Annotated in this window: 56 protein-coding genes, 1 tRNA gene and 1 pseudogene (2 of these 58 only partly in view); 11 read left to right on the top strand and 47 right to left on the bottom strand. The window is 35.6% G+C overall.

The features are described 5' to 3' along the window. Both DYE54_RS03020 and DYE54_RS03025 read left to right on the top strand, forming a co-directional pair. Window positions 1–475, top strand: the 3' portion of a protein-coding gene (locus DYE54_RS03020) for a restriction endonuclease subunit S (RefSeq protein ID WP_115309851.1). 386 nt of this gene lie to the left of the window's left edge; 475 of the gene's 861 nt are visible here — the last part of the coding sequence; its start codon lies beyond the left edge, outside the window; it ends in the stop codon at window positions 473–475. Window positions 476–539: 64 nt separating this feature from the next. Next, window positions 540–1,469 (top strand): site-specific integrase, encoded by a 930-nt coding sequence (locus DYE54_RS03025; RefSeq protein ID WP_115309852.1) that lies wholly within the window; start codon window positions 540–542, stop codon window positions 1,467–1,469. Between the two features lie 448 nt (window positions 1,470–1,917). On the opposite strand, the gene DYE54_RS03030 is transcribed toward DYE54_RS03025, so the two are convergent. Beyond that, window positions 1,918–3,090 carry a restriction endonuclease subunit S gene (locus tag DYE54_RS03030; protein ID WP_115309853.1) on the bottom strand — a complete coding sequence of 391 codons (1,173 nt, stop codon included), beginning with the start codon at window positions 3,088–3,090 and terminating at the stop codon, window positions 1,918–1,920. Next, the gene (locus tag DYE54_RS03035; protein ID WP_115309854.1) at window positions 3,087–4,676 is read right to left on the bottom strand and encodes a type I restriction-modification system subunit M; all 1,590 of its coding nucleotides are present in this window, start codon (window positions 4,674–4,676) and stop codon (window positions 3,087–3,089) included. Before DYE54_RS03035 ends, DYE54_RS03030 begins: the two co-directional genes overlap by 4 nt. Before the next feature lie 348 nt (window positions 4,677–5,024). On the opposite strand from DYE54_RS03035, the gene DYE54_RS10435 reads away from it, so the two are divergent. The 3 genes from DYE54_RS10435 to DYE54_RS03050 are packed head-to-tail and all read left to right on the top strand — an operon-like array spanning window position 5,025 to window position 7,223. After that, entirely contained in the window at window positions 5,025–6,557 is a 1,533-nt protein-coding gene (locus DYE54_RS10435; RefSeq protein ID WP_115309855.1) for a Y-family DNA polymerase, read from the top strand. Then, entirely contained in the window at window positions 6,554–6,937 is a 384-nt protein-coding gene (locus tag DYE54_RS03045; RefSeq protein ID WP_115309856.1) for a CBS domain-containing protein, read from the top strand. The genes DYE54_RS10435 and DYE54_RS03045 overlap by 4 nt, the downstream gene beginning before the upstream one ends. Beyond that, window positions 6,927–7,223 carry a DUF5960 family protein gene (locus DYE54_RS03050; protein WP_115309857.1) on the top strand — a complete coding sequence of 99 codons (297 nt, stop codon included), beginning with the start codon at window positions 6,927–6,929 and terminating at the stop codon, window positions 7,221–7,223. The genes DYE54_RS03045 and DYE54_RS03050 overlap by 11 nt, the downstream gene beginning before the upstream one ends. Before the next feature lie 56 nt (window positions 7,224–7,279). Here the strand turns inward: DYE54_RS03050 and DYE54_RS03055 are convergent, their stop codons facing one another. The 13 genes from DYE54_RS03055 to DYE54_RS03115 all read right to left on the bottom strand — a co-directional run bounded on the left by DYE54_RS03055 (window position 7,280) and on the right by DYE54_RS03115 (window position 19,333). After that, on the bottom strand, window positions 7,280–8,746 hold the full coding sequence (locus DYE54_RS03055; protein ID WP_115309858.1) for an ArnT family glycosyltransferase: 1,467 nt from the start codon (window positions 8,744–8,746) through the stop codon (window positions 7,280–7,282). A gap of 11 nt (window positions 8,747–8,757) precedes the next feature. Beyond that, window positions 8,758–9,459: a phosphatase PAP2 family protein gene (locus DYE54_RS03060; RefSeq protein WP_115309859.1), complete on the bottom strand. Its 702-nt coding sequence runs from the start codon at window positions 9,457–9,459 to the stop codon at window positions 8,758–8,760. Window positions 9,460–9,705: 246 nt separating this feature from the next. Beyond that, window positions 9,706–10,401: a response regulator transcription factor gene (locus DYE54_RS03065; protein WP_115309860.1), complete on the bottom strand. Its 696-nt coding sequence runs from the start codon at window positions 10,399–10,401 to the stop codon at window positions 9,706–9,708. A gap of 53 nt (window positions 10,402–10,454) precedes the next feature. Further along, entirely contained in the window at window positions 10,455–11,918 is a 1,464-nt protein-coding gene (locus tag DYE54_RS03070) for a HAMP domain-containing sensor histidine kinase (protein ID WP_115309861.1), read from the bottom strand. A 3-nt stretch (window positions 11,919–11,921) separates the two neighbouring features. Further along, window positions 11,922–13,283 (bottom strand): cation:proton antiporter domain-containing protein, encoded by a 1,362-nt coding sequence (locus DYE54_RS03075; protein WP_115309862.1) that lies wholly within the window; start codon window positions 13,281–13,283, stop codon window positions 11,922–11,924. Window positions 13,284–13,294: 11 nt separating this feature from the next. Continuing rightward, window positions 13,295–14,491: a hypothetical protein gene (locus DYE54_RS03080; RefSeq protein WP_115309863.1), complete on the bottom strand. Its 1,197-nt coding sequence runs from the start codon at window positions 14,489–14,491 to the stop codon at window positions 13,295–13,297. A 116-nt stretch (window positions 14,492–14,607) separates the two neighbouring features. After that, on the bottom strand, window positions 14,608–15,222 hold the full coding sequence (locus DYE54_RS03085; RefSeq protein WP_115309864.1) for a thiamine diphosphokinase: 615 nt from the start codon (window positions 15,220–15,222) through the stop codon (window positions 14,608–14,610). A gap of 204 nt (window positions 15,223–15,426) precedes the next feature. Further along, window positions 15,427–15,846, bottom strand: a complete 420-nt coding sequence (locus DYE54_RS03090; RefSeq protein WP_115309865.1) for a DoxX family protein — start codon at window positions 15,844–15,846, stop codon at window positions 15,427–15,429. Between the two features lie 131 nt (window positions 15,847–15,977). Further along, on the bottom strand, window positions 15,978–16,433 hold the full coding sequence (locus tag DYE54_RS03095; protein ID WP_115309866.1) for an Rrf2 family transcriptional regulator: 456 nt from the start codon (window positions 16,431–16,433) through the stop codon (window positions 15,978–15,980). Between the two features lie 274 nt (window positions 16,434–16,707). Beyond that, window positions 16,708–17,337, bottom strand: a complete 630-nt coding sequence (locus tag DYE54_RS03100) for an NAD(P)-dependent oxidoreductase (RefSeq protein WP_115309867.1) — start codon at window positions 17,335–17,337, stop codon at window positions 16,708–16,710. Window positions 17,338–17,551: 214 nt separating this feature from the next. Then, window positions 17,552–18,229 (bottom strand): TerC family protein, encoded by a 678-nt coding sequence (locus DYE54_RS03105; RefSeq protein ID WP_115309868.1) that lies wholly within the window; start codon window positions 18,227–18,229, stop codon window positions 17,552–17,554. A 131-nt stretch (window positions 18,230–18,360) separates the two neighbouring features. Further along, the gene (locus DYE54_RS03110) at window positions 18,361–18,891 is read right to left on the bottom strand and encodes a nitroreductase (RefSeq protein WP_115309869.1); all 531 of its coding nucleotides are present in this window, start codon (window positions 18,889–18,891) and stop codon (window positions 18,361–18,363) included. A 73-nt stretch (window positions 18,892–18,964) separates the two neighbouring features. Next, complete coding sequence (locus tag DYE54_RS03115; RefSeq protein ID WP_115309870.1) at window positions 18,965–19,333, bottom strand: ACT domain-containing protein; 369 nt, start codon at window positions 19,331–19,333, stop codon at window positions 18,965–18,967. Window positions 19,334–19,481: 148 nt separating this feature from the next. Between DYE54_RS03115 and DYE54_RS03120 the strand changes: the two genes are divergently transcribed. Both DYE54_RS03120 and DYE54_RS03125 read left to right on the top strand, forming a co-directional pair. Further along, window positions 19,482–19,997, top strand: a complete 516-nt coding sequence (locus DYE54_RS03120; protein ID WP_115309871.1) for a transcription repressor NadR — start codon at window positions 19,482–19,484, stop codon at window positions 19,995–19,997. Window positions 19,998–20,129: 132 nt separating this feature from the next. Continuing rightward, the gene (locus tag DYE54_RS03125; RefSeq protein WP_115309872.1) at window positions 20,130–21,452 is read left to right on the top strand and encodes an MFS transporter; all 1,323 of its coding nucleotides are present in this window, start codon (window positions 20,130–20,132) and stop codon (window positions 21,450–21,452) included. Between the two features lie 132 nt (window positions 21,453–21,584). On the opposite strand, the gene DYE54_RS03130 is transcribed toward DYE54_RS03125, so the two are convergent. From DYE54_RS03130 to DYE54_RS03170, 9 genes are all read right to left on the bottom strand, one after another. Next, window positions 21,585–21,863, bottom strand: coding sequence for a GNAT family N-acetyltransferase (locus DYE54_RS03130; RefSeq protein WP_115309873.1), 279 nt, complete (start codon window positions 21,861–21,863; stop codon window positions 21,585–21,587). Window positions 21,864–21,964: 101 nt separating this feature from the next. Next, window positions 21,965–22,174, bottom strand: a complete 210-nt coding sequence (locus DYE54_RS03135) for a (4Fe-4S)-binding protein (protein ID WP_115309874.1) — start codon at window positions 22,172–22,174, stop codon at window positions 21,965–21,967. Window positions 22,175–22,245: 71 nt separating this feature from the next. Beyond that, a complete protein-coding gene (locus DYE54_RS03140) occupies window positions 22,246–23,085 on the bottom strand; it encodes a pirin family protein (RefSeq protein WP_115309875.1) in 840 nt (279 codons plus the stop codon). A gap of 284 nt (window positions 23,086–23,369) precedes the next feature. Next, window positions 23,370–24,038, bottom strand: coding sequence for a DsbA family oxidoreductase (locus tag DYE54_RS03145; RefSeq protein WP_218564751.1), 669 nt, complete (start codon window positions 24,036–24,038; stop codon window positions 23,370–23,372). A 109-nt stretch (window positions 24,039–24,147) separates the two neighbouring features. After that, entirely contained in the window at window positions 24,148–25,191 is a 1,044-nt protein-coding gene (locus tag DYE54_RS03150; protein WP_115309876.1) for an LLM class flavin-dependent oxidoreductase, read from the bottom strand. Between the two features lie 381 nt (window positions 25,192–25,572). After that, a complete protein-coding gene (locus DYE54_RS03155) occupies window positions 25,573–26,910 on the bottom strand; it encodes an FAD-dependent oxidoreductase (protein WP_172460545.1) in 1,338 nt (445 codons plus the stop codon). After that, entirely contained in the window at window positions 26,910–27,611 is a 702-nt protein-coding gene (locus DYE54_RS03160; RefSeq protein ID WP_115309877.1) for an alpha/beta hydrolase, read from the bottom strand. The genes DYE54_RS03155 and DYE54_RS03160 overlap by 1 nt, the downstream gene beginning before the upstream one ends. Window positions 27,612–27,894: 283 nt before the next feature. After that, window positions 27,895–30,363 carry a YadA C-terminal domain-containing protein gene (locus tag DYE54_RS03165; protein WP_115309878.1) on the bottom strand — a complete coding sequence of 823 codons (2,469 nt, stop codon included), beginning with the start codon at window positions 30,361–30,363 and terminating at the stop codon, window positions 27,895–27,897. 357 nt (window positions 30,364–30,720) lie between these two features. Next, window positions 30,721–31,857 carry an ESPR domain-containing protein gene (locus tag DYE54_RS03170; RefSeq protein ID WP_115309879.1) on the bottom strand — a complete coding sequence of 379 codons (1,137 nt, stop codon included), beginning with the start codon at window positions 31,855–31,857 and terminating at the stop codon, window positions 30,721–30,723. A 641-nt stretch (window positions 31,858–32,498) separates the two neighbouring features. Between DYE54_RS03170 and DYE54_RS03175 the strand changes: the two genes are divergently transcribed. After that, window positions 32,499–33,290 carry an HpcH/HpaI aldolase family protein gene (locus DYE54_RS03175; RefSeq protein ID WP_115309880.1) on the top strand — a complete coding sequence of 264 codons (792 nt, stop codon included), beginning with the start codon at window positions 32,499–32,501 and terminating at the stop codon, window positions 33,288–33,290. 128 nt (window positions 33,291–33,418) lie between these two features. Here DYE54_RS03175 and DYE54_RS03180 read toward each other — a convergent pair whose 3' ends face one another. The 13 genes and pseudogenes from DYE54_RS03180 to DYE54_RS03250 all read right to left on the bottom strand — a co-directional run bounded on the left by DYE54_RS03180 (window position 33,419) and on the right by DYE54_RS03250 (window position 46,473). After that, window positions 33,419–33,601 (bottom strand): hypothetical protein, encoded by a 183-nt coding sequence (locus DYE54_RS03180; RefSeq protein ID WP_115309881.1) that lies wholly within the window; start codon window positions 33,599–33,601, stop codon window positions 33,419–33,421. A 182-nt stretch (window positions 33,602–33,783) separates the two neighbouring features. Next, complete coding sequence (locus tag DYE54_RS03190; protein WP_115311074.1) at window positions 33,784–34,773, bottom strand: SIR2 family NAD-dependent protein deacylase; 990 nt, start codon at window positions 34,771–34,773, stop codon at window positions 33,784–33,786. Next, a complete protein-coding gene (locus tag DYE54_RS03195; RefSeq protein ID WP_115309882.1) occupies window positions 34,757–35,560 on the bottom strand; it encodes a protein-ADP-ribose hydrolase in 804 nt (267 codons plus the stop codon). The genes DYE54_RS03190 and DYE54_RS03195 overlap by 17 nt, the downstream gene beginning before the upstream one ends. A gap of 4 nt (window positions 35,561–35,564) precedes the next feature. Beyond that, on the bottom strand, window positions 35,565–36,185 hold the full coding sequence (locus tag DYE54_RS03200) for a 4Fe-4S binding protein (RefSeq protein WP_115309883.1): 621 nt from the start codon (window positions 36,183–36,185) through the stop codon (window positions 35,565–35,567). A 634-nt stretch (window positions 36,186–36,819) separates the two neighbouring features. Next, on the bottom strand, window positions 36,820–37,890 hold the full coding sequence (mcrC, locus tag DYE54_RS03210; RefSeq protein WP_115311075.1) for a 5-methylcytosine-specific restriction endonuclease system specificity protein McrC: 1,071 nt from the start codon (window positions 37,888–37,890) through the stop codon (window positions 36,820–36,822). Beyond that, window positions 37,887–39,860, bottom strand: coding sequence for an AAA family ATPase (locus DYE54_RS03215; RefSeq protein WP_115309884.1), 1,974 nt, complete (start codon window positions 39,858–39,860; stop codon window positions 37,887–37,889). Before DYE54_RS03215 ends, mcrC begins: the two co-directional genes overlap by 4 nt. Window positions 39,861–39,962: 102 nt before the next feature. Beyond that, window positions 39,963–41,336, bottom strand: coding sequence for a 23S rRNA (uracil(1939)-C(5))-methyltransferase RlmD (gene rlmD, locus DYE54_RS03220; RefSeq protein ID WP_115309885.1), 1,374 nt, complete (start codon window positions 41,334–41,336; stop codon window positions 39,963–39,965). 278 nt (window positions 41,337–41,614) lie between these two features. Continuing rightward, window positions 41,615–43,243 (bottom strand): multicopper oxidase family protein, encoded by a 1,629-nt coding sequence (locus tag DYE54_RS03225; protein ID WP_115309886.1) that lies wholly within the window; start codon window positions 43,241–43,243, stop codon window positions 41,615–41,617. Window positions 43,244–43,339: 96 nt separating this feature from the next. Then, on the bottom strand, window positions 43,340–44,104 hold the full coding sequence (locus DYE54_RS03230; protein ID WP_115309887.1) for a putative quinol monooxygenase: 765 nt from the start codon (window positions 44,102–44,104) through the stop codon (window positions 43,340–43,342). A gap of 14 nt (window positions 44,105–44,118) precedes the next feature. Continuing rightward, complete coding sequence (locus DYE54_RS03235; RefSeq protein ID WP_115309888.1) at window positions 44,119–44,631, bottom strand: NAD(P)H-dependent oxidoreductase; 513 nt, start codon at window positions 44,629–44,631, stop codon at window positions 44,119–44,121. 111 nt (window positions 44,632–44,742) lie between these two features. Next, a pseudogene (locus DYE54_RS03240) lies at window positions 44,743–44,985 on the bottom strand (YciI family protein); the annotation flags it as partial. A 59-nt stretch (window positions 44,986–45,044) separates the two neighbouring features. After that, window positions 45,045–45,677, bottom strand: coding sequence for a TetR/AcrR family transcriptional regulator (locus DYE54_RS03245; RefSeq protein WP_115309890.1), 633 nt, complete (start codon window positions 45,675–45,677; stop codon window positions 45,045–45,047). Between the two features lie 214 nt (window positions 45,678–45,891). Next, window positions 45,892–46,473 carry a sugar O-acetyltransferase gene (locus DYE54_RS03250; RefSeq protein WP_115309891.1) on the bottom strand — a complete coding sequence of 194 codons (582 nt, stop codon included), beginning with the start codon at window positions 46,471–46,473 and terminating at the stop codon, window positions 45,892–45,894. A gap of 346 nt (window positions 46,474–46,819) precedes the next feature. Between DYE54_RS03250 and DYE54_RS03255 the strand changes: the two genes are divergently transcribed. Together DYE54_RS03255 and DYE54_RS03260 are read left to right on the top strand one after the other, a co-directional pair. Next, window positions 46,820–47,242 (top strand): MarR family winged helix-turn-helix transcriptional regulator, encoded by a 423-nt coding sequence (locus DYE54_RS03255; RefSeq protein ID WP_172460546.1) that lies wholly within the window; start codon window positions 46,820–46,822, stop codon window positions 47,240–47,242. Window positions 47,243–47,332: 90 nt separating this feature from the next. Next, a complete protein-coding gene (locus DYE54_RS03260) occupies window positions 47,333–47,665 on the top strand; it encodes a hypothetical protein (protein ID WP_115309893.1) in 333 nt (110 codons plus the stop codon). Window positions 47,666–47,908: 243 nt separating this feature from the next. Here the strand turns inward: DYE54_RS03260 and DYE54_RS03265 are convergent, their stop codons facing one another. Both DYE54_RS03265 and DYE54_RS03270 read right to left on the bottom strand, forming a co-directional pair. After that, entirely contained in the window at window positions 47,909–48,481 is a 573-nt protein-coding gene (locus tag DYE54_RS03265; protein WP_115309894.1) for a nitroreductase family protein, read from the bottom strand. Window positions 48,482–48,684: 203 nt separating this feature from the next. After that, the gene (locus DYE54_RS03270; protein ID WP_172460547.1) at window positions 48,685–49,362 is read right to left on the bottom strand and encodes a TerC family protein; all 678 of its coding nucleotides are present in this window, start codon (window positions 49,360–49,362) and stop codon (window positions 48,685–48,687) included. 284 nt (window positions 49,363–49,646) lie between these two features. On the opposite strand from DYE54_RS03270, the gene DYE54_RS03275 reads away from it, so the two are divergent. Next, window positions 49,647–51,002 (top strand): MATE family efflux transporter, encoded by a 1,356-nt coding sequence (locus DYE54_RS03275; RefSeq protein ID WP_115309896.1) that lies wholly within the window; start codon window positions 49,647–49,649, stop codon window positions 51,000–51,002. A gap of 186 nt (window positions 51,003–51,188) precedes the next feature. Here the strand turns inward: DYE54_RS03275 and DYE54_RS03280 are convergent. The 8 genes from DYE54_RS03280 to guaB all read right to left on the bottom strand — a co-directional run. Beyond that, a tRNA-Leu gene (locus DYE54_RS03280) sits at window positions 51,189–51,272 on the bottom strand. 152 nt (window positions 51,273–51,424) lie between these two features. Beyond that, complete coding sequence (locus DYE54_RS03285; RefSeq protein ID WP_115309897.1) at window positions 51,425–52,078, bottom strand: MmcQ/YjbR family DNA-binding protein; 654 nt, start codon at window positions 52,076–52,078, stop codon at window positions 51,425–51,427. A 23-nt stretch (window positions 52,079–52,101) separates the two neighbouring features. Then, window positions 52,102–52,872: a 5'/3'-nucleotidase SurE gene (gene surE / locus DYE54_RS03290; RefSeq protein ID WP_115309898.1), complete on the bottom strand. Its 771-nt coding sequence runs from the start codon at window positions 52,870–52,872 to the stop codon at window positions 52,102–52,104. A 218-nt stretch (window positions 52,873–53,090) separates the two neighbouring features. Then, complete coding sequence (locus tag DYE54_RS03295) at window positions 53,091–54,356, bottom strand: glycosyltransferase family 2 protein (RefSeq protein ID WP_115309899.1); 1,266 nt, start codon at window positions 54,354–54,356, stop codon at window positions 53,091–53,093. A 16-nt stretch (window positions 54,357–54,372) separates the two neighbouring features. Continuing rightward, the gene (gene pssA / locus DYE54_RS03300; RefSeq protein ID WP_115309900.1) at window positions 54,373–55,044 is read right to left on the bottom strand and encodes a CDP-diacylglycerol--serine O-phosphatidyltransferase; all 672 of its coding nucleotides are present in this window, start codon (window positions 55,042–55,044) and stop codon (window positions 54,373–54,375) included. Beyond that, entirely contained in the window at window positions 55,037–55,681 is a 645-nt protein-coding gene (locus DYE54_RS03305) for a phosphatidylserine decarboxylase family protein (protein ID WP_115309901.1), read from the bottom strand. The genes pssA and DYE54_RS03305 overlap by 8 nt, the downstream gene beginning before the upstream one ends. Before the next feature lie 14 nt (window positions 55,682–55,695). Then, window positions 55,696–56,421: a WecB/TagA/CpsF family glycosyltransferase gene (locus DYE54_RS03310; protein ID WP_115309902.1), complete on the bottom strand. Its 726-nt coding sequence runs from the start codon at window positions 56,419–56,421 to the stop codon at window positions 55,696–55,698. 19 nt (window positions 56,422–56,440) lie between these two features. Beyond that, window positions 56,441–57,671: the 3' portion of an IMP dehydrogenase gene (gene guaB / locus DYE54_RS03315; RefSeq protein ID WP_115309903.1), read on the bottom strand. Its footprint extends 224 nt past the window's final position; only the last 1,231 of its 1,455 coding nucleotides appear in the window; its start codon lies off the right edge, out of view; it ends in the stop codon at window positions 56,441–56,443.

A 57,671-nucleotide genomic window follows, 5' to 3' on the forward strand; every position in this document is an offset into this window, starting at 1 on the left:
AATAACGGTTGGATTAAACTTAACTGGAATTCGGGTCGGTAGCGCCCGTGAAACATTAGACATAGGTGCTACAACTTATTATGTTAGAAGAAAAGGCCAGTTAATTTATGGCAAACAAAACTTTTTTAATGGATCAATGGCAATAATAGACGATAAATATGATGGATATGCAACATCTATTGATGTCCCTGCACTGAATATTAATAACAATAAAGTAGATTCTAAGTTTTTATATTATTATATTTCTCGACCATGTTATTATAAAAGAACAGAGGCTCAGGCTATAGGTACTGGCTCTAAACGCATTCATGAAAAAACTTTATTATCATTTGAAATATATTTACCTCCACTTGCAACGCAAAAAAAGATTGCTAAATTAATTAATAATATTGAAAAATATATTGCTAAACAAAATGTGCTACTAAATAATTATATAAATATAAAAAATAAATATTTGCAATTACTTTTTATTTGATTATAGCCTCCTTAAAATAAAATAGGTAATTTTCCCCTTTTTTATTATTAAGGAGGTTTTTCTTATGACAAGAAGACGAAAATCAAATTTATTATTTAGTACGTACTACAGAGAATGGATTCAGCTTTATAAAGTGGGAGCTGTACGAGAGGTTACACTTGATAAATATTGGAATACTCATCAACGAATTATAGAGTTAGCTCCTAATCTTCGAGTCCATGAAATTGACAGAGTTTTATATCAAAAACTGTTAAATGATTATGCTGAGACACACGAAAAACAGACCACTTTAGACTTTCATCATTTGCTAAAAGGCGCTATTAGAGATGCAATTGAAGATGGGTATTTACTCTCTGATCCTACTAGAAAAGTAGTAATAAAAGGTAAATCACCTAGAGAAAAGAAAATAAAATATTTAAATCAATTTGAACTACAAGCACTTATAAAGCAATTAAATTTAACCCCTAATTTAAATTGGGATTGGTTTATTTTATTAATCGCCAAAACAGGAATTCGTTTTTCAGAAGCTTTAGCTATTACTCCAGAAAGCTTTGATTTTTTTACCCAAAAATTAACAATTTCACAAACTTGGAGTTATAAAAAAGGTGATGGAGGGTTTCAACCTACAAAAAATCATTCTTCAATACGCAAAATACAATTAGATTGGCAAATAGCAATGCAATTTTCCCAACTTACGCAAGGATTACCACATGATAAACCTATATTTGTTACAAAGCGAGTATTTAACTCAACAATCAATAATCGCTTACAAAAGCTGTGTTTAAAAGCTAAAATACCAATTATTACTATACACGGATTACGACATACTCATGCATCTTTACTGTTGTTTGCGGGTGTTTCAATCGCTAGTGTCGCTGCCAGATTAGGTCATTCAAGTATGTCTACAACACAGGAGACCTACTTACATATCATTCAAGAATTAGAAAACCAAGATAATGATAAAATTATGAGACATTTAGCATCGCTTATTTAAAAAATAGGGACTGTAACATAAATGGCAAATAAAAATCACATTTCGTTACAGTCCCTACTTTTTTATAAATAATAAATTAATATAGACTTTCTTCAAAATTTTTAAGAATTTCATTCTATATTGGTAAAACTTACTTGTTCCATTGAAGAAAGTTAAAAATACATTTAATTTATTTTGGAATATATTATATCTAGAAACCCCTTGTGGTAATAAAGCCAATTTCTTTAGTATATTTTAGATCTCAAAGAGTAAGCCGTATAGTGATTATCTAAAATGACTGTTGGGTTAAAACCAAAACAAAAATTATTTAAATAAGTAATTTATTGAACAGAAATATGTTTAAAATCATCTTTTATTTTTTTGATTCCCCTGAGTAAATTTTACCAAATTTCCTTAATTTAGGCTGTTTCCATATATTAAAGCCCCTAAATCTTATTATTGGGTTTATTTATCCTTTTTCAGGGAATAAATATCGTAAATATATACTTTTTATCTTTTTTAAAGCTTCTAACTTACTTTGGTGAAGTTCAATTTTTTTATCTAATAAAAAAATAAACTTTGAAATCTTTATCATTTCACTTTTAGAAGGGAGTTTAATGTTAACAACTTTTATATTTTCTTTAGATAAGCTAGGAACGCCTGTAGATTCATCTAATTTATTCCACTTAATTTGTTGAAATAATATAAATAAAAAATAGAGTGAAATATATTTATTGGGAATTACATAAAATAAAGTATCAACAGTCCAAAAAGGAGCGTTTAAAATAAAAGGCTTATTAATAGTGCCTTTTCTGCCAATTCCAACAGCATCCTTATCATATGACAAAGCAGAATTAACCTTTGTCAATACTCCGCCAGTTCCATAAACAGGAATTGTACCTTTATTTAAATGTTTATAGTCTTTTCCATTATTAATAATACATACGTCCCCTAACTTACGCTGTTCCCAATTTGTATTAAAACCACTAAATCTTATTATCGGATTTGTTTGTTTCTTTTCAGGAAATAAACATTGTAAATATCTACTTTTTATTTTTTCTAAAGATTCAAGCTTACGCTGGTGAAGGGTGATAAGGTGGTCGAATTTTCTAAAGAAAACACTTATTTTTGTCTGTTCTTTTCGATAAGGATAGTTTAAATCTATTTTTTCTAAATCAGAATTGTGGAGATGGACTATAGATTTACCTTGCGCCATTTTTGCCATATCCTTATGCGCCTTTCCATTGGATATACTAATAGCTAAAAATACAGAATCAATTTCAGATAATGGTGTAATTATATTTAAGTCACCGCCCAGCAAAATACCCGACTTTTCAACGACTGAGGCTATGGAAATATCTTCAGCAGTCTCACCAGAAGCCGGAACTATAACTTCTCCACCATTACTATAAACAGAACCTATTTTACTAAATGTATATGTATCTACGTCAGTTATTACCATCTCATAGTTGGTATAAAGTCTACCATATAAAATAATTGGCACTCCTTCTTTTTTCAAATCTGCTTTCGAATACCCTATTCCTTTAGAAAAATTAACAATCTCCCCTAACTTACGCTGTTCCCAATCGTCTGTAAACCCTTTAAAACGTAATACTGGTGCTCTTCTTTGCTCTTTTTTCATCGTTTGAACACCGCCTTTGTTGCTTCAATAATATCTCGTGTCTCATCCGTTACCTGTAATTCATCAAGCATAGCTAAAAATTCTTTTTCAGTTTCTTCAATTTCTTTATTGATAGAGATTATCTCTTTACTCAATTCAATAATATCAATAGGTTCTTCTTCTTCAAAAGTATCTACATATCGTGGAATATTAAGATTAAAATCATTCTCTTTAATTTCTTCAAAAGATGCTACATGAGCATATTTATCTACATCTTCTCTATTTTTATATGTATCTAAAATTTTCTGAATATGCCCTTCTTCTAATAAATTTTGATTTTTACCTTTAGTAAACTCATTAGAAGCATCAATAAATAAAACGTCCCGATTGGTTCTATTTTTCTTCAAAATAATAACTGTAGTAGGAATTGAAGTATTAAAGAAAATATTGGCAGGTAAACCAATTACTGTATCAATTGCACCATTCTCTAACAAAACTTTTCTTATTTTGCCTTCTGCATTGCCTCGGAATAATACACCATGTGGTAGCACTATCGCCATTACTCCTGTATCTTTTAAATGATAATAACCATGTAACAAAAATGCAAAATCAGCCTTAGATTTTGGTGCTAATACACCATATGTAAAGAAACGCGGGTCATCTAAAAATCCTTTTTCAGCTCCCCATTTGGCTGAATATGGTGGATTCATTAAGACTGCATCAAAGTTTGTAGGTTCCTCTGTTGGCCAATCTTGATCTAAAGTATCTGCATTATGTAGATGTTGGTTTTCAATAGGAACACCATGAAGAATCATATTCATACGTGCCAAATTATATGTAGACGTATTTAACTCTTGCCCAAAATATTGAATCATACCTGGCATATTTGAATATTTTTTTGCATTTAAAAGCAATGACCCAGAACCCATAGTTGGGTCATATACTGAAAATCCAGGCATATCTTCACGATCATTCAACACTATCCGGGTCATAAGAGTAGATACTGCTTGAGGAGTATAGAATTCCCCAGCCTTTTTTCCAGAATCAGAAGCAAATTGTCCAATTAAATATTCATATGCATCACCCAACACATCCCCACTATGTGCCAAATCTAGATTCGCTAATTCTTTCATAACTCCAGAGATAGTCTGGTTTTGCTTTTGAGGCGTATTTCCTAATTTTTTAGAAAACAAATCTATATCTTCAAATAAATTAGCAAATACAGGAGAAGATAATTGAATATCAGATAAACCTTGTGCTAAATATTCTAAATGAAACTCTCCAGTATTCATTAATTCTACCAAATAGGTAAATGTTAATTCAGGTTTAATAATGTACGATATATTTTCATACACATCTTTAATAAATTCTTCGTCATCAATATTCGTTGTATATTCACGTTCAAAAATACGTTGTGCTTCTATTAAATCCTCTGTTGGCTCATCTAATAGTTCAGCAAAAGTTAATAATAATTTATCACTTAAATATTTATAGAATACAAGACCTAATAAATATGACTTATACTCATTCGCGTCCATCTTAGACCTTAATATATCTGCACAATTCCATAGTGCTTGATACAAAGTTTTTGAATTAGATTCTGCCATGATTGCCTCCCTACTAATACTACATATATCATTGCTGTTATATACACTTACACTGATAATCAGTGTAAGCTCTTAATATATTATTGTAGACAAATTTTATACAATAGAACAGTACATTTTGGTCATACTCTTATTACAATTCTAAATAAAAAGACAGATAATATCACTTTTTTCTAGATATTATCTGTCTTTTTATAATATGCATTTCAAGTATATTTATTTCAACCAATTATAATATTTCCGCCTAATATATCAATATAGAAATGCTTCTATTTTAATGGAATTACGCAATTGACTCAAACATTTATTCGATGTATTATTTTAGTAAAGGTACAGGAGGTGACATATATGGGTTACATTAATTACGATTTAGAGCCACGTGCTGATATTGCATTTATTGACATGAAGTCTTTTTATGCCAGTGTAGAGTGCATCGAACGAGGGCTTAATCCTCTCACCACTTCGCTATGCGTTATGAGCCGAGCAGACAATTCCAAAGGGCTCATCCTTGCCTCATCACCTACTTTCAAACATGTATTCGGTAAGCAAAATGTCAGTCGTTCCTATGATTTACCCTTTGATATTGAAACTCGACGTTTCAATTTAAAAAGAGTCCTCCAAGAGGGCTTTCCTATCAATAATACTTATATAAATTACATTGAAAGCTGGGCTAAGCGAACCCTGATTGTGCCACCTCGCATGGGCTTATATATTGTAAAAAATATTGAAATTCAACAAATTTTTCGTGAATATGCAGCAACTGAAGATATTTGCCCCTATTCAATTGATGAAGGGTTTATTGATTTAACCCGTTCACTTAATTATTTTGTGCCTCAGCCAGAACTTTCACGCCGTGAAAAACTCGATATTCTCTCTGCTAAAATCCAACATGATATCTGGCGTCGCACGGGCATATTTAGTACGGTTGGCATGTCCAATGCGAATCCCCTACTGGCTAAACTAGCCCTAGATAATGAAGCTAAAACTACCCCTATGATGCGTGCCAATTGGTCCTATGAAGACGTACCAAGTAAAGTATGGCAACTACCTAAACTAACGGACTTTTGGGGCATTGGTCAGCGCACAGCACGCCGTTTAGAAAAACTAGGTATTCATACAATCAAAGAATTAGCCCATGCAAATCCAGATAGTTTGAAAAAAGAATTCGGTGTCATCGGTGTACAACTCTGGTTTCATGCCAATGGAGTTGATGAAAGTAATGTACGCGAACCCTACAAAATACAATCCAAAGGCATTGGCAACTCACAAATTTTACCGCGCAACTACACCAAACAAGAAGACATAGAGTTACTTCTTTCTGAAATGGCCGAACAAGTTGCTATCCGCTTACGCCGTAGTCACCAACAAACACAATGTGTCGCTATCTATATAGGCTTTGCCAAAGAATCTTGGAGCGCTAATACTAATCTAGCTACCACTAACACTAATACTAATCTCGCTAATACTAACACTACTAATGCTAATCTCACTGACATAACTAATACTACTCCTCTTACTACTCGTAGCACTATACAAGCTCAAATGAAAATTGAACCGACGCAACTAACAAAAGACCTTACACAACATATTCTCACTCTATTTCGTAAACATTATAAAGGTGAACCGGTTCGGCAAATTGGAGTCCGTTACAGTCAATTACTACCAGAAACACTCCAATCTATTTCACTCTTTGATAATCCTGAAACAATTCAAAAAGCCCATAATTTAGAACACACCATTGATGATATCCGTCGCCATCATGGTTTTCTAGCTCTCCAAAAGGCTTCAGCCTTACTAGAGGGATCCCGCGCTATTGCTCGCAGTAAACTAATTGGTGGCCATGCAGCCGGCGGTGCTGGAGGATTGGATGGTCTCTTATGATTAATCGTTCCTACTTACCATTTCAATCGGCCCGCACCTATAAAGACCGAAAAATGGCCAAATGGATGGGCTTCTTCTTATCCGATCATCAGACAGCACTTTTGCAGTCACACGTTTCAGTAAATTTTGGCCAAACTATGGAGCAAGAAGAACGTTTAATCTGGCTAGGACGTCTTTATGCGCAACAATGTAAAGCTACATTTTACATAGAAAAACAATTAAAACAAGGGCTAAACGTGCAGCAATTGCAAGGCTATGTACAAGATGTAAACTTACAGGAAGTCATTATAAAAACAGCTAAAACTTCAGAATTTGTAACTGTTTCACCAGATCAAATTATTCGTATTACCACTGAGGAGATGGACGAAAATGGAAACTAGAGAGTTTCAACGTAATCAACTACAATTTGCTTATTTTACGCCCAATTACTTACAATTCGAAAATGATTTTTACGAGTATTCAGCGTTAGATACACCACTCACCTTTTTAACCGATGATATTTTACAAAGCATGGCCCATTCACAACAGAATTATTTTAAATTAAATAAAGAAAACGCCAAAGACAATCAAGACCATTATTTTTATTTCAAAATTCATACCGTTGAACACAAACGCTTAATTCGCCAATATGTATATGACGGACATGCCTTACATAAACGAGATTAATACCTATCCAAGTACACTCTATCCCCAATCTAATTAATACATCTAAAATCAATATATTATTTTTTCTGGAGCACAGTATAATTTGATAAACTATCTATCATACTCCATGTACCACCTACATCCTGAAGAAAATCTGCCATACGACGATTCTCTACTATAGCTAATACTTGCGGGGTAATCACTACTTTCTCTGCAGCTAATAAAGGCATGACATTTTTAGTATTCCAATCCATATTGGACGGTTTCATATGTGGAATATCTTCAGATTTTTCAATTCGATACACTAATCGCCCACTGTAATAATCTATTGACGTTTTATAATTACCATAGCTAACAACCATGTCCTGAGCGGTTACATGATCTGCTACTATATAGCCAATATTCTTAGCTGAATATTGAGCACATAATGGAATCACTACAGCAAATGTAAGAATAGTATATAAAATAATATTGTTCAACACTACACGTTTCACAAAGCTATAACGCTCATGTAATTGACGGGCAACTAATAGAGCAATTGGTAACAAATAAGGAAATGTATATGTTGTATACTTTGTAGCCATCAACTGGTAAAATACCACAATTATAAGTGCCCAAATTAATAAAAAAGTCGTTGTCTGATCAAAAGTGCACCATCGTTGCCAAAAACTCTTGGTGTTTAATTGAGAACGACGGTCTTGCCAATATCGTTTTAACATGGCAGGCACAGTAAATATCCACGGGAAAAATCCAATAACAAACATGCCTAAATAGTAATACCATACATTATCTCGCGGATGCTCTGACACAGTAGCCCGCAATACATTATGTACGCCAAAGAACACATTGATAAACTCCATGCCATGTGTCTTATACATAAAATAATACCAAGGTCCGGCCACTAGCAAGAAAATAACTGTACCACCTAGCCATTTCATACGAAGTAATTCTTTATAATTTTGTTGACTTATTAAAAATAAAATAACGATAAGTCCTGGTAGAAGCAAGCCAATAGGCCCCTTTGTCAACACAGCCAGCCCCGCAAAGAAATAGGCACCATAATAATAATTCCGTTGCAAACGACTGTACCCTAAGTAAAAGCAAATTAAGGCTGCATTGAAAAAGACAAACAATGTCATATCTGTAATCACAGCTTTAGCAATAAGCCAGTATTCAAAAGAAGTACCTAAAATTAAAGCCGACATAAAACCAATAGCTCGGTTATAAACTTTATATCCAAACCAATACGTCATAAATAATCCTAAAACACCAAATAGCGCAGGGAAAAAACGGGCGCCCCATTCATTAATGCCAAAGAGTTTAAAGCCTGCTATCACTTCCCAATAGAAAAAAATGGGCTTATCATACCAATAATGACCATAAATTTGTGGTGACAAATAATTCTGAGCTAATAGCATTTCTTTAGCTGTTAGTGCATAGTTCGATTCTACAGGATCAGTAATAGCAATGGCCCAATTACCAACTAAAAATAGGTATAAGGCTATCCCTAATAAGGTAGCACACTGTTTTTTTACACTAGTCATGATAAATACTCCTATTTTTCAGTATAATAATTATCTAAAGAAGCACTAACTATTTCAGATTTTGCCATATTTTCTATCTCTTCTTCATCATTATTAAATTTCTGATGTAATATAGCAGGCGCCATTCCTCCATTAACATAATCGTTTATACAATTAGGTAGTTTATCTCCATATACAGTTAATAAATAATTCAGTACATTTAAACTTATGCAGCCAATAAGAATTCCTAATATCATACCAACCAATACATCTGTAGGAAAATGTGCATATAAATAAATTCTTGAGATCCCGATAAAAGCAGCTAAACCAAGTCCCCAATAGCGTCTAGGAATTTTATCTAACATTAAGATTGTAGCTATAGCAAAAGATGACCAAGTGTGACCTGAGGGAAATGAATAGCCCTGAGGGGCTGTAATTAATAATTGTAACGTTGGTTGCCATTCAAAAGGTCGAATACGTCCTACTAAAGGCTTAATTCCTAAATTACAAATTAAAAAGCCTAATGCTAACGCTACTACAATAGCGATACCAGTCTTGCGATACTCTGATCGCCAAAGTAAATAAATCCCTACGGCAATCCAAATAACGCCACTATCCCCTAAAGTAGTAATCGTAATCATGAATGAATCCAACCAATTTGTATGCCCATGTAACCAAATATAATTTAAAATAGCAAAATCAACTTGTTGTATATAATTTAATACACTCTCCATACTATGCCTCCTGGATTTTTCTATATAGATAGTATATAAAGGCTTATTAAACTCTCCTTACAACAAATTTAAATTATAAATAAACTTTCTATTACTAATTTTAAAATTCAACAATAAAAAGCTATTATCGACCATCGCCAATAATAGCTTCTATACTCATCCTATACAATTATCCTTCTTAAATACATCTACTTATTGTATGATAAAGAGTCTGCTTCACCCTATAAGATACATGCCTTAACATTCTTATAATTTAAACCGATATCCTGCCCCCCATACAGTTTCAATATACTGAGGATTACTAGGATCATCTTCAATTTTTTCACGCAATCGATTAATATGAACTGGCACCGTCGCTACATCCCCAATAGCATCAAGCCCCCAAATCCGTTCATATAGAGTTTCTTTATCAAAGACTAAATCCCCATTACGCACTAAGAATAATAATAGCTCATATTCCTTATTTTTAAGATTAATTTCTTGGTTGCGCACAAATACACGATGTGAACCTGGTTGAATTTGTAAATGACCTACTTGGATTTCAGCTAACGTATCTGCCTGTTGCCCCTGCTTCAATCGGTCATACTGTGCCAAATTTGCCTTTACACGAGCCACTAAAATACTAGGTGAAAACGGCTTTTCAATATAATCATCAGCGCCAAGACCTAAACCACGAATCTTATCAATGTCTTCTTGTTTAGCCGTCACCATAAGAATCGGAATATCTAACGTTTTGCGTAATTGTTTACAAATTTCAAATCCATCTATAGTAGGTAACATAACATCTAATAAAATTAAATCAAAATTCCCTGTTAATGCCATGCTTAACCCTTCGGCACCATCATGGGCTAAGGCCACTTCAAACTGACTAAGTTTTAAATAATCTCGCTCAATTTCAGCAATCGCTTGGTCATCTTCGATAATCAAGATTCGTTTAGACACAATAGTTCCTCCTTCAATGTATAGTAATAAACTAGCTGTTATTATTTCAGTTCTTAGTGATTATCTGCTTTAGTATAACGCGGAATCCTCATTACAATCTGTAATCCATGCGGTTCCACCTGCGCAGCATTAATAGACCCCTTCATTTGTTGTACCATCTTTTTCACAATGGCAAGACCTAGACCACTGCCTTTATGAGGATTACTACGTGCCATATCATCACGATAAAACACATCAAATAATCGTTCTAGATTAGAAGCGGTCGTTCCCGGTCCATCATCGGCTACACACACAATAACAACATCGTTTTGCTGTTCACACACAATTTGTAAATGCCCCATATCATTAGTTTTGTATTTTACACTATTATCTGCCAAATTCATTAAAATATGACGAATTTGAAACGGATCAGCCCAAATTTTAAAGGTATCCCCCACTAACCGATAACTTACATAGAGTCCTTTATTCCCATAGGATACACCCTCATTACGGACAAAATTTATTATTTCTTGCCCTAAATCAACTTCTTCAGGATAATTGGGATACTCTTCCATTTCCATTTTAGAAAATGTAAATAGATTACTAATCATTCGTTCCATTTCATCGGCTTTAGTCTGAATCATACGAATATACTTAGCTTCTAATTCAGGTGTAGTAGCAATACCGTCTTGAATGCCTTCAGCATACGCTTTAATAGAAGTTAGCGGTGACCGTAAATCATGCGATATACCTGCTAATAGCTCTTTTCTATTGTTTTCCTGCTTTTGGATAAGTTCTACTGACTCTTTAAGTCGTTGTGCCATATCATTAAAATCATCACAAATTGGTGCAAATTCATCCTTGCCCGTATACGAAAGTTTAACTTCTAAATTGCCATCACGAATCTGGCGCACGCCCTTAGCTAATAAATCAAGAGCACTCCGAATCCGATGAAATACAAAGCGAGTTAATAAACGATTGGCCATAAGTATGCCAACTACAACGACACAAAAAATAAAAATTAGCGTCCATTTTACCGTATTCTTAGCGGGCCACACATGAGGGTGTATTTCAGAGCCAAAAATATACACCCTATAATTCCCGTGCAAAGTTTGAATATCTCTAAGCGCTACAGCATGCGTACCAACTGAAACAATCCCATTTTCTTTTAATTGCATAGCTAACTCTTGTAACTGATTAGTATATACATCAGGCTCTTCGCCCCACCCCCACATTTTATGTTCAGAATCTTCAATATAAACAGTATAGCCTGTAAGCAGCCGTAACGAACTGCCTACATCAGATAATTTAGGATCACGTCCTTGTGCCGAGGTTTCTTTTAATTTACCTTCAATTTGTGTTAATAAAAAAGAACTTGTTTTTTCAAAATCATCTAAATCTCGTACTCCAATATTATTTTCTTGTACAATAGGTACCCAAAGTGCCGTAATTGTGAAAAAACTAATAATTAACGCAATTAATACAGGGATACCAATCATCAGAAAGTTAGAAATGGTTAATCGCCGTTTAATCGTCATCCGCTATCGCTCCTGTCCATCATAGGTAAGCCATCGTTTATAAAAATAATCCATACAAATCGCTCCTATTGGCGAAGTTATTACAATGGCCATGGCCGAAGCTGCTAGTACTAAAGGACCACTCGAAAGACCCAATGCTAAAGGAATCCCTCCAATAGCAGCCTGCACGGTCGCTTTCGGTGCATAGGAAATAGCACAATACGCTCTTTCCTTTCGATTTAATGGAGTCTTCCATAATGAAATAACTACCCCCATCGTACGCCCTACTAAACCAAGAGCAATCACGGCTATTAACATACCACTCATACTAAGCATATAGGTTGTATCAATAGCAGCCCCCACCAATACAAATAAAATAATCTCTATAGGAATCCAAAGTTGGTTTACCATACGATTTAGCATTTGCCCCAGTTCATAAGATACTTGCCCTTTTACAACGCTAGCCATAATCATAATAGCTAACAATCCTGAAACAGATACCAAAGGTTTTAACCAATTACTTATAGCGACTAATACAAATGAAACGGCTACAATAACAGTTAACAATAGCGTTGCTTGTTGAGGTGTTACTAAAAATTCTTTAACGGTCCTAGTCTCTTTAGCTTTTACTTTAGCTTTTTCTTTGTCATTAACTATATTTTGTACGTCCTTATGTAATAATAGCCTACTCAACTTCAGTATCTTAGCTTTAGAGATAGTTGGTGCACTATGACTCATATATTTAGCAATATACGCTACAATAAAGCCACTTACTAAGCCCAATATAATCCCTCCAACTAAGGCCACTGGCACTTGACCAAAAGCTTCCAGAGCCCCTAAACCCTCAGGAGCTTCTACATGAGCTTCTACTAATGTCAACACAAGTGAAAACACCACTACAACGACAATATCTTCTAATGAAGAAGCTACCATAATTAATTGGGGAATTTTTTTAGCAATACCATATTTTTCTTCAATTAGATGAATCATTCGAAATACAACTACGGCTGGTGAAACGGCACATACAGCTGTAGCCAGTAATACGGCCTCTAATCCATGTAAATTGAAAATAGTTAATCCCAAATAAGTTAAGACAACAAGCTCCAACAAAACAGGCACGGTAGACATCATCAGTAAGGGACGCCCTAAATTCCAAATATCTCGTAAATTAATCGCTAAGCCAGCCTTAACTAAAATAATAAGCAATGCCATTTGTCGTAAGTCTGGCGAAATCGTTAGCATCGTGCTATCTAAGCAATTATACCCTTGAGGACCTAATAGTAACCCTGCTAACATAAGCCCTATAATTGTAGGCAGTTGAATACGGCGGCACAGCCCTGCTAGAGCTGCCCCACCTAATAAAATAAAACCTAAAGAGGTTAACACACTAAGACCTCCTAATAGTCAAAATCATTTTTATCTTCCAAATCTAATCGTTTTATAACCGATTTAATCTTATCCATAGGATACGGTGCTTTCTCAACTTGATGATATTCAATAGCTGTCACCAAACCACGATTAGTATGTCCATAAGCTCCAACAGGTACCAATACCCAGTCACCTGTATTGATGTTTTCATCATTGCATAAATACGCATATGTTTGGCCATGCTCTGAAAATTTTATAAGAGCAAAACGACGATCAGAAGCTAATCTAACTTCTCTCTCATAATATTTTTCTTGAAACATTTCCCCCAACAATATATACGATTCTAAATCCTCAAGATACGTGTCAATAAACTTCCACCAATCAATAGGTAAATGATATCGATCAAAGCTATCTTCACACACATAAGTAACGCCTTTTTTACTGTGTGTCTCAATCCAATATGTAATCTTCATGTTCTCATTAGCCGGCTCATCGACCAATATAGTCGGCTCCCGTTTATCTATAAAAGCAGTAGCTCCCAATGAGTTCAAAATATCTAATACCAATGGATTCATCTCTAAAATTTGCTGAGTCTTACAACCATCCGAATGCCAAATTGTATAGATTAACTGATTAGTATTGCGAAATAATTGAAATTGTTCCTTATGATGATTACTCTGAAATGGCTCTCCTTTTGAAAAATCCCACCCTTCATCACGGAAATATGTTCGCGTTTCCCTCTCATAATTAATCGTTAATTCATCCAGACGATCAGGATTACCATCAAATAAGTACAAATCGGATACATCTAACAAATCTCGAATAATATCACAAATATTATGACCTTCATAATAACGAATATCATTAAAAAATAATGGTCCTGTAAATGGTATAGAACTCTTATTTTGACTGATTAAATTAATTTCCCAATACCCTACATCTGTAACAAACATATACTCATGTTCAGCTTGCAAATAATATCCAATATAATCAAAAATTTTTTTCATGGTTTCAATAGGTAAGGAAATCTTTTTGTCTTCAATTACAGAATATGGTTTACAGCCATTTCCAAAAGTAAAACGCTGAATTCTAGCATAGCCATCCCGCCTAATCGTTAGCTGTTGTTCAATTTCATCTTTCTCATCTAATATTCCAAACACTATAGCATTTGATACTATATGAATTTCATTAAATCCTTCATCCCACAAAGATCTATAACTGCTCAAAAGAACCACTCCTTATTCATCTGAATCCATTTATTACCTATCTCATCAGAATATGTTCCCATCGCTTGTATTCTTTACATTATAATTTGCTTATATATCTAATAAAATATATTTTCTTAAATATTCACCATAGATACCATTAAAATACCTTCGCCCACTTTAATATGAGCGGTACCTTGCCACTCATTGCTCACACCAATAGGGAATGTATTTTTTAACGTAGCATTTGTTAGTTCATACGTTGTGCCAGTGACAGTAACATTTTTACATTCATCAGTCATAGCTAATACAGATAATGAACAATCTTCTCTTGGTTCGATAATAAGTTCACCATGATTAATAAAATAACTATCCGTATCTTGATTAACCATACGCACTACAGCGCCTCGGCTTGCTGCATACATAGCCGCCTGTACATTACCCATTAAATGATCAAAACGTCCACCAAAAGCACAATATAAGGTTAGATCTAAATATTCATTATCTAAAGCATACCGAATAGCAGCCATCGTATCCGTATCATCTTTCATCGTTGGTAAATCAAGAGTTGGAATCCCCTCAGTGACAACACCATGATACGAATCAAAGTCGCCCACCATTAAATCCGGCTCTAAATTATACTCTTTTAAATACGCATACCCTCTATCACAAGCAATAATAAAATCAGCTGTATCAATTCCGTCTAAGGTGGAAAATAAGCCCCCTAATACAATGGCACAATGTTTTTTCATAGATGGTCTCCTAAGTATACACTCATATATGATTTACTATACACTAAACAGCCAAAGAATGAAATAGATACTACCAAAAGTGCCTTAATATTTATTAACTCTTTGTTAAATTTTTCTTAAACTAAAAAGAGACTGTAACGCAATGCTAGATAACCTCTGCATTCATTACAGCCTCTTTTTAGAAAATTTTTTATGCTTTTTATATTAGCCTTTATGCGCTAATTTGTGGTCCATACTGAAACGACCAGGGCCAGCAATTAACAACATAATAGCACCAAACATCATTTGAGATGGATAATCCCAAGCAAAGAAGCCATTACCTAAAGCTAACACTGTAGCTACAAATAATGTGCCAATAATAAGTAAAGCTCCCAAACGAGTAGCCAATCCTAATACAACTAATAAACCACCGATTAATTCAGCAGCCGCTGCCATAGCACCAAGCACTAGATAACCGCCAGTAATGCCAAACACACCTAACATACTGCCTACGCCGTATAAAGACTGTTCCCCACCAGCAAATTTCAAATACCCATGAGCCATCATAGATAAGCCAAATACAATGCGATAAAACAACAAACCATTATCTTGATACCGGAATAAATTCTTCAATAAAATATTCATACGTCACAACTCTCTTTCAAACTATATCAACTACACAAATCATAATTTACAAATATACGTTACAAACTAGTAACTTTCTTAATTACAAGTATATTATATAGTTCTTGAGTTGTAATGTCAATAGATACATTTTAATTTTCTTCAGTTTGATTATCTTTTTCAATTTGTGCTTCAGCCTCTTCAATAACCGAAGCCAAGGTAATACTCTTTAATTCACGCTCCAATGCATTTTGAATTTGAATTAAACGATAATCCAATACATCATGAATATGATTACCTACAGGACAATCTTTAGCCGGATTTTCATGAAAACTAAATAATTGACCATTATCCAAAGAATCTACAGCATTAAAAATATCTAACAACGTAATCTCCGAAGGGCATTTGGCAATCTTAATACCAGAACTCCCTTGACGTGAATCAACAAGGCCATGAGCCTTTAGCATAAGCACAATATTACGAATAATTACTGGATTCACATTAATACTGCCAGCTAAAAATTTACTAGTTACTTTATAATTCTTCTCGGCAATAGCGATACAAGTAAAAATATGAACCGCTATTGTAAAACGACTGGATATTTGCATATCAAAGCCTCCTTAATTCATGTTACACTCGATAACAATTAAATATATCTCATGAATTACACAGTACGTAAAACTATATCATATATAACAAACGGCACTGCATTTCTATCATACACCCTTGTAATATTAAATATTACATTTTTAGTATACCATGAATTCATTAAATTTACTATAGCGGTTCAAATTTACACAGTTATTTGGACAAAATTTATTCTTTTTTGATTATTTTATAAATAATTTTTAAGTTAATCTCTCTTTTTTAAATATATTATTCTTATTTACCGACTACACTAATACGTTGTTGTATATGATTACCTTTTTCAATTTCATCTATCATAGCCACTGCGTAATCAGCATAACTAACAACACTTTCACCACGTTCATTAAGAGTAAACTCTTCGCCACCTAAGATATATTCACCAGTGCGCTTCCCTTCTGGATCAAACTCTGCAGCAGGACTTACAAATGTCCATTTCACATCATTACGTTTGCGAAGTTCTACTAATTCATCTGTTTGTGCTTTTGCTAATGGATAGTATTCTTTTGGAAACTCTGGAGTATCTAATAACTGAGTTGTGTGTTCTTTATTTACATATAAACTACCAGCACCACCAACTACCAATAAGCGTGTATTAGTATTAGCAACAGCATCTGCTAAATGCATCAATGACTTAGTGTGTAATTCTAATGTTTCTGGTGCAAAAGTACCAAATGCATCAACAACAGCATCAAAACCAGCTAAATCAGCAGCCGTAATATCAAAAATATCTTTTTTCACAAACTGCGTAGCTTCTGATTTATTTTCGCTACGCGCAAACCCAGTCACTTCAAAGCCACGACGAAGTGCTTCAGCCACTACTAAACGACCTACTTTACCATTAGAACTAACAACTGCAATTTTCATAATAAACGCTCCTTTAATTAATACACAATACCTTTTACATAATTCATTAGGTTTTATTAACTCCGAAGTTTAACTTGTAACATTTCTTATTACATATTAATTGTATATCCTTTTAGTTGTAATGTCAATACTTACAAAACAAAAAAACGACTCCTGCCAGTATCACGGCAAAAAGTCGTTTCTATTTATTATTCAAATGTTACTATTAACAAGGTTATTCAGCTATTGTTTTAGATTTTCGTAACCGTTTTACAATCAAAGTAGCTACTACAACTAATACTACACCACCAATTTCAATCAATCGTTCATAACCAGCAATATATGGTTTCAATAACGGTTCAGCGGTTACCATTTCACTAGCTACCCAAGCAAGTAAACTACCACCAGCCCAAAGAATAATTGGATATTTATTAATGATACGAGCTAATAAACGAGACCCGTAAATCAATAATGGAACGGTAATTAACATGCCCACAACGACCAATTCTAAATGCCCTTTAGCCGCCCCTACTACACCAATTACATTATCAATACTCATCATGGCATCCGCTACAATGATAGTGACAATCGCCCCACGCAAAGAATCTTTACTTTCAATATTGGCATTATCATCATCGCCAATCAATAAGTGAAACGCAATCCAGAGCAATACTAAACCACCAATAAAGTGTAATCCCGGTATATATTCCAACGCCTCTACTAAGATCGTGGCAAAGATTAAACGCATTGCAATAGCACCAAATGTCCCCCACATAATGGCCTTTTCACGCAGTCTAGGCTCTAGCTTACTTACAGCCATCCCAATAACAACAGCATTATCCCCTGCTAATAAAATGTCGACAACTATGATTTTCCCAATCATAATCCATGTGCTTAATTCTAAAAATTCCATATATACCGCCATTTCCGCAACTATTTCTGTCAATGTTTGCTAATATGTATTCTCTTAATTTTTTATTATCAGTCTATTCAATAGGTACCACTCTCTATGATTAACCATAAAGACTTAGTAAATTCAGATACTTATTCTACATAATATACCCAATTTTCTTTACGAGGACTTGCTTTAGGTTCTACCCCTTTTACATAACCAATTACACAATGCCCAATTCCTTCATAGTCTCCTTCAATGCCCAACGATTTCAGTAATGCTTGGCCTTCAAAAGATTCAAATTCCTCTTTAGCTCGATGAATCCAACAACTGCCAAGGCCTAAAGCATGAGCAGCTAACATTAAATTTCCCATAACAAGGGTGCCATCATATACATGAGTTGGTCGTTCTTTAGCAGCCAATACGATAAGCACAACTGGTGCCCCATAAAATGGATCCATATCAGTTCCCATAATCTTTGCATTGCGCTTTGCTAATTGATTACGCAATTCTTTATTAGTAACGGCTACAATAATCGGCGATTGTTTACCCATACCAGTCGCTGCATACGTACCTGCTTTAATCACTTTATCAATTAATTCCTTTGGTACTGCATCGGGCTTAAAGCTACGAATACTACGCCTAGTTTCCATCAACTGTAACATATCATCAGCTATTGTCATATGAATTGCCCTCATTTCTATTTTCTCATATATGATAAACTTTTTATATAAATATGAACGTTCTCACAAATAATTAGCGACTTATCTCATATCCATTTTGACTTAATACAGTTAAGGCATTTTCAAAGTTTTCTTCTTTAACTAAAATATAATCTGTATTATAGGTAGATACAGCAAAAATTCCAATCTTCGCTTCCGCTAAAATTGTAGATAATTTAGATAGAATCCCAATTAATGCAAAATCAAGTTCGCCTTCAATTCGAACAGCACGCCAAGTCGTATCTACTTGAGTGGCATTCTGCGGAACATATTTTACCGAGCATACTAATGAATTCTCTTCATCTGTCTTACCAATAAAAACAAACTCATCTTGCCAATTAACATCACTGTAATCAGCTACTTTACAAACAGCTAAGGTATTTTTAATTACTTTTAATTGCATACTCTCATTCCTTTACTTGTAAAAGTTAGTACTTTAGTTTTACAATAAACTAAACTTTAATTTTTAAGTTTTCTCTTTTAATTTTATCACAAATTCTCTATAGTCAGTAAAAAATTATAACTATTTTATCAATAAGGTGACCTACCATATGAAAAAGACAGAACGACGACGTCAACAATTATTAACTATGCTAAGCCACAGTTTGGCACCTATCACTGGTGAAAATCTAGCCCAAACATTTAATGTAACAAGACAAATTATTGTCAATGATATCGCCCATCTACGAGCTGATGGCTATCCTATTACGTCTACAGTCAAAGGTTATGCCATGTGTAATACCCCCACACAAGGTATTTTACGGACAATTACATGCCATCATACGGCGGCTGATGTTCGCACCGAACTAAGTACCATTATCCAATTAGGTGGCATTATTCATACTGTATCCGTTACCCACGATGTATATGGCGAATTAACAGCACCTCTCCCCATCAACAATTTAACCGATATAGATATCTTTTTAAACAAACAAAAAAAATCTTCCAGTGGCCTATTATCTAAATTAAATAATGGTGTACATACTCATCTTATTGAAACACAAACCCTCGAAGATATGGACGCCATCATTAAGGCGTTAGATAAATTACATTTTTTAATTATTTAACTTCATACCAATCTAAAATTAGCCCTTGCTATCTGCAAGGGCTTGTTGTATATTAAAAACTATACACTTAAGTAATCTGTATAGTTTTTTTTATTTTTATCTTTTATTATTTAAAGATTAGGGGATGACTTCATGATTATCGACGAATTAAATGCAATGAAACCCAATCGATTTCATTACAAACTCTTACTCATTGCAGGTCTAGGCTGGGCTTTTGATGCTATGGATACGGGGATTATTTCCTTCATCATGCCAGTACTTACCAAAGAATGGCACCTTACTAGTACTGAAATCGGTATGCTAGGTAGCATAGGCCTCTTAGGTATGGCTATAGGAGCCATTTTAGCAGGCGCCTTAGCTGATCATATAGGCCGGAAAAAAATTATTACCTGGACTATGTTACTATATGGTATCGCAACTGCCTTATCGGCTTTAGCCCCCAATTATGAATTCTTACTCTTTTGTCGGTTACTCGTAGGCCTTGGACTCGGTGGCGAGCTCCCCGTTGTAGCCACGTTAATTACAGAATATTCACCACAAAATTCTCGTGGTCGTTTCATGGTTATGCTCGAAAGCTTCTGGGCTATTGGCTGGTTATTAGCCGCTCTCATTGCCTATCTAGTCATTCCTCTATACGGCTGGCGTATTGGATTAGCCGTTGGTGCTTTACCAGCCCTATACACAGGTGTCATTCGTGCGCATATGCCCGAATCTTTGCGTTATTTAATGAAACAACAAAAACTAGCAGAATTAAATGAAACAATTTCACAACTAGAAAGAGCAACGGCAGTACCATTAACACGTTGTACCAAACAAGAATTAAAGGCTTTAAATACTCAACCAATTAATTCAAATCTTAGTACCCTATGGAGTAAGCAATATGCACTACGTACGGCTATGTTATGGATTACTTGGTTTGGGATTATCTTCAGTTATTATGGCATTTTTATGTGGCTCCCTTCTTTAATCTATCAACAAGGTTTTACTATTGTAAAATCCTTTGAATATCTTTTAATCATGACCGTTGCCCAATTTCCCGGTTACATTTCAGCTGCTTACTTAGTTGATAAAATAGGGCGACGCTATACCTTATCCCTTTATTTACTTTGCAGTGGTATTAGTAGCTATTTCTTTGGTCACGCTACCTCTGAAACGGTATTGTTAACATCAGGTATTTTCATGTCCTTCTTTAATCTAGGCGCTTGGGGTGTCATCTACACCTATACACCAGAACTATATCCTACAGAAATTCGTGGCCTTGGTTCTGGTTGGGCTGCTGGCATTGGACGTATTGGTGGTATTATTGCACCGATTCTCGTGGGTTTTCTCTTATCCCAACAACTACATATGGATTCTATTTTTTATCTATTCGCATCTGTCTTTGTCCTTATTTCTATTGTAGTGCTTTGCTTTGGCAAAGAAAGTAAACAACAAGCGTTAGAGTCCATAAAATAAAAAAAATTCTATTTCAGAATACACGATAAAAACACAATTATAAAAAGAACTGTAACTACTTGTCATTGGCAATAATTACAGTTCTTCTTTATTTTGATACCTATTATATTTTGCTGTTTTATATTTTAATCTTTATTTTGCTAATACATCCGCATATTCAATCTTCTTTTCAAACTCGCGTTTGGCAAAGGGACATAAAGGAATAATTTTTACACCTGCTATACGAGCCTGATTAACAATTTCAGCCACCAATCGGCCAGCAATGCCTTGTCCACCATAGCCTTCATCAACTAATGTATGGTCAATAATCCATAAACTAGCGGATTTTGAAATCGTACTTTCGCCAATATTTTGCTGACCATCATAGGCCGCCGCTCTATTTTTCTCAGTTTCAAATACTATATTTACCATAGACTTGTCTCCATATACAGCATCAAATTTACTCATTTATTTTTGCATATTAATATTACGCATTAATATGACTCATTACTTCCAAATGTAATTACAATAATTTATTTTCGCGTATAACTTAGTGCCCCTGAAGGACATTTATCAATAACTTTAGTAATTAAATCAGTGGTTCCATTTTCCGGCTGAATCCAAGGTTTACGTCCCACATCAAATACTGCTGGCGCACCTTTTACACATTCAGCTGCATGTTGACAAAGTTTTGGCTTCCAACTAATCCTTAATTCATCTGTTTCATATATCTTTTCACTCATAATTTTCATCCCCTACAAACTATGCATACACTGTATAAAATAAACTTTATGTTTTATTTTACACTCATTAATTAATACTCAACACTATCTTTTATAAAAGTGCCATTACGAAGTTCTGCAAAAGCTTGTTGTACTTCCTCCTGCGTATTCATAACAATTGGTCCAGCCCAAGCAGCCGGTTCTTTTAACGCTTTAGAACTAATATATAATACTTGCCCCGCTTGTTCTCCCATGGTTAAAGTCACTTCTGTACCTGCCGTTAATTTAACAGCGGTCTTCTCTTCAATTAATTCATCGTTTACATACACATCACCAAGTAAAGTAAACAACATGACTGAATCATCTTCTTTAGAATCAATGGTAATGACTGCCTTGGGCTCCATATGCACATCATAATAATCTAAGGGAAGATGTTCACCACGGTACCCTTGGTGTTCCTTATATTGCCCTGCTAATAAACGAATTTTGCCACCCTCAAACGGAATTTCTTCAATATCTGTTCGCTTAATAGAATGATAACTTGGTTTGCTCATCTTTTCAGCTTTTGGCAAATTTAACCATAACTGAACACCTAATAAACGATCAGCCGCTGGTACCATTTCTTCATGCAAAATACCAGATCCCGAATTCATCCACTGTACTTCGCCATCTGAAATACCTTCTTCATTACCTAAACTATCTCGATGCACCATTTTCCCTCGTGAAACATAACTAATTGTTTCAATACCACGATGTGGATGCATAGGAAACCCCGCTGTATAATCATCTGGATTTGTACTATCAAATGAATCCAACATCAAAATTGGATCAAACTCTTCAATTGTACTATTCCCCAAAACACGAACTAAACTTACGCCCGCCCCATCTTGTGTTCTGAATCCTTTTACTTTTGTTTTCACTGTCCGTTTCATATATAGTCCCTCGTTTCAAATTTAACATACTATTTTGAATTTTAAATATAAATATTCCACTTTCTTTGTTTTATTGCAATTATATCTAATTAGATATAATTGATGTAGTTATATTATAATATATTTTTCTACATATGTAAATAGAGACTTATAGATATTCTACCAATAGATTATCCATAAGTCTCTATTTAATAAATCATAACCATTCACCAGTAGCTATTACCTGACAAGTCTCCCCTACCTCAATGCGCCACTTATCCTCATTGACACTATCCCCGATTCTATTATTCAGTTTCACTAGCTTCTTCCATAACACGACGTAATGCGGCTACGATTTGTTCATAAGGCTGAGCTCCTGAAAATACATATTTATCATTAAGTACAAAAAATGGTACACTCTGTACATTATTCTGCTGTGCCGCCAATAAATCGCTCTGTACATCTATTTCATATTCAGTAGATGTAAGTACATTAATAGCATCTTGTGAAGGTAAACCCACTTCTTTAACAGCATTTAATAATACTTTATAATCAGCGATAGAATCATTATCTTCAAAATACACTTTATAAAATCTAGCAATCAAACGACTTACTGTCTCTTTATCCGCCGTTGCTTTTGCCCATTTAATAAGCCGATGGGCTGACATTGTATTGGTAGGAATCGCATCCGCTGCGTTTAATTTTAATCCATCAGTGGCCGCCATTGCTTCCATCTGATTAAATTGATCACGAGCCCGTTCTCTTGAAATAGCATGACCTAGAGCAAATTGATCCAACATAGTCGCTTCTGTTTTTAATGGTGCCTGTGGATTCAATTGAAATGCTTTCATTTCTAAATCATTAGGATCTAGGCCGACTGTTTCCATTGCTTTTTTCATGCGAGTAGCTCCAATATAACAATATGGGCACGCAATATCTGACCAATATCTTACACTAATTTTTGAATTGTTCATCTCGTTTACTTCCTTCCTAGTTTATAATATTTCTATCTATTTTACTTCTTTTATTTACTTCTTTTACACGATGACTTTTCTGACTGTTCTAAACTAAATTGTCATTTACCTATTTTACATTTTTTACTACATCTGCTAATAACTTATAAGAATATGCCTGTTTTTGTGTATCATAAATCAAACTATTAGCCATAATCTCTTCAAATGTTACTCTCTGTTGTAATTCTTGTAATTGTTTAGCCGCTGTTTCAGGGTTACCAATTAAAGATACCGAAGCCATTTGTCTTACAATAGCCTGTTCCCTAAACGCTAAATCCTCTGCTCTAAAAGAAATAGGTCCAAAATGAGGTGCTGTTCTAGCTGCTACATAGTTATCCCAAATTTCACTATCTGATTCGACTGGTGGTTGTAAGCCTTGACGGCTATTCGTAACAACACCTAAGAAACTTTGTGTCTGTGTAGTGGCTAAATACTGAGCTTCTTCGTCTGTATCAGCTAAAATAGCATTTAATCCTAAAATTACATAAGGCTCCGTCAATACATTAGAAGGTTGGAATCGTTCACGATAAATAGCAATCGCATCTTCCATCATAGCTGGTGCAAAATGAGATGCAAACGAATAAGGAAGTCCTAATTCAGCTGCTAAGTAGGCACTATCAGTACTAGAACCTAAAATATAAAATGGTACTTCAATCCCAGCAGCTGGATACGCATGTACTGGATTTGTATCTTCAAAGTATCCTTTTAACTCCGCCAATTCACTAGCAAAATCTGTGTATAAATTGTGAGTTCGACGTAAAGCTCTTGCGGTTACTTGATCTGTCCCTGGTGCTCTACCAAGCCCTAAATCAACACGACCTGGATACAAAGTTTCTAGTGTCCCATACTGTTCCGCCACAATATACGGACTATGGTTAGGCAGCATAACGCCACCAGAACCAACTCGAATAGAATTCGTATTGGCTAACGTGTGTTGAATCAACAATTGAGTAGCACTACTTCCTATATTTTTCATATTATGGTGTTCAGCAATCCAATACCGCTCATAACCAAAGGATTCTACCTTTTTCGCCAATTCAACCATATCATGAAATGCTTCATTATGTGTCTGTCCTTCTCGTAAAGGAACTAAATTTAAAACGGATAACTTCATATGTACCTCCTATAATTAGGTCGTTATAAAATAACCTATACTATATAAAGCCTATTCAACTCAGCTTTAATGTCAGGATAATTAACAAGTAAGACAAATCACTTTACTTATTCATTATCATTTTATTAAATCTATATTTCGAGATTTATCTATATATTATACCTATATAATACTCGTTATCAGTTTCATTGTCAATAACCTACTTTATACTTTTTTGTATGATATAAAAATATTAAACAAAAAGACTGTATCTACCTTGCGAACGTATCCCTAACATTAAATCAATTAAATCTAATATTAGGGCCCCATTTATGGCAAGTTAAATACAGTCTTCTTTCATTTCAAATGAAAAAACAGAAGTTATTCTCACGCTATATTCAATTAAGCAAATAAATCATTCAAACTTTCTGACATAGTTGGATGTGTATAAATAAAGTCACGCAATACTTGATAATCTAAGTTTTGATCAATAGCTAATTTAATTAAATTAATCATTTCATAAGACTCTGCACAGAATAACTGAGCACCAAGAATTTTATTATCAGCATCAATTAATGCTTTCAAAACACCTTCTGTTTTACGAAGTACTTTTGCTTTTGGAATTGCATTAGCCGACAAGGTTACTACACGATACTCAATATTTTTTGCTTTCGCTTCCGTTTCATTAAGACCTACTCGTGAAAATGGTGGATCAATAAATACGGAATACGCAAAAGCACCACGATTATTAATAGTTCGCTGACTATTTCCTGCCATATCATCTAAAATAATGCGACTATCATCTAAAGAAATATATGTAAATTGCAATCTACCACATACATCGCCAGCAGCCCAAATATTAGCTACATTTGTACGTAAATGTTCATCTGTCTCAACGGCACCACGTTTAGACAAGGTAATCCCAGCCTTTTCAGCAGCCAATTCATCAGTATTAGGCCAGCGACCAGTAGCAATTAAAATATCATCAGCCGTAATGGTCTGAACTTCATTACCTTTACTATAATATAAAGTACCTTCTTTAATTTCAGTCGCCGTAGCCCCTGTAATAATCGCTACCCCTTTAGCAGCTAATACATCTTGAATGCTTTTTGCTATATCTGCATCTTCACGTGGCAAGAATACATCACCATCCTGCACAACGGTTACCTTACTACCAAAATTTGCATATAAAGCGGCAAATTCAAGACCAATATAACCGCCACCTAAAATCGTTAATGTTTCAGGAAGTTCCGCCAAATCCATAAGCGTTTCAGACGTATACACCTTAGCACTATCTGTTACCCCTTTAATGTCTGGTAATACAGGTGTTGCCCCTGTATTGATAACAAACTGTTTACCTTCTAGGGTCATTGTTTCTTGTTGCGTGCGGACTTCGATATGAGTGGCATCTACAAAAGAAGCAACCCCATCAATCACGGTAACCCCTGCTTGAATCAATTTATCATAATTAGCTTTACGTAAAGCACCTATCAATGCTCGCTTTTCTTCAATCGCTTGTTTATAATAAATAGCTTTAGCAGCAAAATCAGTTTTAGGCGCCATAGCAGCATCAGTCACTAACCGTTTAGACGGAATACAGCCCACATTAATGCAAGTGCCACCATACATATGAGCATCTTTTTCAATTAAAGCAACTGATTTTCCTTGTTTAGCTAATTTGCCAGCTAGTGTTTTACCCGCTTTACCAAAACCGATTACAATAATATCATACGTTTTCATTATAAGCCTCCTACTTCTCTCATTGACTGCATGCACCAGCTAAAGCCTTTGGCACAGCGTACTTCTGTATCTTGAAAATGATGACCTGCATTCCATTCCAACGTACACGCAATCCCTTGCTCCTTTAATATAGCCTGTTGTTCTCGAATACGCTGACCAGCCGTTGCCATTACAGGGTTCTTAGTTTTATCTTCTCGATCACCTAAGCTAAGATATATAGCTTTGGTTGCTGGCACATGCTCTTTAACATACGTAATCCAATCTGGATACCACAAAGAAGGTGAAATAGCAGCAATAGCTGAAAATCTCTTACTTTGGCAAGCACTCCATATAGAAAACAAACCAGCCAATGAATAGCCACCTAATATGATTGGCATAGTATCTTTAATTTGATACTTTTTGGTTAACTCTGGCAATAATACCATCTCTATATACGCAAGAGTCTCTTTAGCTTGATCCCCAAATCCCTCTTTGCCGAATACAGCGGGCGCTGACCAAGGGGTTAACTCATCATGCCAATGTTCAATCGTTATCGCTACCAATAAAAATGGCTTATCTACAGCCTCTCTCATTAATTCAACTTGATGATCTAATACTTTAAGATCAAACTCATCTACCGGTTGAATTAAAATGTATTCTGGATTTTCAACTTCATATATAGTACACGTCTTTTGCCCAATATTTATTTCTTTCTTGGCCATTAATCCACCTCCTTTTATACTAACATCTTAACAGATATTCCTAGATTATTTAGCATACACTATTATATTTAATTTATTCTTTATAGTTTTATTATATCAAAAAATAAAGATATTAAAAATAACACCTTACTTGAGAAAATAAGGGGTTGTAGAGAGATATTATAGAGTCGATAAAATAATACAGACACTTCCTTTAGTGACAACGTTAAGAAAACCTAATAGCTATCACCTTTAAAGGGAGTGTCTGTATATTATAACTATACTAATTTACCAAATAGAAAGTTTATTTATGACGTACAACACGTACACGTTCTACAGTTGGATTGCCATCTTTATCAGTATGAACTGCATCAACTGTGAAACGTTCTAATTCAGGTGCAAATTCAGTAAGAATCTTATCAGATAATGTAGCACCATTTAACATAGCTCGATACAACATTGCGGCAAATTCATAGCGCGTCATTGGACGATTACCGTCATAAGTACCATCAGGATAGCCCTGTATCATGCCATTACCAGCAAGAGTGGCCACGTATTCATAAGCCCAATGATTTTGAGGTACGTCTGGGAAGAGTTGAAGTTTGGAGGTATCAACTTTTCGACCTGCATGAGAGTCAAGCATAGCGGACTTCATAGCTTCCATTTCACGTCGCATATCTTTAATTTCTTTTGCCATCGCTACACGAGATGTAGAAACATTGTTACCTTGACCAAATTTAAGCGATACGCCAGCGTTAAACATATTATCGCCATTGCCTAGAGTACCACCTACACTAAACATAGTATCTTCATTTGGACGATAGAATGCCCCTAAAGCCATTGCATTTTCACCGCGATAGTTGCCATAACCAGCTACAAAATCCCATTTATCATCTGGATCAAAGTCAAGTGGATGAAGTGCTGCTAAAGCAGCTGCACCAGCGCCAACTTTATCAATCCGATGATCTAATTGGTTTACTTTATTCCCTAAATTATTAATCGCTATGCTATTATTGGTCACTTGATGGTTAACACTTTGAAGTTGTTCTTCGGTGGCCGCACGACCTACAGTGGCAAAATCATCAGCATCAAGAGTAGTATTAGTTAAGCCAGTCACTTCACCTTTACTACCATTCACTGAAATATTACCAACCTCTGCCATACCAGTTGTACCATTCACAGTGACTTTCTTACCTGCTTCAGTACCTACCTGTAAAGTACCTTCGCCACCATCAACCACTACCTGAGTATGGCCTTCACCAAGAGTAATCTTTTCACTGAGACCAAACTGTAAATTAGTTCCGTCTTTTGTTACGATGATATTTTGGTTACCAGCCTTGTCTTTAGAGCCAGAGAAGTCTACGGTAGCATTATTACCTACAGCCTGGCTATCTTCACCATTGACCGAAACATTCCAGCCTTGATAAGCACTTCCTTTTATACCTTCTAAATCATTTCTAACAAGTTGTAATTGCTCTTCTGTAGCTGCACGGCCTGCACCACTTGCAAATCCATCATAATAAATAGTTTTATTAGATAAGCCTGTAACATTGCCTGTAGCGCCATCAATTGCTACGTTACCTATATTAGCCGAACCAGCTACACCATCTAGAGTTACTTTTGTTTTTTCTACAGTTCCAACTATTACTTTTGCCGTATTACCATCGATAGCAACTTTATTAACACCTGCGCCTGCAGTTACTGTGCCCTTTTCTCCATCAATTGCTACCGTATTATCTCCAGTACCTACATTAACAGTGCTATTAAGATCAAAGGTTAAATTAGTCCCTTTTTGACTTACTACGATATTCTTATGATTGTTTTTATCTTTTGCACCAGAGAAATCAACTGTATTGCCACTGTTTACAGCAACACCAGTACCACCTTCAGCAGATACAGTCCAGCCTTTATAGGCATTACCCTCGATTTTAGTAATAGCCGCATTCAACTGTTCTTCAGTAGCCGCACGGCCTGATTTTGCAAAACCATCAACAGTTAACGAAGTATTAGTCAAGCCTGTTATTTGACCAGCAGTACCGTCAATCGTAATAGGATTATTCCCCTCTTTAGCTTCACCAATAGTAATAGTATCTTTTAGCTTAATATTGTAGTCTGTAATATTAGTCTGATTATTTTCAGTCGGTGTCAAAGTAAAATTGTCGTCTACACTGACACTAGCATTCTTAGCATTGACAATATATTGTGGCTTGCCATCTTCAGATGTGTCTGTACCTATTGATGCAATATTTGTGCCTGCTACTACCTCACCACCTGCAGCGGCTATTTTAGCATTCAAATCATTAGTTAAATGATAAATTTGACTACCATTAATAGCGTCATAGGAATCTGATGATATACGACCTTTGGCTACATTAATAATACGACGTTTAGATGAACTATCACCAACAGAAAGTACGCCATATGTACCATCACTGCTAGAAATATTCCATTGTTTATTATAGAAATCGCCTAATTCTTTCTTAAATTCTGTTAACTTAGCGCTCGTAAACATGTCGTCAGTTTTTACTTTACTATTATTACCTAAGGCCACACTATAACTAGTATTAGCTGCAACATCAGTTGCATAGCCGATGGCTGTACCTCCTGAACTACTAACGCCGGACTTAGAGCCTACAATAGTAGCATATTTAATGTTATCTCCAATAATCGACTCACTACCACCAATAAAGGAGTAGTCTGAACCAGTGCCAATATTAGATGACGCCCCTAAAATAGAACTCGATGCACTTTTTGTACTAGTTTTATGTCCCACTATTGAAGAGCTACCCGATCGTTCCTCAATAGTCGCATTACTTCCTAACGCTACGCTATAGCCTGTCTTAACCTGAGTATCATTACCTAGCGCTATCGAATTACTAACATTACCTGCTTTAGTAATAGTTCCAGCTCTAGCACCGATAGCAATATTACTACTCCCCTTAACAGTAGAATTAGAACCTATAGCAATGCCTCCACCTGACCAAGACTGTACTTTAGATTTAACACCAATAGCTACACTACCATTTGCATTGCTCTCAATCTTAGTTTCTGGTCCAAGAGCAGTAGCATTTTCTACACTACTTTCAAGTGTTGATTGATAACCTAAAGCTACAGAATATCTACTTTCAGGTTAACCTGCCTTACCAATATGTGCATCATTACCTATAGCTAAACTAGACCGACCTGTTACCTCCGCACTATAGCCGATGGCCGTACCATACCAAGTGCCATCGGATATTTTAGAGAATGAGCCAAGTACAGTGCCATGAGCTGCATCCTTACCGATTTTTGCTCCAGCGCCACCAATAACAACGGATTGGTCAGATGTATCACCGATTTCTACTTCGTGCCCCATAGCAATGGCCCAATCTACATTTGTACCAATTTTGGAATATGAGTATTCAGAATTACTTGAACCGATAAGTATAGAGTTTGCTGAGTCATCCGCAATCGTCGCATGAGCACCAATAACTACGCTAACGCCGGCAGAGCTCCATTTATCCCCCATCTTAGCATTGGCACCAATAACTACGCTATATGGAGACTGGTTAGAAGCGGAGTCACCAATTACAACTGAACCATTACTACCTACCAAATTTGACTTATTTGAAGCAAGTTCTGGAAACACCCCATTTTTTGCCTTATTACCGATTACAACGGAGTTGTTAGTTCTTTTTCCAAACTCCATGCCACTACCTATTGCTACAGAGTCCAAAATATAATCAGTTACCTTATTCTCATTGCCTATAAAAATAGTGCTATTAATTTCATCAGCTGAGGTGTTTCGACTACCTAAAATAAGTGATTTACTAGCATTATAGTATCCATCATTTGTATGTATCTTATTGCCGCTGCCAATAATCCACGATGTACCTAAACTAGAAATTTCATTGTCATCACCAATTACGTAATTATAACTACCGGACTTTAACGTGTTATTATCACCAGTAACCTCATTATTACTGGTATTTACCGTATTGCCATCACCAATAACCTTATTCTTTTCTGCGCTTGAGCCCATCGTATTGGCTGTATCAATATGAGCTGTAAAATTCCCCTTCGCATCTGATCCTGTTGTCCATTGCTGGGCAGTTGCTGCTTCAGTAATAGCCGCTGAACTAGCTGTCAAAGCCAGCACAGCAAGAACTGTGGCCATTTTTCTTGTCACGCTACTGCCTGGCTGTTTTGTGCAACTATGAACTAACTCAGACACCACCACAAAACGATGTTTCACCTTACTCCAAATAACATTATAAATCCCATTCATAACGCATGTCTCCTTTCTTGGTTAGCTACTGACATGATTCTTTTACTATTCTGGGTATTTTTATAAATTTTATAAAAAAGTAAACATCATATGATAATTACCGGTTCATTAAAGCTATTATTTACATCTTTTTTTCAGTATAGCACACCATTTTTCATAAATCTATCATGATTATTGAACCTTTTATTATCCTTTTAATATGATATAAATCACTTATATAAATAATATATCCCTATAAAACTAATTGGAAAATCACATTCTATTTTGATTGCTTTCATATTATTTTCATCAATTATTAAAACAATAAATTCAAGATGATATCCCCATATGGCAGATTACTATCATATTTTAGATAAAATTAGATATAAATATATCTCACCTCTTTTTTACTAACTATTTGATTACTAATATTACTCAGTAAGTCTATTTATATACCAAAAATTTTATGCAAAAAATTAAATAAATTACATTAAAAATAACACCTTACTTGAGAAAATAAGGTGTTATTCCATAGCATTATACTAACTTTTTTCAGCCATAAAAACCGTTGTATAAAATTAAACTTCATTATACAATGAATATGCAATATAGATAATCTATTAACTTATAACAGGTTTTATTACATTATAAGGAGGTTTATTATGGCTATGATTAAAGATTATTTGAAAAATGAATTTAAAACAAATATTCAAAAAGGAAATGTGCAATATGGCGTAGCACAAGAAATTCCTTCTGCTGAAGTGGCAGAAATTTTAGCCACCTCTAATTATGATTGGTTATTTGTTGACGGTGAACATGGTGCCCATGATATTAATTCCATCGTAGCTATCGCTCGAGCAGTGGCACCCTACAATGTGACACCAGTATTCCGTGTTCCTGAAGCAGGTACGGGCATTATTAAACAACTCTTAGATTCTGGTATTCAAAATATTATTATTCCTAAAGTAGAAAGTGCTGAAGAAACAGAAAAAATTATGTACTGGGCCTCCTATGCCCCTCGTGGAAACCGCGGTATGGGAGCCGGTGCCGTGCGAGCAGGACGCTATGGTCGTATCCCTGATTATTTAGAACGCATTGCTAATGAACTTTGTATTTTACCACAAATTGAAAGCAAAAAAGGGCTTGAAAATCTTGATGCGATTGCCTCTGTCCCTGATATTGGTGGTATATTCTTAGGCCCTATTGATTTAGCCGTTGATATGGGCTATGGTTTAGATGTATTTCATCCAGAAGTAGAAGAAGCTATGGATTATGCAATCAAACGAGTTCAAGAACATAATATACCTGTCGGCACTATCGCACTAAGCCCTGAACAAGCCAAACGTTTTATTGATTTAGGCGTCAGCTTCTTGGGCATTGGTATCGACACTAAATTCTTAGTAAGTGGTGCTGATACGACCTTAGAAACATATAAAAAGACTATAAAGGGATAATAAAAATAAAAACTCTGAGGTTATAAGAGAAAGATAAAAATAAAGATAAAAACTAAAATAACTGTTGGGATAACATCGCGTCGATGCCATCTCAACAGTTATTTTTTATTATTCTAAATTATTTTAAATTATTTTAAATCATTATAAATAGCAATAATACCTAAAACAATACTGGAACCGCCTAATAAAATAATCCCAACTAATATGAGCAAATTTTCTATATCTTTTTCAGCCTTGTACTGTTTAACATATTTGGGAATCATTAAAACTACACCTATCCCAAATAATAAAAAAGCAATTCCTTTTAGCATTATAGCTCCTTAAAGGGAAGATTCAAATCTAACGTATTAACACTTATTTGGTTGCCATGCATCTGGTAAACATTATTTGGCTGTATTTTATCTTCTATCTTTGCGTATGACAACCGCTACAAGAAGTCCATCGTCCGCTAATGACAGCGTGAGAGCCTTATTTTTCTTTTGAAGCTCTATTGTTATTTCATCTTCATAAATACATCACCAATATCCCCATCAATGCAGATACTTCTATTGGCAATCTCGCTCGGACAAAACGCTTCACCATAATTGATACAGACATACACTGCTTTTTCATTCGCCAATGTCATCTGCCAAAAAGGATATTTTACTATAACAGGGGTATTTGCTCCCACGCCAAGCTCCAGATAGAGCACATGAAGATTCTCAGCCTTAAGAAGGAAATCCGCATATGCCGCCGATGCCCTGTACCAACCTTCATCTTCGACAAAGGAATCATCTACGCGAAGATTCGTGGTCACATCAGATCCGTCATCTGGGCATTTCGGAATAAGCTCTGTCGCAATACGCATAGTTATATTGCCATCCTCTGGCACCTTGAACACATCGTTCGCATCCTTCACAAAGCCTTGTGCCCCCATTGCTTTTATTACCCATTCTTCATTGTCATAGGTCTTCCGATTAGATGGATCAACGCTTTGGAACAGGCCGTAGTCCCCCTGCGTATAGAACAAACGCTTTTTATCGAATCCCGCTCTCTGGAACTGATGATCTACATTCGTAGTGATAACAAAATAATCCTTATCCGCCACAAGTGAAAGTAACTCCTGATAAACAGGTTTCGGCGCATCAATATATCGATTGTAATAGATGTGCCTTGCCCACCATGCCCAGCGAGTTTCCTGATCTGGAAACGGATAGAAGCCACCGGAATAAATATCCCGAACACCATACTTTCTTGCAAAATCAAAAAAATAACTGTCAAATCGAGCTCCACTATAAGTCAGTCCTGCAGCTGTAGAAAGTCCGGCACCCGCTCCAATCACTATAACATCTGCTGTTTGAATCTCGTTCTTTAATCTGGATATTCGCTCCTCCTTAGAGCCTGTTCCGAATGACATATTTCTGCTAAAATATCGTACCGCACTGAGTCCCTTCTTAATGCTCTCCTGATAGCCGTTCGGCCTTTCTTTATATAAGTGCTTCATAGTATTCCTTGTCTTCATCTTTAAAAACATTAAAGATCACCCTTTCCATAGCGCTCGGATGCTGTGAGAGCCATCTATCTACTGTGCTGACGGCAATCTGAGCTGCCCTCTTGTTCGGAAAATGAAATACGCCTGTAGAAATACAACAAAATGCCACGCTTTTCAGATTATTTTCCAGACACATATCCAAGGTATTTCGATAGCAGTCCGCCAGATTCTTCTCAAGTTCCGGCGTCAACTTATATTGCACGATGGGACCTACGATATGAATGACCTTCTTTGCAGGAAGATTATAGGCATCCGTCAGCATAGGAATAGCCGTCGGCTGCTCATAATCCTTGCCATGTCTAATCCGTAACTGATTCATCTGCCTGTTGCACTCTACTCTAAGCTGCACACCGGCAAAGGTATGGATGCAGTTGTCAATACAAGTATGCATTGGAACAAAGCAACCTAGCATCTGCGAATTGGCTGCATTGACGATGGCATCTACGGCAAGTCTTGTGATATCACCTTGCCAAATAGATAGTTCATCGCGGATTACCGGAATGTCATAAAGACGCACGATACCTTTTTCTTCGGCTCTGCCTACCAGATATTCATCCTGAACCGAAAGCACATCATTTGAAAGTACTTTCGGCATACGGATGTTCATAAGCGAACGAAGGATGCGCCGCTTTCCTTCGGTGTCTTTCGGCGTTTCCAAATCTTTATATTGAACAGAATCCGCTTTGAATTCCTCAACGAGATAATCCAGTCGCTGATGCTGTGCTCTTTTTTCACCCATAGTATTACCTTCTTTCCACCGCGCCAACCAGACATGCCTTCATGCAGTTACCGCAATGCAGGCAGTGCTCCTGCTGAACCACATATGAAACTCCGTCCTGAATGATACAATCCTGCGGACAAACCGCCGTACATCTTCCGCAACCGATACATGCATCTGTGATGAAATATCCCTCTGCCTTCATCTTCACTCCGCCAAAGGTAAAAGACGCACGCTCTATCGGTTTCTTTGAAAGATCAAACCACTCACCACTGCCCTCATAAATCTGAAACACCGTCAGAGCCCGCATAGACTCCTCTGTAGGATATATCTTGCGCATGTACAGATTTTTCTCGAACAATTCCGGAATCTTATCATATCCAAGCTCCCGAACTTTACCACGGATAGATACAGCCACACTGCTCATAGTATCCTCACCTTTCATCGCAGTCAGGGCAAGAAACTCTCTTTTCTTCAGCCTGTCATAAAAGCCTTTACCTTTTGCTGTGAGGAAATACAATCCATTTGAATCACAGTCCATCATATCGATTGCTGCCGTCACGGGAAGACCGTCGTCATCGACGGTAGCTACAATCGTTCTATGTATCTCATTCACAATATAGTCAAGATAGTCTTTTGCTGTCACGTTAACACCTCCTTAGAAAAGGACTCCGAAGCTGTCTGCCCCAGAGGCTCATTTTGTCAGGCTTCTTTTGCCAGAATAACCTGCATTCCCATTCTCAAATCCGTTATTGTATACTTTTTCATCTCGTCCTCCATAACGGTTTGAATATCTTTTAGCGTCTCATCAAAAAGGCCTGGATGTTTTTACCTACAGGACACTATAGACTCGGATTTTCATGGAACCGGAATAAGTCTCCGCCCTCCATAGGTCTATAGTCTGATATACATCATAGAAGGATATCTCTGACAGTTCTCTTATTAGCGAGATTCCATCGGTCCTTGTAAAGTTGTAATAATCATCATTTCATCTCGTGTGTATAATGTAGCACGTCATAGATGTAGTGTCAATAGTTACATCAAAATTTTTCAAAAAAATTTTCCGGACGCTTTTTGTGCATCCGGAATTTATAAATCTTTTAACATCTATCTCACAGCCACAACTCCCCGACATATAACTCGGCAACTCAACATAGTGTCAACAAGCATACCGCCTCATAATGCGTGGTAGTGATACAGCTTATATCAGTAATAATATCGCTGTCGTTAGTTGAATTATTACTGTTATAAGCTCTATTTTATTTTTCATTGGTTTAAGATTAGCTCACCTTTATCACATCACCAAAATGAGATTTCACAATACTATCCAGTTGATTTGAAAGTTCCTTAAAGGGAAGATTCAAATCTAATGTGTTAACGCTTATTTGGTTGCCATGCATCTGGTAAACATTATTTGGCTGTATTTTATCTTCTGTCTTTGCGTATAACAACATGCCAGAAACCTTATGTTCTTCCCCGCCAAATTCATAATCTCGATTTTTAACATAAGTAAAAATCTGGTACAAATTATTCGAATTCAAAGTATGCTTATCATACCTAGATTGCGTCGTATGGCTATAATACTTAGCATCAATAATTAAAACAACATTTTCCTTCTGCAAATGAATATCGCTCTGCATAACGGGAAGCATAGTCCTAATCCCATCATCCACCGCCCAAGAAATTTGTGAAGCACTTACATTCACTTCTGGATAATGTCTCTTATAATATTCCAAAATAAACTTCTCATACAAACGACACATACTTTGTTCATCAACAAATTTTGCAAGTCTATAATCACCTGAATCCGTTGTAATAAGCATTCCTTCAATTATTAACTGACAAATACTAATTAACATTCTATATGTTTGATTATTTCGCTGAAAATATATGGTTGACCAATTTATTGATTTTGGATCTAACACATCTATATTTGAGAAAAATAACATTTTCTTTTTAAGATCCTCTTTATACTCAGATTTAATTTTATTATTTTTTAACAACAATATAACTGTCGTTTTAATAATCTTATTAAATAAATTATTTTCTGATAGTTCATCAAAGTTACACATCAATAAATGCTCATGTGCCAAACGATTCTTTACAGTTCCTAAAATATTAATCTTTCCACGCATCACAGGAAGATTCTCTTCTAAATTCATATATGTCCTATATAGTCCCTGTTTTAACTGGATGCCAATTCCTTTTGCAAGAATAGCCGCTAAAAGATCATACATCTCTTCAAATGATTCAATGGCTACATTCTCATAATTTTCCTGATTTAATGTCTGAAAAGCATAAGACAACATATGATATATATTATGGATTAATATACTTTTATGTTTCGTCATTTTAAGATACCATATAAAATATTTTCCCAACGTTTCAACTTAGCCGGTTCATCAAACCAATACTCATTTAACATAGGCAAAATATCAAAATCAATAACATCTTTCATCCATTGTATTGAACACTTACTTTCGTTGCAAAAATAACTATGACCAATACAAAAACCACTACCAAGAGATCTATCTTCTGCTATCTCTTGATTAAGAACTTTAATGCTCTCAATTAAACTATCAAATGTAGTATTTGACAATCGTTTTTGATAATTAGTAAATCCCTCTGAATCAAAACCAGGTTCCATAGTAAAAAAGCTAAAACGTCGCCTTAGCGCATAATCAATCATAGCTAAACTTCTATCAGCCGTATTCATCATACCAATAATATGTAATCTCTTAGGAATAGAGAAACTCATACCATTATAAGCCAGCGTAACTGCCTTTCCACGATAATCAGCTTCAATCAACATCAAAAGTTCACCAAAAATCTTACTCATATTACCACGATTAATTTCATCAATGATAAAGAAATAGTCTTTATCCGGCTGATTTGCCGCCTTTTGACAAAATCTATAAAAAATACCGTATTTAAGTTCAAAACCATTTTCAACTGGCCTATAGCCCATCATGAAGTCCTCATATGAATAATTTTGATGAAATTGTATAAATTCTATACGCTCATCATCAATCTCACCCATAATTGAATACGCCAGTCTATTAGCTGTAAAAGTTTTACCTACACCTGGTGCCCCTTGAAGAATAATATTCTTTTTTCGCTTTAGTACCGCTACTAGACGATCGTACTTTGCTTCTGTCATATAGACATCATTCAAAAAATTTTGTTTACTATATGTCTCTTTAGTAATACATGACACGTTATTAGCATATAAGTCCACATCTTTAAAATCTATTCTTTTTAATGCTTCAGCAAGTTCATCCCTTAATTTCCATACAAATGAACCTTCCTCATCTTTTTTTGCCTCTTTTCCAATATAAAGTATAGGCCACCACTTACTACTACCATCCTCACGAAGTAGTACATGACATCCAGTCTTTTGTGCTATTCGTTTAGCTAGAGAAGACGATCCTGTATTATAAAAATTCGTACTCTCTCCATATTTTTTTGATAACTGTTTACATGTAGCTTTACCACCATAATCAAGCATTCGCTTCATTATTTCAAGGCTACTTGTTGTAAAAATTCCCTCATCGTTTAACAGCTCTTCCCAATCATCAACACTTAAAGCCGGCGTATAATCACTTGGTTCCCAGTTATCCTTAAAAGGGGCATCTTTCTCATGATGCAAGTATCTGCTAATAAAAAAGCCTACATCAATTGTTAATGTTTTTAATTCAAAGTCTGGATAACATGTCTTAGTAATTTGAGAGGCAAGCATAGATTTAAGTTCTTCATCCTTTTTCAATTCTTCACAAATTTCATTATATAGTGAGAAGAAATTACGGATATTATCCTCATATGCACCTCTTTTAAAAATGTAATCACTTTTAAGCTTCTCTGAAACAGCCTTAACTTCGCCAAATTTATAGATGTAATATTTATCTGGATAACGAAGCCAAAGGTAAGTGCTAATTGCATTCTCGTGCTGATAATGTTGCACTGCATCAGCTTTGTATTTTTTGAGCAATATATTTGATTTTTGCTTAAAACTATTAATGCGTGTGTATATATCTTCGCTTTCATCAAATAATTCTACAAACAGGGTACGCACTTCTTCTGGAGAAGCTTCTGCAAACTCAATAATCATATTCCCAGGAAAATTATTCCCCGATGTTAATAAATTACCAGTTTTCGAAAGTGAGTTTGTAAGCATTTTAACAAAATTTTTGGCATTAATATCCCAATTTTCTTGAAAATACTTTACAGCTTCCCATTTATATTTTTCTTTCATCCAATGAGACTGTGCAAACTGCTTTTTGTATTCAATAATAACCGACTTTAAACAAGACTTATCAAACATTAAATTTCACCATCTTTATTTTTTCACAAAAACTTTATGCTTCTTTGTAGTCATTACTTCTTCTATCGCTTTTATCATATCATCTTACTTATCACAATTTACTTACTTGGTGAAACTCTTTCTTAACAAAGCCACAGCCTCACAATGACTCGTCATCGGAAACATATCCACTGGCTGCACGATTTCTACTTCATAGCCAAGTTCTCTTAGGACTACAATATCTCTTGCCATAGAAGCAGGGTTACAAGAAACATAAACCATACGCTCTGGCTCCATCGTTGCGGCCGCTTTTAGAACTTCTTCCTTACAGCCTGCACGGATTGGATCAAACACAACTACATCCGCCTTCACACCTCGTTTTACGAGAGCTGGCATTTCTTTAGCCGCATCTGCTGCAATAAATTCAGCATTCGTAATCCCATTCCGTTTAGCATTAGCCTTAGCATCCACAATGGCAGGCTCCACAATTTCAATACCAATAACATGTTTTGCCTGTTTAGCCAAAAATAGTGAAATAGTACCAGTCCCACAATAAGCATCAATAACCGTTTCCTTACCCGTTAATTGAGCAAATTCTAACGCTTTTTTATACAATACTGTTGTTTGTATTGGATTGACTTGGAAAAAAGAATGTGGTGATAAACGAAATTCTAATTCATCAATCGTATCCGTTATGGTTTCCTCACCCCAAAGCAAGGTACAATCACGGCCCATAATAACATTCGTTTTCTTAGGATTATGATTGAGAACAATGCTTGTTACTTCTGGCAAGGCTTTACGAATTTCACTCACCCAGTAATCAGCCTTTAGTAACGTTTTAGAGGTGCTAACAATAATCACCATCCAACCGCTTTTACCAATACGGCCAATAATATGACGAATCATACCATCACCAGTCATTTCATTATAGGGTTGCAATTTCGTTTCACGTAACAGACGTTCACAAACAGCAGCAATTTTATTATTCCCATCATCTTGAATCGCACAATTAGTACAAGGTACAATGGCATGAGAACCACGGGCATAAAAGCCTAACGCAGCTTGGTCATTTTCAAAGCCCACTGGAATTTGCATTTTATTACGATATCCCCAAGGACTATTGGGCCCTAAGGCTGGTTGTACTAAAGCAGGATTCGTTTTACCAATACGCTCCATAATATCCCGCACATTTTGCGTTTTCAAATGAAGTTGTTCTTCATAGGATACATGCTGTAACTGACAACCACCACAAGTGCCATACACAGGACAAATAGGTTCTACTCTATGAGGAGATGGTTTCAAAATATCTACCACTTCTCCAATAGCATAATTCTTTTTTACAAGAGTAATTTTTGCTTTTACTTGCTCTTCTGGTAAAACAAAGGGAATAAATACAGTAAACCCTTCATAGCGACCTACCCCTTCACCACTGGTTCCTAGTCCTTGGATAGTAATCTCATAAATTTGGCCCTTTGCGACAGGCACAGTCTGTTTCATTGCACTTCGTCCTTTCTATCAGTACCTACTGTTAACATCATAACTAAATTATTATTACCATTACATAAGTTCCTACAACAATCACTTGTTGTAAGCAACTAGTTTCTTATCTTTTATTATACCTTGAAATTCCAAAATCAGTAAAACCCTTTCCCTATTAACTCCTTTTCCTATATATACCAACCTATTCTCAGCTTATTTTAAATACTCTCTATAAACTGAAAAAGCTGTAACCACAACGAAAAAGACATTGAGTTACAGCTTTATTTTTTATTTACTTATTTCACCAACAATTGTATCATCATACCATTTTCTTCATGTTCTAAAATATGACAATGCACCATAAATACACCCGGTTGTGTGAAATGTACTTTGATGCGCACCGTTTCACCAGGCTCTACTTGAATGGTATCTTTGAAACCTTGTTCATTAGGTGCTACTGGCTTCCCATTTCGTGATACAACTTCAAATTGCACACCGTGAATATGGAACGGATGCATCATACCCATCATGGCCGAATCAGCATTGATAATATCCCATATTTCAGTACTACCTAATTTACTAGTTAAGTCAATGCGATCCATGGAAAATTTTTGCCCATTAATGGTAACAGCTTCAGCCATGCCCGCCATAACTACCGTTTTATCCGCCTTGGCCATCATAGACTCTTGCAAAGTATTCGGATTAACAGTTAAATTTTTATGACGTTGCCACTGTGGTATATTAGTGCCGCGATCACTCATAGTACCTCGCTCAAAAGCTAATACAACCGTGCCATCGGCTGTCACTAAAGCAGGCAATTGACCTTCATATTTTGAAAAATCCATGACTACTTCAGCTCGCTCACCAGGTGCTAAGGTAAGCGTTGACATCGTAACAGGCGTTTCTAATAAACCACCATCACTCGCTATTTGTCTAAAACTAGCGCCATCACTTAACTGCAATGTATAATTACGTGCATTCGACCCATTTAAAAGACGTAAGCGCATAATTTTCGCATTAACTTTAAAATATGGATTGATAGTGCCATTAACTAATAACGTATCACCATATACCCCATCAGCCTCATACGAGGTTTTATAATCCCATTGATTATTGACTGTAAAGTTGCGATCTTGTAAAATTACTGGAATATCATCAACGCCATAGGTATTTGGCAAACCTAATTTAGTTTGCTCCTCATCTTCAATCCGAATAAGCCCTGCTAAGCCCTTATATACTTGACTGGCTGTTGTCCCCATAGCATGAGGATGAAACCAAGCTGTACTCGCTTCTTGGTTAACTGTAAAATCAATCTGCCCAGTTCCTCCATTAGCCGCAATTGGATGATGAGGGCCGCCATCTACATCCGAAGGCACTACTAAGCCATGCCAATGAAACGTAGTCTCTTCTGGCAATGTATTTTTTAAATGAATTGATACCTTATCGCCTTGTTTCATCGATAATACAGGGCCTAATACATTACCATTATAACCATATGTCTTTGTTGCATCCCCATCTTTCAATTGGTTCTCACCTGCTTGAGCCACAATATTGAACACTGTACGCCCTTGCTCATTCAAAGTGCCTTCTAAAAGCGGTGGAATTGCGAGTGGCCTTGCTGCTTGTTGTATAGTCTGAAATTTCACAACATCATCAACGCCGTGACGCATGCCATGATGAGGCATTCCCGGTTGCATTATTTCATGCATAATTGGCATCATGCCTTGATGCATATTCTGCTGACTGTGAGGCATCCCCTTATGGTGCATAGACCCTGCCATCATCATTTGAGAGCCGTCTTCCTGACTTTCACAACAATAGCTAGTGGCCTCATGATTAGTATGTGCATATGCCGTAAATACACTACCTGTTACTAGTGAAGCTACCAGCATGGACTTTAATAACTGTTTATATGAACGTTTCATACGAATATACCCTGTCCTTTCATTAACCACAATATACGACTAATTGTACTTTTATGGTAACATAGGACATTACCAGATACTAGAGGGGGGTATATGTTATTTGTTTACTTCGTAATTGATAGCGCCCTTATGCATCAATAACTTAGCTTCCATAGAGGTAATCGATTTATCGGTTAGCATATCCTTAGTTTCAGAAATATACCATTTAAATGCCCACGTATTTCTATGTTTTTCATACGCTTCCTTATTCGCATAAATTTCATAAAAATACCAAGTATTTTTATCACCTTTCACCTGACCAGCATACATAGCCAATACCCCTGGTTCATCTGCAATGGATTGCTTCATCTCATCGACAACCACCCGTGAAAAGTCTTCGTTATAGCCTGGCTTTACTTTTACCATAGCCAAGTTAACTAGTACCTGAGTATCATTTACTAATGCCAACGAGTCTTCTTTAGTTAACAAAGCTACCGGCTCTAAAGCGTAAAAGGTACGACTATTCAAATGTCGACCAACTGCATCAATAAACGCGTTATACTGTGGTGATTTTTTGTGAATTTCATACGCTTTATTATTTTCATAAATTTCAGCTACATACACTAGATTACTATTTGTCTTATCAGTACTCGCATTCATCGCCCAGGTTCCTGATTCATTAGCCAGTGACTTTGTGAAATTTTGATAACCATTGTCATAAAATGCAGGTTGTACAGCCTGATCAACTTCAAAAGTAAATAAGTTATATACTGGTATATTATCAGGCACTTCTGGTTCCACTGTAGTAGATTTAGCACTTCCAGTAGCCATCATTAAACATAGCAAAGATGTAGTAGCTAACATTTTCCAATATTTTTTCATACAATACCCCCTACTTATTTTAAAGTAGCCATATACGCTTTCGTTTGCGCTTCTAATGTAGCGGTTTCCATACCTAACGTACCATAAGTCACAAATGGTTTCAACCAAGTAGTACCAATTAGTTGACTAGTAGCTTTAAATGGCAATACTAATTCATCAATAGTTACATCAAAACGACTTCCTTTTGTATAGTCCTCTGCTTTTGCCCCTGTAGAAAGTGCTAACATCAATTCTTTACCATGTAAAGCTGTGCCTGTTGAACCATAAGCCCAGCCATGTTCAAATACTTCATCTTCCCACTGTTTCAATAAAGGTGGGCAAGAATACCAATAGAATGGAAATTGCAGTACAATTCTATCCGTTGCTTCTAATATTTTTTGTTCTGCTTTTACGTCAATTTTACCATCTGGGTATATTTCATACATATAACGAACATCAACTTGTGCGCCTTCAGCGGCTTTTGCTAAGGCCTTATTTACTACAGAATCACTCATATGTGGATGGAATACAAATACTGTTGTTTTCATAATAATCTCCTTTATTGTATCTCTACTTCTAACGTATCTAAAATTTACTACATTATTTTTATATTTCACTATATCATTTTTAATATTTTACTAGATTATGTTCTTAAATTATTATTTACCTCGAAACGAGGTTACATTATCAGCTATCAAATTAGCCTGAAACTCACGAATTGTATAAACCGCCTTATCTGGATAATAGCTATCTTTAGCAATCAGTGCCTCTATAGCCTCTCGAGATTCCGCTTGCGCCATAACAATACCAGCTGCTTCTTGATCTCTATATGGCCCTACCACTAAAAAATGTCCAGACTCAAACTGCTCTTTAAACCAAGCACGATGTCCTTCCAGTAGCTTTTCAGCCTGTTCTTAATTTGCTATTAACAATGCAATAGTTATAAAAATATTAACTTAACCTACGTTTTAAGAAGTCCTACTAGTAACGGATATATACTAGCATAAATAATTTGCTCTACTGAAATTGTCCTATAATGAATGTTAGCCGTGTCCATAGCTAGTTTTTGTTTAGTTGATGGATTTACATAGGGGTATACTCCATATATAAAAGGGAAAAATGCATATCCAAAATCAGCACGCTTTTCATCTGTTAGTTCCGGAAAAAATTTTGCTAACCCAGCATCGATGCAAATCATTGCTTCTTTAAACACGTCTTTAAATGCCACTAAAAACTCTAATCGACTATGTTCTTCTATTTCATACAAATTAGTACATTGAATCCGTAATAATAACTCATGATTAGATAACGATTTAGCTAATTTTTTTACATATGTATCGGCTAATAATGACGGTTGCTCATTAATTTCTCGCAATTCTACTACCCATACTTTATATTCCCGCGTAAGTAAACTTAAAAATATTTCTTCCTTGGTTTTAAAATAATTATAGATAGAAGACCGTGAAATACTTGTTATTTCACCTATGTCTTTTAAATTAACTTCATTAAAACTCTTAGTTCTATACAATATTTCACAAGCATCCATAATTTCCTCAGGACGCTGCGATACTATTTTATTAGATGATCGCGCCATATCATCACCTCTTTTTATGCACACTTAGGAATAAACATTGTTTTAATTAGGGTAAAATTATCCTTTAATGTATTCCTTCATTTATATCAGCTGATGATTATATTATATCTTTTTACTGACACATCGTCAATATAATTCTGACATAATGTCAGAATTATATTGAATCAATAACAATCGTACCTTCTAACTGGTTAATTTCGTCCACAACTATATTTTATTTTGTTAAAGACCGAATAATTCTCGCTGGATTACCAGCAACAATTACATTAGCAGGCACATTCTGAATAACAACAGAGCCAGCACCCACGATAGAATTATCACCAATCGTAATGCCTGGCAACACTGTTACATTACCACCAAGCCATACCCTTTTCCCTATATGAATAGGTCTAGACTGAGTGCTTTCTCTACTAAAGGGATTTTCAATATGATTTGTTGTTAATAAATGGACTCCTGGACCAATTAATGCATAATCGTCTAAAAAAATGCCACCACGATCCATAAATACACAATTAAAATTTATAAATACAGACTTACCGATGTGTATATTGTGACCATAGTCTGTATAAAATGGTGGATTCATTCTAAAGGATTCATCAATCTCACTATTAGTTATTTCAGAGAATATATGACGTATCTCATCCATCTCATGATACCCTGTATTCAATTTAGCCGTTAATGTCTGTGCCTTTCTAATAATCTTATGAATCGCTAAATATTCTTCATCCTTTGTAGAAATAACCTGACCCGCTAATTCCCGTTCAAAAATAGACTGTCTTAATGGTTCTTCAGACATCTGACTCCTTCTTTCCGCATACTCCCACAACACTGATAAAATTATCTTTATAGATTCTACTAAAAAAATAAGACCGATTACACTTTCTACTGTAATCGGTCTTTAACTACTCGTCTAATACTTATTCTTTTTAAACAAAAATGCCTTTTAAGCATTTTTATTGTAAATCTTCTTATTTTAATCCTTTAGATACTAACCATTGTTCAGCTAACGCACCAACTTATCAAGATTAATCCAGCAAAAAACTTCTATATAGATGTTATTGACAGTGTCATCTCCTTATGATAAGCTTTATATAGATTCTATATAGAAGTTTTTATTCATGTGATTAATATGGAGGTGGCTTTTGGATCGGGAAATAGGTTATTTAATAGGTCGGATCCATTTGTTGAGTAACCGATTACTAAACCGTTTATTGCAAGAACATAATATTACCAGCTTTAACTCTGAGCAAGGCAAAATTTTATATCAACTTTGGAAAAACGACGGCATTACTATGTCTGAATTAGCCACTAATACAGGGCTTGCTTTAAATACGCTATCTAAAATGCTACAAACTATGGAACAACAGCATTTAGTTGAACGTCGAGTCAAAGATGGCGATAAACGTAGTAAACGCATATTTTTAACACCTTTAAGTAAACAAGCTAAGGCAGATTCAGCTATCATCAGCCAAATGATGACAAGCAAAGCATATAATGGTTTTTCAGAATCTGAAATTTTACATTTTGAGGCACAATTAAGAAAAATATTAAGTAATTTAGAATGATATTTGTAAACCTACATTAATATTGGATAATTTATAAGAATATTAAGTATTTTATAGTAATATTTTAAAAAGCAAAAGGAGATATTTATTATGACCAGCAAAGAACTAAAACCTATCGTTACATCGATTATAGAAGCACCATCTTGTTGCCCAGAATTAAAAGAAGTAGCACAAGCGTGGTTAAACTCACTTGGCACTGAACAAGAAGCTGCTGCAACTGAAAAATTAATGGCCGAAGCAAAAGCTGATATTACTACTGTTGATAATTTAATTGCTTTAACAGGTTCCGAATTAGGCGTTCAAATTTTTGGCGAAAAATTGGCTCAAGACTTACATGCTCATGGACTAGACATTAAAAGTAAAGGTGCTATGTATTGTGATTGTCCAGCTTGCGCCGGTTGCCTAGCTATTATAGAAGGATAAATTGTTTATATTCTTATTTTAATTAGCGTAAAATCTTAGAATGAATTATCATATATAATTATTATATAAAAAAGCTGTAACCGAGGATTCATCCTTAGTTACAGCTTCTTTAATTTAAAATGTAAAATGTTTTATATCTTTACATGGGTAAGTTTACCAATGTTTTTACTTACTCTCTATACATACATTTCGCTTATTTATATTCACGCAATTATATTCACTTAATTATATCTATCTAAGCAATTATTTTTTAATCACTACACGTTGACTAATATCTTCTTTTTCTTTCGCATCTGGTTCTGCCACAATACCACCAAATGGCATTTGAGCATCTAACACCCAATTGCTAGGCAAATCAAATAATTTCTGTACCGCTTCATTAATCACTGGATTATAATGCTGTAAAGAAGCACCAACCCCTAATTCACGTAATCCTTCCCAAATGGTAATCTGAAGCATACCAGCTGACTGAGCCGCCCAATGAGGAAAACGTTCAGCATACATTGGGAACTGATCTTGCAAACTTTCTACAGTGGGTTGATCTACAAAATATAAAATAGTCCCATAGCCAGCTTTAAAGCTATCAATTTTTTCACGAGCTACCTTGCCTTCAAATACATCATAAATAGTATCCCATAGGGCATCATGTTGCGCACCAAGTGCAACCACTACGCGAGAACTTTTCATATTAAAAGAATCAGGTGTTAGTTCAGTGGCTTTTTCCACCAAATCCACAACTTCTTCTGCTTTCACCGGTAACTCTTTGTTAATATTGTAATAGGTACGACGTTTTTCTGCTACTTCTAATGTTTTCATAATAAACCTCCTCAATTAAGACCTCTGTAATTTTCGTAATCCAATGCTGTATCAGTGTAATACTACATAAATTATACATAACTGATTTTTTAGTCCTAACTTGTCTTATTCATCTTTACAAGTTAATTATATACCTTATTTCGAAAAATATCAATATATAAATTTCAAAAAAAGAGGCTCTATAGAGCCTCTTCCTTAATTCATTATTCCTGTGTAGATTTATTAGCCGTCAACTTTCGCTGAATTAAAGCCGCACCAACAACTAGCACAATACATCCAATTTTAAATGGCAAGGTAATTGGATCAATGTAATCAAATACATACTTATCAGAGTGGATCATTTCGCCACCAATCCAACCTAAAATACCACCACCAAAGAATAGAATAGCTGGATATTTGTCAATTAATTTCACAAATAAAGTACTACCCCAAATAATAATTGGCACCGTAATTAAAATCCCTGCCAATACTAGGCCCATATGACCTTCAGCAGCACCGACAACACCAATTACATTATCAATCCCCATGATACCATCGGCAATGACAATCGTAATAATAGCATCTCGTAAATTACTTTTAGCTTCAATATTATGGGATGACTCTGAATTAGCCATTAATTTATAACCAATCCAAAGCAATAAAATACCGCCTACTAAACGTAAACCTGGTATATTATTAATCGCCTCAATAAATAGGAACGCCATAATCAAACGCAATGCAATGGCACCAAAAGTCCCCCAGAAAATCGCTTGTTTACGATGTTTATCCTGTAAATTTTTGGCTGCCATACCAATAACAATCGCATTATCACCGGCTAATAGAATATCAATAACAATAATCTTTGCAATAGCCATTAAACCTGCAGCTGTAAACAGTTCCAAATTCAATACCCCCGTTTTCAATTTTTCAATATATCTTAATCGCATTTCATCAATCTAGCAAAATTATTATATCGAAAAAAACTAGTCTTGTCGATAGTTTTAATACAGTAAATCAAAATTTTTATAAATTTCTACTAAATAGGTTCTACTTTTCATTATCTTTCCCCTATGTTACAATAAAGTTATAATAATTAACTATGTAATTTTCCCTATAAATACAGTTCTCCGATGCTCATTGGAGATTTTTTTATTGTCTATATTCAATACTTCACTAAGGAGGCGCTATGCACCCAACCTTTAAACTTTTTGAAAAAATGCAATTATTTATTCGATTAGCATTACCAATTATCCTTACCCAATTTTCTCTAATTGCAGGTTCTTTCGTATCCATTTTATTAACCGGTCAATATAGTACTGTAGACCTTGCGGGTATCTCAGTAGGCTATAATATTTGGGTTGCCTCTTTCTTTGGTGTCATGGGCATATTACTTGGCATTTCTCCTATTATTGCTCAATTGTTAGGCGCCAATAAAAAGGAAAATATTCCTACCATTATCGCCCATGGTCTATATCTTGCAATAGCGTTAGGGCTATTACTTATAGTACTTGGAATCATTACATTGCAGCCTATTTTATCGTTAATTAATCTAGAACCAGCAACAAGGGCGATTACCAACCAGTATATGATTGCGATTGCCTTTGGTATGGTCCCGCTTATGGGAAGTAGTGTTCTGCGCAATACTGTAGATTGTCATGGTTATACCCATTACTCTATGTATATTATGATGTCTAGTTTTGTATTAAATGTGATTTTAAACTATGGCTTAATTCTTGGTCATTTTGGTTTTCCTGCACTTGGCGGTCTTGGTGCTGGTATTGCCACTGCCATTTGCTCTTGGTATAACTTTTTGGCTTACTTTTTCATTTTACTATATAACAAAGCCTTTAAGCCTTATCGTATTTTTCGTTGGTGGCCAAAATTCCAATTTCCCTATATTATTGAACAGCTAAAATTAGGGATTCCCATTGGTATTGCCATATTCTGTGAAATGAGTTTATTTAGTGTCGTAGGCTTAATCATGGCCTATTATGGCACACAAATTATAGCTGCTCACCAAGCAGCTATTAGTTTTACCAATTTATTTTATTGTTTCCCACTTAGTCTAAGCATTGCCTCTACCATTGCTGTTGGTTACGAAGTCGGCGCTAAACGCTATAAAGATGCAAAGCAATATGCTTATATCGCCCGTGGTCTAGCCCTCATTATTGCTGGACTTATTTGTATGTATAGCTTTACTCACTTACTAGAAATTGCCAGTTTTTATACCAATGATCCACATATGATTCAATTAATCAGTAGCTTCTTGTCCTATGCAGTCTTCTTCACCGTAATTGATGCTTTTGGCACACCACTACAAGGTGTTCTACGGGGCTATAAGGATGTACGTATTATTTCTCTAATTGCCCTGATTTGCTATTGGGGCCTTAGCTTGCCAATTGCTGCGTTCTTCACCCTTGTCATGGACTACGGACCTTATGGCATTTGGATGGGCCTCTTAGGTGGTGTGGCTTGTTCAGCAGTAGCGTATACAGTGCGTGTCTGGTTTATTCAATACAAAAGATATGATAAAATAATGTAAGAGTCCATTTATAAAAAAGGAGTGTTAGTATGAAAAAAGTTTTTACTATGTGCTGCTGCTTTTAAACATGTCTATAATATAGATTTTTAAACTAAATAAATCACAAAAGCCGAAGCTAAATTGATAACAATCAACATGCTTCGGCTCTTTTTATCTATTATATGTTATGCTTTTACTAAAAAACAATGGTGCGGTTGGCGGGACTTGAACCCGCACGCTCGAAAGCACTGCCACCTGAAGACAGCGTGTCTGCCATTCCACCACAACCGCAGAATATGCCCTAATTGTATTCCTTTTAATTAAAAGTGTCAAATAAAACCATGCTACAATTTACAATGTTATATGTCAAACTTCCCCAAGCTAAAGCATACTTCGCAAGGCTCTTTTTCCTTATTAAATATCCCAAAAAGCATACTATAACACTATTTCTCGACTAAATGATAACTATTTTGTAATAGCGTTTTAACTAATTCAATATTAACGGTTTGATCAAGAACAATGGTAATCCAATGTTTTTTATTCATGTGATACGCAGGAAATATATGCACATAATCAACTAAATCGGCAACAGTTTCAGGAAGTACTTTAACATTTAACACATCAATATAACCATCTCTATCCTTCACTAAATATTTATAAGGAATATTCATAAATAAACCATACCATTTCTTAGTGTGATTTGTTTTGAGGGTGCAATAAGAAGCAAATTTATCCCATGGTTCTTCGGGAATCGTCTGATATTGCTCATACACATATGTTAATAATTCTTTACGTCGATTAAACGAATCAAAGCTATGAGCTATAACCTCTTTGATTAGTTTATCAACATCAGCCCTTAATTTACCAATAAAAGCGCCTTCACTACTTGGCACATTAAATAATTCATATTCTATATGCTCTGGCTCCTCATAAATAGTCACTTTAAAACTTTTATTAGTTATCTCAAATTCAGCCTCTAGCGTGTCATGGCCTAACTCTTTAGTTAATCGATAACTTGTTCCAACTTTTTTAAATCCATATTCTAACGCTTTTGAAGTATTAAAAATATGTGTATTAAAGATTTCATTATAATACATATTAGCTAGCCTTCTTTACGCTTTTATTTACTTTTAACTTCACCAAGAATATCTCGCATTTGTGCCGTTCCAGCATTATCTTGTTGTTTCCACGTCAAGGCAACTACCGTAATTTTACCATTTTTTACAGATGCTACATCTGTTGGCGTTGCTTCTGGTTCAAACCCCAATTTACCACCAATCCAATAATATTTACGCCCTTTTCTATCTTCACGAGGATCAATAATATCATAGTATTGTTGTAACCCTTGGTCTAAAATTTCGCAATTGGACCAACCTACGGGCCCCTCTTTAGCAAAATTCATATTTAACAAACCACGATATTGTTGTTTTGCAAATACGGTTTCAACAAACTCACGAATAAATGGCATAATTTCAGCACTACGAGCCGGACTATATCGTTCTACCGATACAGCTAAGGCTGGTACATTATAGAACAGAGCTTCCATAGCAGCACTCACAGTACCAGAATATAAAGCATCAGAGCCTAAATTAAAGCCATTATTAACACCAGAAATTACTAAATCAGGCATATCATTCTTCAAAAAATGAGACAAAGCAAATTTCATACAATCAGTCGGTGTCCCTGTTACTGCAAAGCGTCTAGGATTGTCACTATCTTCTGAAAAACGTCGTAAACGTACAGGCATCTGAATCGTAATTGCATGCGATTTAGCACTTTGCTCAACTTCAGGTGCAATCACTGTTACTCGATGATGTTTAGCCAGTTCTGCACCCAAATCTAATATTCCCTTAGCCCATACACCGTCATCATTTGTTAATAAAATATGCATAGTCGTTTATAGATCCTTTCTTCTCACCATAAAACAGGCTATTCATTCTGTTTAGCTAATAGCCAGCCTATATTTTCATTACCAATCATCAAATAGATTAGTTAATATCGCTATATATCACACTATATATCATACATCACTACATATTATTATATATTAAAAAAGTGCCTATTTACTAGACACTTTTCTTATTATCACTTACTACCGTAATTGACAATTTATTTTTTTATTTTTTTATCCGCGTTCCCCATGCGGGTCAATTTAACTTCGCCTAAAGCAACCCCACGAGTATGTTCAGTATGCGCCCATACTTTATCGTGACGATTTAAATAGCCTAAAAAAGTAACCGGCACCCAACTATACATAAATAATGGATATACCAAATAATATAACCAAACTTTTGGTGGCACTTTAATGCTGGCCAATACAATTAAGGGGAATAAATACTGACCTATCCCTATAATTGTCCATACAGTAACTGGTAATATTTGATAAATAATATTCGTATATATCGGCACATATGCATTAATATAGGTCATAATCAAATAAAATGTAGATACTAATAAAAAGTATGGCTGACTAATTTGAATAATCCCATCTAAAATACGGAAGTTACCTTGCTTAATGCCTTCTACGAAAAGTTTAGGAATATAGCGTTCACCACAATCAAAATGACCTTGAGCCCAACGTTTTCGCTGACGCCACGATTGCATAAAACCTAGCGGTTTTTCATCATATACAATAGCATCGTGAGCCCAGGTTGTTTTAATACCATGGATTAGTAACTTCATGGAAAATTCCATATCTTCCGTTAAACAATTACAATCCCAACCGTAATTTTTAATAATATCTGTGCGGATACACATACCAGTACCACCTAGCGCGGTTGATAATCCTAGATTATATTTCGCTAAATGCCACATATGATTGACCTGCCAAAAAGCAATAGCAAATGTACCAGCTACCCATGTATCTGTTGGATTTTTAGCATTTAAATATCCTTGAATTACAGGTTCGCCTAACTCTAAGTGATGATTCATTTCCAACAAGAAATTAGGATGTACTAAATTATCGGCATCAAAAATTACAAAGGCATCATACTTGCGTTCCATTTCATAAATGCGATTAAACATCCATCCCATGGCATAGCCTTTACCCACTTCTTCAAGGTTCTCACGCTCATGAACCATAGCACCAGCTTCACGAGCAATCCGTGCTGTTTGATCTGTACAATTATCAGCTACTACAAAAATATCATATAGCTCATTAGGATAATCTAAAATTTTTAAATTCTCCACTAGCTGGCCTACAACGGCTTCTTCATTGTGAGCACATATAATAATGGCAAATGAGTTCTTAGGCGTATAATTCTTTTTTTCTTTCCTTCGCCACATTCCCGAAACTGCTAAAATAAAGTAATAAATCGTGTAAAACACAATAATTACCTGTAAGGGAATCATGATAAGGTCAAGAATATAATCCATTTACGTCCTTCACCTCTCACCGTTTTACAAGATTAATAATCGTATTACAAATACCAAATACAGCATATAAAGCAAAGATAAGCACAGGCCAACTATGCCAATCAAGAACTAGCGCAATAATCCCTAATAGAGCTACAATAGCCAAAGCTAACGTATTCACTGGATCCGCACCTTTACCTTTAAAATCTGGATGATGCACGCGGCTTACCATCAAATAGCCTACAATCACCATTAGGATCATCAACAACCACTCTGGTACACGAATACCAGACAATACATAAGTAGCCGCCATGCAACCCGCTGCTGGTATTGGTAATCCTAAGAAATATCCATGCACTTCATCAGTCATGATATTGAAACGAGCTAATCGGAAGGCACCTAATACAGAAAAAGCTAATAAAGGTACATAACCTAACCAACCCGTATGGCTCAATTGATACATATAGAGCATATAAGCTGGTGCTACACCAAAGCCGACTACATCAGCTAAGGAGTCTAATTCACGTCCCATTGGCCCTGATACGCCAAGCGCACGGGCTACACGACCATCACAACCATCAGCTAATAACGATAACAACACACAAATAGCTGCTAATGTAAATTCACCGTTAGCTGCCATAGTAATGCCTACGACGCCAAAGGATAAATTAGCAGCCGTAAACATATTTGGAAAAATTGATTTATCCATTATTTGGCAGCCTCCCAATAATTGATTCCCCACCACGTACATAATCGCCTTTTTTAACACAAATATCGACTGACTTAGGCACAAAAATTTCAGTACAAGACCCAAATTTTATCATCCCATATAGTTGACCTTTTGCCAACGTATGTCCTAAATCAGTCCACGATACAATACGACGGGCTAATAATCCTGCAATTTGTGTAACTAAAATTTCAATGCGTCCATTGTCAATACCAATGGAATGGCGTTCATTTTCATAGCCTACGGTCTTCTTGTAAGCTGGTAAAAATCCGCCACATGTATATTGTCGGAACGTAATTTTCCCTTCCATAGGTGCTCGATTTACATGCACGTCAAAAACAGATAAGAAAATCGTTACCTTTTTACATTCAGTATTTAAGAATAAATCTTCATATACTTCACTTACTTCCATAACTTTTCCATCCGCTGGTGATACCAATACATCAGGATCTGTCGGAATTTCACGTTTGGGATTTCTAAAAAAGAACGTAAAAAAGCAAGCGAGTATAAAGGGTATAATCGCCACATACGGAGATAAAAAATATCCCACTAAAATAGCTATCAGAAAGGTTACCCCAATGAAAGGATACCCATCTTTAACAATAAACCCTGTGGGCATCTCGCACCACCTCTCTATTTTTTTGCTTGTTTCACTGCCCACATAAATTTAGGCAATGCCATCATACGACCAAGACGCTGTGGCTGATTCAACAATCGATATAACCATTCCAATCGATTCCGTTGCATCCACTCAGGAGCCCGTTTTACCGTCCCTGCCATAACGTCAAAAGAACCACCTACACCAATGGCTACAACACCATCTAAATGAGATAGTTTTTCAGTAATCCACTTTTCTTGTTTAGGTACGCCTAAAGCAACTAATACAAGTTTAGTTTGACCAGCTTCAATCGCCTGAATAATATTTTTTTCCTCTTGGTCATCAAAAAAGCCGGAATGGATACCGACTACTTCTAATGGACCTACCTTAGCCTCCATATTTTTTACGGCTTGCTCAGCTACACCTGGCCCAGCCCCTAAAAAATACACAGGCGTTTTATGTTGTGCCGCTTTTTGTAATAAAGCAACCGCTAAATCACAACCAGCTACACGTTCCGGAATGTGCTGCCCTAATTGCTCGGCAGCCCATAATACCCCCGCTCCATCTGGAACGGCTAAATCTGCTTGTTTTAAAATGTCGTGCAACTCTTTATCATGTCGGGCTCGCATAACCATTTCAGCGTTAACCGTGACTACAGTATGTAGCCCCGGCTCAGAATATAAATCCTGTACACGCTGAATTGCTTCATTCATGGTTATAACATCAACCGGCACATTAAGAATGCTCAATTGATTACGCAAAACAAATACACCTCAATAATCAGCCGCTATAGTTAGGCGCTTCCACGGTAATACTTACATCATGTGGATGACTTTCCTTAAGCCCAGCAGCAGTAATTTGGATAAACTGAGTATCATTAATCATTTCTTGAATATTATGGCAACCACAATATCCCATGCTTGCTCGTAGACCACCTACCATTTGGAAGATAGTATCAGCTAACATACCTTTATAAGGTACACGGCCTTCAATGCCTTCTGGAACAAGCTTTTTAGCTTCAGTCTGGAAGTAACGATCTTTACTCCCTAATTTCATAGCCCCTAAGCTTCCCATACCACGGTATACTTTGTAGCTACGACCTTGGTAAATAACCGTTTCACCAGGACTTTCATCAGTACCAGCTAAAATATTCCCCATCATAACAACATTCGCACCAGCAGCAATCGCTTTAGCAATATCGCCAGAGTATTTAATCCCACCATCAGCAATAATTGGAATGTTATAGCGATGACCTACTGCTGCACATTCATAAACAGCAGTAATCTGTGGTACACCAATCCCAGCAATAACACGAGTCGTACAAATAGAACCAGGCCCAATCCCTACTTTAACCGCATCAGCACCAGCTTCAATCAAAGCCTCCGTGCCAGCTGCCGTCGCCACATTACCTGCAATGACTGGAATATGTGGATTCGCTGCTTTTAATTCCTTTAATGTACGTAATACACCGGCAGAATGTCCATGGGCTGTATCGACAATGATTACGTCAACTTTGGCAGCTACTAATGCATCCATACGGTCATACAAGTCTTTGCTTACCCCAACGGCAGCCCCAACAAGCAAGCGACCACTTGCATCTTTAGCTGAGTTAGGATATTTTGTAGCCTTTTCAATATCTTTAATTGTAATTAAGCCTTTTAAATTACCGGCCTCATCAACTAATGGTAATTTTTCAATTCGATGTTTACGCAAGATTGCTTTTGCATCTTCTAACGATGTTCCTACAGGCGCTGTCACAAGATTTTCTTTTGTCATTACTTCGCCAATAGGACGATTTAATTCATTTTCAAAACGCATATCACGGTTAGTAATAATACCTACTAATTTACCATTTTCTGTAATAGGTACACCTGAAATAGCATACTTGCGCATTAACTCTTCTGCATCCGACAATAAGTTTTGAGGACTTAAATAAATTGGATCAACGATGATACCATGTTCGGAACGTTTTACTTTATCCACCTCATGAGCCTGTTCTTCAATGGACATA

The organism is Veillonella criceti (assembly GCF_900460315.1).
GTDB classification, from domain to species: Bacteria; Bacillota; Negativicutes; order Veillonellales; family Veillonellaceae; genus Veillonella_A; species Veillonella_A criceti.

Excerpts from the sequence above, each read along its gene's own strand:
- DYE54_RS03150 (WP_115309876.1), bottom strand. The coding sequence starts at position 25,191 with ATGAAGTTATCCGTTTTAAATTTAGTTCCTTTACGAGAAGGACAGACA.
- DYE54_RS03045 (WP_115309856.1), top strand. The coding sequence starts at position 6,554 with ATGATTAATCGTTCCTACTTACCATTTCAATCGGCCCGCACCTATAAA.
- DYE54_RS03100 (WP_115309867.1), bottom strand. The coding sequence starts at position 17,337 with ATGAAAATTGCAGTTGTTAGTTCTAATGGTAAAGTAGGTCGTTTAGTA.
- DYE54_RS03110 (WP_115309869.1), bottom strand. The coding sequence starts at position 18,891 with ATGACAATAGCTGATGATATGTTACAGTTGATGGAAACTAGGCGTAGT.
- DYE54_RS03180 (WP_115309881.1), bottom strand. The coding sequence starts at position 33,601 with ATGCTAAAAGGAATTGCTTTTTTATTATTTGGGATAGGTGTAGTTTTA.
- DYE54_RS03190 (WP_115311074.1), bottom strand. The coding sequence starts at position 34,773 with ATGAAGCACTTATATAAAGAAAGGCCGAACGGCTATCAGGAGAGCATT.
- DYE54_RS03250 (WP_115309891.1), bottom strand. The coding sequence starts at position 46,473 with ATGTCTGAAGAACCATTAAGACAGTCTATTTTTGAACGGGAATTAGCG.
- DYE54_RS03230 (WP_115309887.1), bottom strand. The coding sequence starts at position 44,104 with ATGAAAAAATATTGGAAAATGTTAGCTACTACATCTTTGCTATGTTTA.
- mcrC (WP_115311075.1), bottom strand. The coding sequence starts at position 37,890 with ATGACGAAACATAAAAGTATATTAATCCATAATATATATCATATGTTG.
- DYE54_RS10435 (WP_115309855.1), top strand. The coding sequence starts at position 5,025 with ATGGGTTACATTAATTACGATTTAGAGCCACGTGCTGATATTGCATTT.
- DYE54_RS03225 (WP_115309886.1), bottom strand. The coding sequence starts at position 43,243 with ATGAAACGTTCATATAAACAGTTATTAAAGTCCATGCTGGTAGCTTCA.
- DYE54_RS03245 (WP_115309890.1), bottom strand. The coding sequence starts at position 45,677 with ATGGCGCGATCATCTAATAAAATAGTATCGCAGCGTCCTGAGGAAATT.
- DYE54_RS03035 (WP_115309854.1), bottom strand. The coding sequence starts at position 4,676 with ATGGCAGAATCTAATTCAAAAACTTTGTATCAAGCACTATGGAATTGT.
- DYE54_RS03050 (WP_115309857.1), top strand. The coding sequence starts at position 6,927 with ATGGAAACTAGAGAGTTTCAACGTAATCAACTACAATTTGCTTATTTT.
- DYE54_RS03090 (WP_115309865.1), bottom strand. The coding sequence starts at position 15,846 with ATGAATATTTTATTGAAGAATTTATTCCGGTATCAAGATAATGGTTTG.
- pssA (WP_115309900.1), bottom strand. The coding sequence starts at position 55,044 with ATGGATAAATCAATTTTTCCAAATATGTTTACGGCTGCTAATTTATCC.
- DYE54_RS03285 (WP_115309897.1), bottom strand. The coding sequence starts at position 52,078 with ATGTATTATAATGAAATCTTTAATACACATATTTTTAATACTTCAAAA.
- DYE54_RS03130 (WP_115309873.1), bottom strand. The coding sequence starts at position 21,863 with ATGGTAAATATAGTATTTGAAACTGAGAAAAATAGAGCGGCGGCCTAT.
- DYE54_RS03215 (WP_115309884.1), bottom strand. The coding sequence starts at position 39,860 with ATGTTTGATAAGTCTTGTTTAAAGTCGGTTATTATTGAATACAAAAAG.
- DYE54_RS03295 (WP_115309899.1), bottom strand. The coding sequence starts at position 54,356 with ATGGATTATATTCTTGACCTTATCATGATTCCCTTACAGGTAATTATT.
- DYE54_RS03195 (WP_115309882.1), bottom strand. The coding sequence starts at position 35,560 with ATGGGTGAAAAAAGAGCACAGCATCAGCGACTGGATTATCTCGTTGAG.
- DYE54_RS03125 (WP_115309872.1), top strand. The coding sequence starts at position 20,130 with ATGATTATCGACGAATTAAATGCAATGAAACCCAATCGATTTCATTAC.
- DYE54_RS03055 (WP_115309858.1), bottom strand. The coding sequence starts at position 8,746 with ATGACTAGTGTAAAAAAACAGTGTGCTACCTTATTAGGGATAGCCTTA.
- DYE54_RS03170 (WP_115309879.1), bottom strand. The coding sequence starts at position 31,857 with ATGAATGGGATTTATAATGTTATTTGGAGTAAGGTGAAACATCGTTTT.
- DYE54_RS03135 (WP_115309874.1), bottom strand. The coding sequence starts at position 22,174 with ATGAGTGAAAAGATATATGAAACAGATGAATTAAGGATTAGTTGGAAG.
- DYE54_RS03160 (WP_115309877.1), bottom strand. The coding sequence starts at position 27,611 with ATGGCCAAGAAAGAAATAAATATTGGGCAAAAGACGTGTACTATATAT.
- DYE54_RS03235 (WP_115309888.1), bottom strand. The coding sequence starts at position 44,631 with ATGAAAACAACAGTATTTGTATTCCATCCACATATGAGTGATTCTGTA.
- rlmD (WP_115309885.1), bottom strand. The coding sequence starts at position 41,336 with ATGAAACAGACTGTGCCTGTCGCAAAGGGCCAAATTTATGAGATTACT.
- DYE54_RS03175 (WP_115309880.1), top strand. The coding sequence starts at position 32,499 with ATGGCTATGATTAAAGATTATTTGAAAAATGAATTTAAAACAAATATT.
- DYE54_RS03105 (WP_115309868.1), bottom strand. The coding sequence starts at position 18,229 with ATGGAATTTTTAGAATTAAGCACATGGATTATGATTGGGAAAATCATA.
- DYE54_RS03115 (WP_115309870.1), bottom strand. The coding sequence starts at position 19,333 with ATGCAATTAAAAGTAATTAAAAATACCTTAGCTGTTTGTAAAGTAGCT.
- DYE54_RS03030 (WP_115309853.1), bottom strand. The coding sequence starts at position 3,090 with ATGAAAAAAGAGCAAAGAAGAGCACCAGTATTACGTTTTAAAGGGTTT.
- DYE54_RS03120 (WP_115309871.1), top strand. The coding sequence starts at position 19,482 with ATGAAAAAGACAGAACGACGACGTCAACAATTATTAACTATGCTAAGC.
- DYE54_RS03155 (WP_172460545.1), bottom strand. The coding sequence starts at position 26,910 with ATGAAAACGTATGATATTATTGTAATCGGTTTTGGTAAAGCGGGTAAA.
- surE (WP_115309898.1), bottom strand. The coding sequence starts at position 52,872 with ATGCATATTTTATTAACAAATGATGACGGTGTATGGGCTAAGGGAATA.
- DYE54_RS03085 (WP_115309864.1), bottom strand. The coding sequence starts at position 15,222 with ATGAAAAAACATTGTGCCATTGTATTAGGGGGCTTATTTTCCACCTTA.
- DYE54_RS03145 (WP_218564751.1), bottom strand. The coding sequence starts at position 24,038 with ATGAACAATTCAAAAATTAGTGTAAGATATTGGTCAGATATTGCGTGC.
- DYE54_RS03025 (WP_115309852.1), top strand. The coding sequence starts at position 540 with ATGACAAGAAGACGAAAATCAAATTTATTATTTAGTACGTACTACAGA.
- DYE54_RS03275 (WP_115309896.1), top strand. The coding sequence starts at position 49,647 with ATGCACCCAACCTTTAAACTTTTTGAAAAAATGCAATTATTTATTCGA.
- DYE54_RS03060 (WP_115309859.1), bottom strand. The coding sequence starts at position 9,459 with ATGGAGAGTGTATTAAATTATATACAACAAGTTGATTTTGCTATTTTA.
- DYE54_RS03265 (WP_115309894.1), bottom strand. The coding sequence starts at position 48,481 with ATGAAAACATTAGAAGTAGCAGAAAAACGTCGTACCTATTACAATATT.
- DYE54_RS03260 (WP_115309893.1), top strand. The coding sequence starts at position 47,333 with ATGACCAGCAAAGAACTAAAACCTATCGTTACATCGATTATAGAAGCA.
- DYE54_RS03070 (WP_115309861.1), bottom strand. The coding sequence starts at position 11,918 with ATGACGATTAAACGGCGATTAACCATTTCTAACTTTCTGATGATTGGT.
- DYE54_RS03095 (WP_115309866.1), bottom strand. The coding sequence starts at position 16,433 with ATGCAAATATCCAGTCGTTTTACAATAGCGGTTCATATTTTTACTTGT.
- DYE54_RS03305 (WP_115309901.1), bottom strand. The coding sequence starts at position 55,681 with ATGCCCACAGGGTTTATTGTTAAAGATGGGTATCCTTTCATTGGGGTA.
- DYE54_RS03140 (WP_115309875.1), bottom strand. The coding sequence starts at position 23,085 with ATGAAACGGACAGTGAAAACAAAAGTAAAAGGATTCAGAACACAAGAT.